This window comes from Sphingobium fontiphilum (assembly GCF_014196635.1).
Classification (GTDB): Bacteria; Pseudomonadota; Alphaproteobacteria; order Sphingomonadales; family Sphingomonadaceae; genus Sphingobium; species Sphingobium fontiphilum.
The window spans coordinates 114009-169528 of the sequence record NZ_JACIEB010000003.1; the positions used below are offsets into that span (position 1 = coordinate 114009).

General features: G+C 64.8%; 57 protein-coding genes and 1 tRNA gene (2 of these 58 cut by a window edge). 22 read left to right on the top strand and 36 right to left on the bottom strand.

The features are described 5' to 3' along the window. On the top strand, nucleotides 1–804 hold the 3' portion of the coding sequence (locus GGR44_RS07555) for an eCIS core domain-containing protein (protein ID WP_183954980.1). The gene continues 138 nt to the left of window position 1, outside the view; the window shows 804 of its 942 coding nt (coding positions 139–942); its start codon lies off the left edge, out of view; its stop codon occupies nucleotides 802–804. Nucleotides 805–842: 38 nt separating this feature from the next. Here the strand turns inward: GGR44_RS07555 and GGR44_RS07560 are convergent, their stop codons facing one another. The 4 genes from GGR44_RS07560 to GGR44_RS07575 form a co-directional block, all read right to left on the bottom strand. Further along, complete coding sequence (locus GGR44_RS07560; RefSeq protein ID WP_183954981.1) at nucleotides 843–1883, bottom strand: nucleotidyltransferase domain-containing protein; 1041 nt, start codon at nucleotides 1881–1883, stop codon at nucleotides 843–845. Beyond that, nucleotides 1880–2728 carry an HprK-related kinase A gene (locus GGR44_RS07565; protein ID WP_183954982.1) on the bottom strand — a complete coding sequence of 283 codons (849 nt, stop codon included), beginning with the start codon at nucleotides 2726–2728 and terminating at the stop codon, nucleotides 1880–1882. The genes GGR44_RS07560 and GGR44_RS07565 overlap by 4 nt, the downstream gene beginning before the upstream one ends. 29 nt (nucleotides 2729–2757) lie before the next feature. Beyond that, on the bottom strand, nucleotides 2758–3039 hold the full coding sequence (locus tag GGR44_RS07570; RefSeq protein WP_183954983.1) for an HPr-rel-A system PqqD family peptide chaperone: 282 nt from the start codon (nucleotides 3037–3039) through the stop codon (nucleotides 2758–2760). 91 nt (nucleotides 3040–3130) lie between these two features. After that, entirely contained in the window at nucleotides 3131–3544 is a 414-nt protein-coding gene (locus GGR44_RS07575; protein ID WP_183954984.1) for a hypothetical protein, read from the bottom strand. 99 nt (nucleotides 3545–3643) lie between these two features. On the opposite strand from GGR44_RS07575, the gene GGR44_RS07580 reads away from it, so the two are divergent. Next, nucleotides 3644–4897: a sensor histidine kinase gene (locus GGR44_RS07580; RefSeq protein WP_183954985.1), complete on the top strand. Its 1254-nt coding sequence runs from the start codon at nucleotides 3644–3646 to the stop codon at nucleotides 4895–4897. Between the two features lie 7 nt (nucleotides 4898–4904). Here the strand turns inward: GGR44_RS07580 and GGR44_RS07585 are convergent, their stop codons facing one another. The 8 genes from GGR44_RS07585 to aspS all read right to left on the bottom strand — a co-directional run bounded on the left by GGR44_RS07585 (nucleotide 4905) and on the right by aspS (nucleotide 11839). After that, nucleotides 4905–5633, bottom strand: a complete 729-nt coding sequence (locus tag GGR44_RS07585) for a hypothetical protein (protein ID WP_183954986.1) — start codon at nucleotides 5631–5633, stop codon at nucleotides 4905–4907. Between the two features lie 104 nt (nucleotides 5634–5737). Beyond that, on the bottom strand, nucleotides 5738–6433 hold the full coding sequence (locus tag GGR44_RS07590) for an ATP12 family protein (protein WP_183954987.1): 696 nt from the start codon (nucleotides 6431–6433) through the stop codon (nucleotides 5738–5740). After that, complete coding sequence (locus GGR44_RS07595) at nucleotides 6430–6690, bottom strand: hypothetical protein (RefSeq protein ID WP_183954988.1); 261 nt, start codon at nucleotides 6688–6690, stop codon at nucleotides 6430–6432. The genes GGR44_RS07590 and GGR44_RS07595 overlap by 4 nt, the downstream gene beginning before the upstream one ends. After that, nucleotides 6687–7346 carry an HAD-IA family hydrolase gene (locus tag GGR44_RS07600; RefSeq protein ID WP_183954989.1) on the bottom strand — a complete coding sequence of 220 codons (660 nt, stop codon included), beginning with the start codon at nucleotides 7344–7346 and terminating at the stop codon, nucleotides 6687–6689. The genes GGR44_RS07595 and GGR44_RS07600 overlap by 4 nt, the downstream gene beginning before the upstream one ends. Further along, on the bottom strand, nucleotides 7343–8752 hold the full coding sequence (locus GGR44_RS07605) for an RluA family pseudouridine synthase (RefSeq protein ID WP_183954990.1): 1410 nt from the start codon (nucleotides 8750–8752) through the stop codon (nucleotides 7343–7345). Before GGR44_RS07605 ends, GGR44_RS07600 begins: the two co-directional genes overlap by 4 nt. Next, nucleotides 8749–9123 carry a fluoride efflux transporter CrcB gene (gene crcB, locus GGR44_RS07610; RefSeq protein ID WP_183954991.1) on the bottom strand — a complete coding sequence of 125 codons (375 nt, stop codon included), beginning with the start codon at nucleotides 9121–9123 and terminating at the stop codon, nucleotides 8749–8751. Before crcB ends, GGR44_RS07605 begins: the two co-directional genes overlap by 4 nt. An 82-nt stretch (nucleotides 9124–9205) precedes the next feature. Then, nucleotides 9206–10000 carry a polyphosphate kinase 2 family protein gene (locus GGR44_RS07615; protein ID WP_183954992.1) on the bottom strand — a complete coding sequence of 265 codons (795 nt, stop codon included), beginning with the start codon at nucleotides 9998–10000 and terminating at the stop codon, nucleotides 9206–9208. Between the two features lie 54 nt (nucleotides 10001–10054). Beyond that, on the bottom strand, nucleotides 10055–11839 hold the full coding sequence (gene aspS / locus GGR44_RS07620; RefSeq protein WP_183954993.1) for an aspartate--tRNA ligase: 1785 nt from the start codon (nucleotides 11837–11839) through the stop codon (nucleotides 10055–10057). 127 nt (nucleotides 11840–11966) lie between these two features. On the opposite strand from aspS, the gene rnd reads away from it, so the two are divergent. From rnd to GGR44_RS07640, 4 genes are all read left to right on the top strand, one after another. Beyond that, complete coding sequence (rnd, locus tag GGR44_RS07625; protein WP_183954994.1) at nucleotides 11967–13133, top strand: ribonuclease D; 1167 nt, start codon at nucleotides 11967–11969, stop codon at nucleotides 13131–13133. 12 nt (nucleotides 13134–13145) lie between these two features. After that, a complete protein-coding gene (locus GGR44_RS07630; protein WP_183954995.1) occupies nucleotides 13146–13451 on the top strand; it encodes an I78 family peptidase inhibitor in 306 nt (101 codons plus the stop codon). A gap of 16 nt (nucleotides 13452–13467) precedes the next feature. Next, nucleotides 13468–13857, top strand: a complete 390-nt coding sequence (locus tag GGR44_RS07635) for a nuclear transport factor 2 family protein (RefSeq protein ID WP_183954996.1) — start codon at nucleotides 13468–13470, stop codon at nucleotides 13855–13857. Between the two features lie 85 nt (nucleotides 13858–13942). Then, nucleotides 13943–14341: a group II truncated hemoglobin gene (locus GGR44_RS07640; protein WP_183954997.1), complete on the top strand. Its 399-nt coding sequence runs from the start codon at nucleotides 13943–13945 to the stop codon at nucleotides 14339–14341. Nucleotides 14342–14358: 17 nt separating this feature from the next. Here the strand turns inward: GGR44_RS07640 and ccoS are convergent, their stop codons facing one another. The 13 genes from ccoS to GGR44_RS07705 form a co-directional block, all read right to left on the bottom strand. Beyond that, entirely contained in the window at nucleotides 14359–14514 is a 156-nt protein-coding gene (gene ccoS / locus GGR44_RS07645; protein ID WP_183954998.1) for a cbb3-type cytochrome oxidase assembly protein CcoS, read from the bottom strand. Next, nucleotides 14511–16652 (bottom strand): heavy metal translocating P-type ATPase, encoded by a 2142-nt coding sequence (locus tag GGR44_RS07650; RefSeq protein ID WP_183954999.1) that lies wholly within the window; start codon nucleotides 16650–16652, stop codon nucleotides 14511–14513. The genes ccoS and GGR44_RS07650 overlap by 4 nt, the downstream gene beginning before the upstream one ends. Further along, nucleotides 16652–17131, bottom strand: a complete 480-nt coding sequence (locus tag GGR44_RS07655; RefSeq protein WP_246344375.1) for a FixH family protein — start codon at nucleotides 17129–17131, stop codon at nucleotides 16652–16654. The genes GGR44_RS07650 and GGR44_RS07655 overlap by 1 nt, the downstream gene beginning before the upstream one ends. Further along, on the bottom strand, nucleotides 17128–18558 hold the full coding sequence (ccoG, locus tag GGR44_RS07660) for a cytochrome c oxidase accessory protein CcoG (protein WP_425511310.1): 1431 nt from the start codon (nucleotides 18556–18558) through the stop codon (nucleotides 17128–17130). The genes GGR44_RS07655 and ccoG overlap by 4 nt, the downstream gene beginning before the upstream one ends. 124 nt (nucleotides 18559–18682) lie before the next feature. Further along, nucleotides 18683–19630: a cytochrome-c oxidase, cbb3-type subunit III gene (gene ccoP / locus GGR44_RS07665; RefSeq protein ID WP_183955001.1), complete on the bottom strand. Its 948-nt coding sequence runs from the start codon at nucleotides 19628–19630 to the stop codon at nucleotides 18683–18685. After that, nucleotides 19623–19799, bottom strand: coding sequence for a cbb3-type cytochrome c oxidase subunit 3 (locus GGR44_RS07670; RefSeq protein ID WP_183955002.1), 177 nt, complete (start codon nucleotides 19797–19799; stop codon nucleotides 19623–19625). Before GGR44_RS07670 ends, ccoP begins: the two co-directional genes overlap by 8 nt. Then, on the bottom strand, nucleotides 19796–20530 hold the full coding sequence (gene ccoO, locus GGR44_RS07675; protein WP_183955003.1) for a cytochrome-c oxidase, cbb3-type subunit II: 735 nt from the start codon (nucleotides 20528–20530) through the stop codon (nucleotides 19796–19798). Before ccoO ends, GGR44_RS07670 begins: the two co-directional genes overlap by 4 nt. 12 nt (nucleotides 20531–20542) lie before the next feature. Beyond that, complete coding sequence (ccoN, locus tag GGR44_RS07680; protein ID WP_183955004.1) at nucleotides 20543–22204, bottom strand: cytochrome-c oxidase, cbb3-type subunit I; 1662 nt, start codon at nucleotides 22202–22204, stop codon at nucleotides 20543–20545. A gap of 126 nt (nucleotides 22205–22330) precedes the next feature. Then, nucleotides 22331–23092, bottom strand: a complete 762-nt coding sequence (locus GGR44_RS07685) for a Crp/Fnr family transcriptional regulator (protein ID WP_183955005.1) — start codon at nucleotides 23090–23092, stop codon at nucleotides 22331–22333. 68 nt (nucleotides 23093–23160) lie between these two features. Then, the gene (locus tag GGR44_RS07690; RefSeq protein ID WP_425511305.1) at nucleotides 23161–23574 is read right to left on the bottom strand and encodes a DUF2147 domain-containing protein; all 414 of its coding nucleotides are present in this window, start codon (nucleotides 23572–23574) and stop codon (nucleotides 23161–23163) included. Nucleotides 23575–23578: 4 nt separating this feature from the next. Beyond that, on the bottom strand, nucleotides 23579–24190 hold the full coding sequence (gene fixJ, locus GGR44_RS07695) for a response regulator FixJ (protein ID WP_183955006.1): 612 nt from the start codon (nucleotides 24188–24190) through the stop codon (nucleotides 23579–23581). A 35-nt stretch (nucleotides 24191–24225) separates the two neighbouring features. Further along, entirely contained in the window at nucleotides 24226–25374 is a 1149-nt protein-coding gene (locus GGR44_RS07700; RefSeq protein WP_183955258.1) for a sensor histidine kinase, read from the bottom strand. Between the two features lie 104 nt (nucleotides 25375–25478). After that, nucleotides 25479–26294 carry a universal stress protein gene (locus GGR44_RS07705; protein WP_183955007.1) on the bottom strand — a complete coding sequence of 272 codons (816 nt, stop codon included), beginning with the start codon at nucleotides 26292–26294 and terminating at the stop codon, nucleotides 25479–25481. 126 nt (nucleotides 26295–26420) lie between these two features. Between GGR44_RS07705 and GGR44_RS07710 the strand changes: the two genes are divergently transcribed. Next, nucleotides 26421–26783, top strand: coding sequence for a hypothetical protein (locus tag GGR44_RS07710; RefSeq protein WP_183955008.1), 363 nt, complete (start codon nucleotides 26421–26423; stop codon nucleotides 26781–26783). 18 nt (nucleotides 26784–26801) lie between these two features. Next, on the top strand, nucleotides 26802–27311 hold the full coding sequence (locus tag GGR44_RS07715; protein WP_246344378.1) for a GNAT family N-acetyltransferase: 510 nt from the start codon (nucleotides 26802–26804) through the stop codon (nucleotides 27309–27311). 118 nt (nucleotides 27312–27429) lie between these two features. On the opposite strand, the gene GGR44_RS07720 is transcribed toward GGR44_RS07715, so the two are convergent. From GGR44_RS07720 to GGR44_RS07730, 3 genes are all read right to left on the bottom strand, one after another. Further along, on the bottom strand, nucleotides 27430–28482 hold the full coding sequence (locus GGR44_RS07720; RefSeq protein WP_183955009.1) for a tyrosine-protein phosphatase: 1053 nt from the start codon (nucleotides 28480–28482) through the stop codon (nucleotides 27430–27432). Between the two features lie 13 nt (nucleotides 28483–28495). Then, entirely contained in the window at nucleotides 28496–31072 is a 2577-nt protein-coding gene (locus GGR44_RS07725) for a TonB-dependent receptor (protein ID WP_183955010.1), read from the bottom strand. A gap of 390 nt (nucleotides 31073–31462) precedes the next feature. Further along, nucleotides 31463–32125, bottom strand: coding sequence for an OmpW/AlkL family protein (locus GGR44_RS07730; protein WP_183955011.1), 663 nt, complete (start codon nucleotides 32123–32125; stop codon nucleotides 31463–31465). Between the two features lie 143 nt (nucleotides 32126–32268). On the opposite strand from GGR44_RS07730, the gene hemN reads away from it, so the two are divergent. From hemN to GGR44_RS07745, 3 genes are all read left to right on the top strand, one after another. After that, the gene (gene hemN / locus GGR44_RS07735) at nucleotides 32269–33576 is read left to right on the top strand and encodes an oxygen-independent coproporphyrinogen III oxidase (protein ID WP_183955260.1); all 1308 of its coding nucleotides are present in this window, start codon (nucleotides 32269–32271) and stop codon (nucleotides 33574–33576) included. Continuing rightward, nucleotides 33566–33817 (top strand): hypothetical protein, encoded by a 252-nt coding sequence (locus GGR44_RS07740; protein WP_221214332.1) that lies wholly within the window; start codon nucleotides 33566–33568, stop codon nucleotides 33815–33817. The genes hemN and GGR44_RS07740 overlap by 11 nt, the downstream gene beginning before the upstream one ends. A gap of 66 nt (nucleotides 33818–33883) precedes the next feature. Beyond that, nucleotides 33884–34852: a LysR family transcriptional regulator gene (locus GGR44_RS07745; protein ID WP_183955012.1), complete on the top strand. Its 969-nt coding sequence runs from the start codon at nucleotides 33884–33886 to the stop codon at nucleotides 34850–34852. Nucleotides 34853–34865: 13 nt separating this feature from the next. On the opposite strand, the gene GGR44_RS07750 is transcribed toward GGR44_RS07745, so the two are convergent. Beyond that, nucleotides 34866–35537, bottom strand: a complete 672-nt coding sequence (locus tag GGR44_RS07750; RefSeq protein WP_183955013.1) for a glutathione S-transferase family protein — start codon at nucleotides 35535–35537, stop codon at nucleotides 34866–34868. A 528-nt stretch (nucleotides 35538–36065) separates the two neighbouring features. Here GGR44_RS07750 and GGR44_RS07755 point away from each other — a divergent pair. The 3 genes from GGR44_RS07755 to GGR44_RS07765 are packed head-to-tail and all read left to right on the top strand — an operon-like array spanning nucleotide 36066 to nucleotide 39327. After that, entirely contained in the window at nucleotides 36066–37949 is a 1884-nt protein-coding gene (locus GGR44_RS07755; protein WP_183955014.1) for a ribonucleoside-diphosphate reductase subunit alpha, read from the top strand. A 35-nt stretch (nucleotides 37950–37984) separates the two neighbouring features. Then, on the top strand, nucleotides 37985–38266 hold the full coding sequence (locus GGR44_RS07760; protein WP_183955015.1) for a hypothetical protein: 282 nt from the start codon (nucleotides 37985–37987) through the stop codon (nucleotides 38264–38266). 8 nt (nucleotides 38267–38274) lie between these two features. Further along, a complete protein-coding gene (locus GGR44_RS07765) occupies nucleotides 38275–39327 on the top strand; it encodes a ribonucleotide-diphosphate reductase subunit beta (protein WP_183955016.1) in 1053 nt (350 codons plus the stop codon). A 262-nt stretch (nucleotides 39328–39589) separates the two neighbouring features. Here the strand turns inward: GGR44_RS07765 and GGR44_RS07770 are convergent, their stop codons facing one another. Beyond that, a complete protein-coding gene (locus GGR44_RS07770) occupies nucleotides 39590–40474 on the bottom strand; it encodes a LysR family transcriptional regulator (protein ID WP_183955017.1) in 885 nt (294 codons plus the stop codon). A gap of 101 nt (nucleotides 40475–40575) precedes the next feature. Between GGR44_RS07770 and GGR44_RS07775 the strand changes: the two genes are divergently transcribed. After that, the gene (locus GGR44_RS07775; protein ID WP_183955018.1) at nucleotides 40576–42075 is read left to right on the top strand and encodes a CoA-acylating methylmalonate-semialdehyde dehydrogenase; all 1500 of its coding nucleotides are present in this window, start codon (nucleotides 40576–40578) and stop codon (nucleotides 42073–42075) included. A gap of 900 nt (nucleotides 42076–42975) precedes the next feature. Beyond that, nucleotides 42976–43488: a hemerythrin domain-containing protein gene (locus tag GGR44_RS07780; protein ID WP_183955019.1), complete on the top strand. Its 513-nt coding sequence runs from the start codon at nucleotides 42976–42978 to the stop codon at nucleotides 43486–43488. Between the two features lie 294 nt (nucleotides 43489–43782). On the opposite strand, the gene GGR44_RS07785 is transcribed toward GGR44_RS07780, so the two are convergent. Continuing rightward, nucleotides 43783–43857, bottom strand: a tRNA-Val gene (locus GGR44_RS07785). A gap of 141 nt (nucleotides 43858–43998) precedes the next feature. Between GGR44_RS07785 and GGR44_RS07790 the strand changes: the two genes are divergently transcribed. Then, nucleotides 43999–45327, top strand: a complete 1329-nt coding sequence (locus tag GGR44_RS07790) for a dicarboxylate/amino acid:cation symporter (protein ID WP_183955262.1) — start codon at nucleotides 43999–44001, stop codon at nucleotides 45325–45327. A gap of 60 nt (nucleotides 45328–45387) precedes the next feature. Here GGR44_RS07790 and cpdR read toward each other — a convergent pair whose 3' ends face one another. Next, nucleotides 45388–45765 (bottom strand): cell cycle two-component system response regulator CpdR, encoded by a 378-nt coding sequence (gene cpdR, locus GGR44_RS07795; RefSeq protein ID WP_183955020.1) that lies wholly within the window; start codon nucleotides 45763–45765, stop codon nucleotides 45388–45390. A 145-nt stretch (nucleotides 45766–45910) separates the two neighbouring features. On the opposite strand from cpdR, the gene GGR44_RS07800 reads away from it, so the two are divergent. Next, the gene (locus tag GGR44_RS07800; RefSeq protein ID WP_183955021.1) at nucleotides 45911–46801 is read left to right on the top strand and encodes an N-formylglutamate amidohydrolase; all 891 of its coding nucleotides are present in this window, start codon (nucleotides 45911–45913) and stop codon (nucleotides 46799–46801) included. A 4-nt stretch (nucleotides 46802–46805) separates the two neighbouring features. Here GGR44_RS07800 and GGR44_RS07805 read toward each other — a convergent pair whose 3' ends face one another. The 3 genes from GGR44_RS07805 to GGR44_RS07815 form a co-directional block, all read right to left on the bottom strand. Next, complete coding sequence (locus tag GGR44_RS07805; RefSeq protein WP_183955022.1) at nucleotides 46806–48752, bottom strand: acyltransferase family protein; 1947 nt, start codon at nucleotides 48750–48752, stop codon at nucleotides 46806–46808. 53 nt (nucleotides 48753–48805) lie between these two features. Further along, complete coding sequence (locus tag GGR44_RS07810) at nucleotides 48806–49339, bottom strand: glycine zipper 2TM domain-containing protein (RefSeq protein WP_183955023.1); 534 nt, start codon at nucleotides 49337–49339, stop codon at nucleotides 48806–48808. A 145-nt stretch (nucleotides 49340–49484) separates the two neighbouring features. Next, nucleotides 49485–49658, bottom strand: coding sequence for a hypothetical protein (locus tag GGR44_RS07815; RefSeq protein WP_183955024.1), 174 nt, complete (start codon nucleotides 49656–49658; stop codon nucleotides 49485–49487). Nucleotides 49659–49903: 245 nt separating this feature from the next. Between GGR44_RS07815 and GGR44_RS07820 the strand changes: the two genes are divergently transcribed. Beyond that, on the top strand, nucleotides 49904–50887 hold the full coding sequence (locus GGR44_RS07820) for a fatty acid desaturase family protein (protein WP_183955025.1): 984 nt from the start codon (nucleotides 49904–49906) through the stop codon (nucleotides 50885–50887). A 210-nt stretch (nucleotides 50888–51097) separates the two neighbouring features. Here GGR44_RS07820 and GGR44_RS07825 read toward each other — a convergent pair whose 3' ends face one another. Next, nucleotides 51098–53290, bottom strand: coding sequence for an autotransporter domain-containing protein (locus tag GGR44_RS07825; protein ID WP_183955026.1), 2193 nt, complete (start codon nucleotides 53288–53290; stop codon nucleotides 51098–51100). A gap of 203 nt (nucleotides 53291–53493) precedes the next feature. Between GGR44_RS07825 and GGR44_RS07830 the strand changes: the two genes are divergently transcribed. The 3 genes from GGR44_RS07830 to GGR44_RS07840 all read left to right on the top strand — a co-directional run. Next, nucleotides 53494–54033, top strand: a complete 540-nt coding sequence (locus tag GGR44_RS07830; RefSeq protein WP_183955027.1) for a glycoside hydrolase family 108 protein — start codon at nucleotides 53494–53496, stop codon at nucleotides 54031–54033. Nucleotide 54034: 1 nt separating this feature from the next. Beyond that, nucleotides 54035–54319: a 3TM-type holin gene (locus GGR44_RS07835; RefSeq protein ID WP_183955028.1), complete on the top strand. Its 285-nt coding sequence runs from the start codon at nucleotides 54035–54037 to the stop codon at nucleotides 54317–54319. Between the two features lie 102 nt (nucleotides 54320–54421). After that, a protein-coding gene (locus tag GGR44_RS07840) for a calcium-binding protein (RefSeq protein ID WP_183955029.1) crosses the window boundary here: on the top strand, nucleotides 54422–55520 show its beginning. It continues 1325 nt past the right edge of the window; only the first 1099 of its 2424 coding nucleotides appear in the window; its start codon is at nucleotides 54422–54424; its stop codon lies beyond the right edge, outside the window.

Sequence of the window (55520 nt, forward strand, 5' to 3'; positions counted from 1 at the left end):
AAGCCCCCCAATATTGGGGCGATCCCCGACGCCATTCGCAATCTGCCCAAGGATGTCGGCCAAGCTTTGATTAATCCTGCGGCACCCGCCCTAGCGACTGCAATCCGATTCTCGCGTGGTCAGGCGCTGAATCGCGGCGCCCAACCCATTCCACCGCATATCCGCCAGTATCTGGGCAACTATTTTCCGGCATCCATATTGGAAAAGGTGCGATGGACGACGGCGAACGGCATATCCATCGACGGGATGTTGAAAAACTGGTTTAATCAGGAAGGCGCCGTCACCCTCGACGAAGTCATCGTCTTCAGCAGCGCCGATTTGGCGATGGCCAACACCAATTCAACGGTGGAATTGTGGGCGCATGAATTGACTCATGTCATGCAATATCAAAATTCGGGCGTTGAGACATTTGCTTTTAACTATTCTGTCAATTTTCAGGGCATGGAATCCCAGGCCAGAGATAATGCGCGCATGATCATGGCCGCGATGACGCAAGGCAATCCCTATCAGCTACAACAACAGGCCGGCTCATTCGCGAGCCAGATTCCTTGGGCCAGTATCAACGAGCAAGCCCGACAGGCGATCAATCCGGTCAGTTGCATCTGGATAAACGGCTGGACGACGGGCAACGCCTGCCCGGTCGCCATCCGGGTCAGTGGGGTCATCATGGTCAACATGTATGGCCAGTCGATGACGATGCCGTGTAACGAACCCACCTGCGTCTACGGCCCCAATCAGAGCGGACCGCTGCTGTCGCCGCCGGGATGGAAAATTGTTGGAGTGACCGCCGCCTTTCAATTTTGAACGGGGGCGATAGCTGTCCTGCGCCGATTATTCACCTGTCAAACCGGGCGGTGCCCCTTGCGCCATTTCGTCAGCAGGTGCCGGGCCAGCATCATCGGCGGCATGCGCAGCAGATGGGACCGCAGGTAGAAGGCGAAGACCAGCCCCTTGCGCGTTTCGCGGCCCCAGCCGTCGCGCGCCAGCAGGCGGGCGATGAAGAGCCGGTCGGACCAGCGCAACCGGTGATCGACGGTGATGGGCGCGCGATAATCGGGCACCGGCGTGCCATAGAGGTGGCGCGCCAGCCGCAGCGCGCGGGCGATGGGTGCCGTCAATTGATGCCGGGCCGCCTCTTCATATACGCTGGCATAAAAATCCTCCTGCGCCGCGCTGAACTGCGTGCAGAGCAGGTGAATGTCCCACAAATTGCGCAACCCGCCCTGCATGTCGCCATCGGCCAGCATGTGCGCGGCCGCGTGGCAGACCATGGCGGCGGGCGACAGCAGATGAAGGCCATCGGGCAGCGTCACCGCATCCGCGATCAACGCCGCCGCATCGGGCCGGGGCCGGGCGGTCAGCGGCAGGATCGTGTGGTGCACGTCAATCATCCGGTCGCGTGTCGCATGGATCATCGGCGGCAATTCGTGCATCCACTGCCGGTAATAGGCGTCGTCATAGGGGTCTTCCTTGACCCATTCCCACCCGGCGGCGATCAGCGCGGCCTCCACTTCGTGCAGGGCGTCGCGCGGAACCAAAATGTCGAGGTCGCCGATAAACCGCCCCTGCCCGGCGTCCAGCCCGGCGGCAACATAGGCCGTGCCCTTGAGCAGCACGACCGGAACGCCCAGCGCCGCCAGCGCAACCCGCGCCCGGTCTGCTTCCCACAGGGCCTGTCGCCGCTCCCGCGCGGTATCGAGGAGCGCGTCGTCCAGCACCGCGCGCGCGGCGGCGGGCACGGGGCGGTCGCCGACGCGATCGGCGAGCGATCCGATCAGCCGCTCCGCCCGCGCCGCCGCGATCAGCGCATTCCACTGGCCGGGCGACAGCGCGTCGACGCTGGCCGGATCGCGCAGCGCGCGCACGAGCAGCATCGCGCTCATCCGCGCTGCGCCCAGAGTTGCTCGACCATCGCCATGCCTGCTTCACCACTGGGAAAGTCGATGGCGCAGGCGGGGACGGTGGCGACAAAGCGGGTCAGCGCATCGAAGCCCGCCTCGCCCAGCGCGACATAATTGGTCGACGCCTGCGTCAGCCGCATGAAGATTTCACCCTGCCCCACAGCCCGAACATCGGTTTCATGGCCGAAGCGCGGGAACAGCAGCATCGCGGGCGGCGCGCCCTCGCCCATGCGCGCGACGGCGTCGGCGCGGGGAACGAGGTGGCGGATATTCCCCTTCGCCGTGCCCATGAGCATCGGCCCCATACGCTCGGCAGGCACGTCTGCGGCCACGACGTCCACCGCCCGGTTCTTGAGCGAGACGAGGCGCGGAAAGGGCATGACATGACCGGTGACCAGATCGAGCAGCGCGAATTCATCGCCCAGCAGCCGCCAGCCCCGCTCGCCCAGTTGCGCCGCCAGCGTCGATTTGCCCGAACCGGATTCGCCGGTCATCACCAGCACCTGCCCGTCCTTCTCCACGCTGGAGGCATGGAGCAGCAGGTGACGGCGCCAGCCCAGCGCCATTTGCAGGTTCATGCCCATTTCTGCGGCCAGCAAGCCATGGGCCAGGCTCATCGGCGCGGCGTCGGCCAGACCATGGTCGCCAGTGATGAAGATCGACGGGCGCAGCCAGCGGCGCAGCCGCCCGGCCGGTTCCAGCCGCACGGTGAAATCGGCAACCGCGTCGGCGGGCCGGGGATAGGCGGCATAGAGCCGCTCCAGCGCATCAATGGGCGCGCGCCATGCGGACGCGATACGGAAGGTCGCGGGGCCGATGGTCAGCATGATTTGATGGGTCTGAAACAGCGGCAATGTCACAGCGCACGCACCAGCCCGATGGCCGCCATGTCGGCCAGATGCGCCGCGATGGCCGATATCGCCTGTTCGCGCGGACCAAGATCATGCGTTTGCGCCAGCCAGTCATGCACCGCCGCCGCGTCGCCATCTCCTCCGGCGCACAGCGCCTCCAATATTTCGGGCACGGGGCTGACGACCATGTGCGTCTGGCCGGAGGGGCGATGATAGAGCAGCACGATGTCGTCGAGTGGGCGCACGACCAGCGCCGTTTCCGGCTCCGCCCGATAATGCCCGTTCATCGCCCGATCACCGCCATGCCTGTGCGCCCTTCAAAACCCGCGTCACGACGCTGTAGCGCGGACAGGTTAAGCGGCCATCACTGTACGCGATTTATCGCGGCATTTGCAGCGAGGCGTAGCAGGTGAAGCCGCTGGCGCCCGACTGGAGTCGACGGATATAGTTGAGATAGGATTGATTCTGCTGATAGCTGGTCCCCGGCAGGGGACGGCCGCGCAGCGCCTGCTTCACCTGTTCGCCGGTGAAGGTGCGGCCCGCGCCCTGCACCGATCCGGGCGTGCCGACCGGCACCAGTTGCCCGTCCTGCGCGATGGCGACATTGCCGCGCGCGGGGTCGGGCACGGGAATGGTGCAGTTGAGCACCGACGCCGCCGTGCTGGCCAGCGCCGGACGGATGGACAGGATCGCCGACGCGGCGACCGCGCCGCCCATCAGCAATTGGCGACGCGAAGGCGCTGCTGGAGCGCTGCTTTCATCAGCCATCTGTTCGGGCGTTTCGTCGTTCATGTCCGCAATGATCCGATTACAGGCTTGCCAAAGCGTCAACAGCCGGGCCAATCCTGTCAGTCTTCGCAGCAATTCCCCGAATAATCCAGCGCGGTAACCATGAATCGATTGAGTCTGGCGCAAATCACCTGGTCGCTTGCGGTCCTGCTGGTCGCCACGGGCGGGGCGCTGGCGATGGGCGCGGCCATCCATCATATTGTGCTGCCGATATTGGCGGGCGTCGTCATCCTGGCGATCGCGGCGAACGCTGACATGCCCGCCACCGAACCCACCATCATGCTGGAGGAGTCGGTCGACATTGCCGACGACCCGGCCCTTACCGCGATGATGGAGGGCATCGACGATCCGCTGATGCTGATCGAAAAGGGCCGCATCGTGCGCGCCAACCGGGCGGCGCTGCGCTTGCTGGGCGCCCATGTGCTGAACGAGGACGCGCGCATCGCCATCCGCCATCCCGCCGCCGCCGAACGCCTGTCGAGCACCGCGCCGATGGCCGAGCCGGTGTCCATCGAACTGGTGGGGCTGGGCACGCGCGAGCAGCGATGGCAGATGCGGATCGCCCCGGTGGGCGAAGTCGGCGCCATGCGGCGCATGGTCCATCTGTCGGACCGGTCCGGCGCCTATGCCGCCGAGAAGATGCGCGTCGATTTCGTCGCCAACGCCAGCCATGAATTGCGCACGCCGCTGGCCGGCATATTGGGTTTCATCGAAACGCTGACCGACCCTGAACTGGGCCGGGACGAGGAGACCCGGCTGCGCTTCCTCAAGATCATGGACGGCGAAGCGCGGCGGATGCAGCGGCTGGTCGACGATCTCATGTCCCTTTCACGGATCGAGGCGGAGAAATATCGCGCGCCCGACAGCGTCATCGACCTGTCTGAACTGGTCGCCGAAGTGGTGAGCGTGTTCCGGTCAAGCCATGGCGATCGCGGCCGCGACGTTGTGATGGAGATCGCGCCGAGCCTGCCGCCAGTGCAGGGGGATCGCGCCCAATTGTCGCAACTGCTGCACAATCTGATCGGCAATTCGGCCAAATACGGGCGGCCGGGATCGCCGATACAAGTGCGCGTCGAGGATGGGCCGGGGGGCATGACCCGGCTGATGGTGGCCGATGAAGGCGAGGGCATCGGCCCGGATCACCTGCCGCGCCTGACCGAGCGTTTCTATCGCGTCGATTCCGGGCGCAGCCGCGCGATGGGCGGCACGGGCCTGGGCCTCGCCATCGTCAAGCATATCGTCGAGCGCCATCGCGGGCGGCTCGACATCACCTCGATGCTCGGCAAGGGCACGACGATCACCGTGCTTCTGCCCCGCGCCAGCGCGGCGGCGTCGACCGAAAAGGCCGACGCCTGATCCATAGTCAGCCCGACTTAGCGCCGGTCATGATCTCGATCGACGGCTTGTTGACCGCGTCGATCGTGCCATTGGCCAGCATCGCCTTGCCCATCGTCAGCGCCTCTTCCAGCACCTTGGGGTCATTGGCCGTCTGGCTCTGTCCGATCAGCGCGGACAGCAGCAGGTTTCTGGCCGCCGGGTCGTTCGGCTTGGCCGCGACAGTCTTGCGCGCCAGCGTGACGGCTTCGTCGTATAGGGGATCAGCCCCCGCCTTGTCCTGTGCGGCAAGTCTCGCATTGCCCAACTGGGTCAGAACGCCGGCAAACAGATTGCGGCTCGTCTCGTCATCGGGCTTGGCCTGCGTCAGCTTGCGCCAATGGGGCACGGATTCGGCGAACAGGGCGATCAGCTTGTCGACCTTGCCCAGCGAGCCCTGGGCCGCAGCGTCGGCGTAAAGGGCGTTGGCGAGGAAATGAACATTGTCGATATTGTCGGGCTGCGCGGCCACGGCGGCGCGGATAGCGGGGAGCGCTTCTTCATATTTCGCGGCGGCAGTGGCGTTGTCGCCGGCCTGCTGCGCGCTCTGACCGGCGGTGAAGGTGGTGATCGCGGCGTTGAAGGCGGCGATCTGCTCGGGCGTCATCTGGGGCGCGGCGGTCGCGCTCTCGGCCGTTGCGGGTGGAGCATCGGCCTGCGCCAGCGCGGCGGCGGGCAGGGTCAGGGACAGAAGGGCGAATAATGTGGCCTTGGGCAATGCCAGGGTCTCCTCAAATCGTTACGACTCTTGCGGTCGCCGGTCCCGACAAGGTCGGGAGCCGACAGACTATCGTAACAAAGGAACGCCCCGGATCGTTCCGATCAGGCTCGATTCATCGCGCAAAAGGCCCGCGCCATGGAAAATTCGCGGGCGCGGCGGGCCGATCGGGCGCTCGCCTCGGCGTCCTCGCCCCATTGTTCGACGGCCCATGATTCGTCGATTTCCGACGCGGCCCAGACCATTGCAGGATCATGCCCGCCCTCGACCACCGCCAGGCCGCAGACCAGCGACCCGCTCAATGTGACCAATGTCGACAGGCCGGTCAGGATGAACGGGTCGAACGCGGCGACCGCCTGACCCAGCCGTTCGAGCGTCTCGTCCGGCTGGGCGACCGGGATGATCCCGCTCGTCACCGCAAAGGCGACATCATAGCGGCTGCGCGCCCAGTCGAGCAATGGATCCCACGCCGCCGCCTGCCGCGCGACCAGCGCGGCGGGGCCATCGGCGCGATAACAGAGCAGGTCGCTCGCCCCATAGCGCGCGACGCCGGCGGCAAAGGCCGCATGATTGGGCGCAACCTGATCGATGGCGGCGTTGGCAAGGCCGGTGAACGCCATGTCCTGCGGCCGCACCTCATCCCCCTGCGCCATCCATTCGGCGGCGACCGCATCGGCCAGCGCGCGGGTGGGCAGCGCCAGCGGCGCGCGGGCGGGCGTGCGCACCGGCCGCCCGTCGAGCAGCACCCGCCATCCGCCCTCGACGGGCTCGACCGACGCCTGCTTGTAAAAACGCTTCACTGCGGCGGCCTCTGGCGGAACAGCGCCAGCAGCAGCCGGGGCACGACGATGAACTGGAACAGGCCGACGACAACGAAGATGCCGCCCATCGCCTTGGCCTTCGTGCCCTGCACCCATCCGAAACGCTGCATCAGGATGAGGAAGCCGAACATCACGATGAACGCGCCCGACAGGCGGAACAGGCCGATGGCGAAGAATCGCTGGCGCGCGACCTTTTCGGGGTCGACGGGCGGCGGGGTGGAAAGATCGTCGGTCATGGCGCGCCGATATGGTCGCGAAGCGCGGCGCTGTCCATCGCTATGCAATGGGCTCCCGCCTCCACCAGTTCATCCGGGCTGTGATAGCCCCAGGCGACGCCGATGGCGCGAGCGCCAACCGCCAGCGCCATGTCGATGTCGAAGTGGGTGTCGCCCACCATCACCGTCGTTTCCGCGCTCGCGCCCGCTTCGGCGATGGCCTGCCACAACATGGAAGGATGCGGCTTGGACGGATGACGGTCGGCCGTCTGGAGCGTGACGAAATGCCGTTCGATGCCATGATGGGCAAGGCAGAGCGCAAGGCCCCGGTCGGACTTGCCAGTGGCGACACCCAGCAGCCAGCCGTCCGCGTCGAGCGTGCGGACCAGATCGGCCATGCCGGGATAAAGCGGTTCCGAAACGCCTTTTTCGCTGCGCAACTGCTGGAACGCCGCCTTGTAACGCTCCGCGAGATGATCGTGAAAATCCGCCTCCGCGCCGGGCAACAGACGCGCCATGGCGTTGGGCAGCGACAGGCCGACCACCGCCAGCGTCGCGACCCGGTCGGGCGGAATCAGCTTCGCTTCCTCGAAAGTCCGGGTCATCGCCGCGCAGATGCTGTGCTGGCTGTCGACCAGCGTCCCGTCGCAATCGAACACGACCAGCCGGTTGCTCATCCCTTGCGCGGCCTCCGGCCCCCATCCGGCCCAGCGCCCGATCTGCCGCCGGGTTTCCCGCCCGGCTTCGTTCCAGCCTTGTCCCCGGCCCCGCGCGAACGGCGTTCCCCGCGCTTTTCCTTGCGGAATTGCTTGGCATGGGCGCGCGCGAACTTCTTTTCCTGATCGCGGGTCGGCGTCCGGTCCACCTCGTCGTCCAGCAACAGGTCGCCCCGGTCGATGTCGAAGCCCAGATCGGCCAGGCTGGAGGCGAAATGCGGCGGCAGGTCCGCCGTCACGTCGATCCGCCCGTCATCGGGATGGTCGACGCGGATGCGACGGGCGTGCAGGTGCATCTTGCGGCTGATCGTGCCCGACAGGAAAGCGTCCTTGCCGCCATATTTGCCGTCGCCCACGATCGGATGGCCAATCGCCGCCATATGAACGCGCAACTGGTGGGTGCGGCCGGTATAGGGTTGCAATTCCACCCAGCAGGCGCGGTTGCCCGCCCGTTCGATGACGCGGTAACGGGTGCGCGCGGGCAGCCCTTCGGCCTCGTCCACATGCATCTTCTCGCCGCCCGTGCCCGGCTGCTTGGCGATGGGCAGTTCGATCATGCCGTCATCGATGCTGGGCACGCCCATGACCAGCGCCCAGTAGACCTTGCGCGCGGTGCGGCTGGAAAAGGCCTTGGCGAAATGGGCGGCGGCGCGGCTGGTGCGGCCGAGCAGCAGCGCGCCCGACGTGTCCTTGTCCAGCCGATGGACCAGCTTGGGCCGCTGGTCGAGTTCGAACATCAGCGCGTCGAGCAGGCCGTCGACATGCTCGGTCGTGCGGGTGCCCCCCTGGGTGGCGAGGCCGGGCGGCTTGTTGATGACGATGGCCTGCGGATCGCGATAGAGGACCAGGCTTTCGGCAAAGGCGATCTGGTCGTCGGTCAGAACCGGCCGGGCGGGCTTGCGCGCGGCGGGCGCCGCCTTCACCTCGGCCGGGGGCACGCGGATCATCTGCCCCTCGGCAATGCGGTCGCCCGGCGCGGCGCGCGCGCCGTCGACTCGAAGCTGTCCAGTGCGCGCCCAGCGCGACACGGTGTTGAAGCCGACATCGGGCAGATGCCGCTGGAACCAGCGATCCAGGCGAATGCCGTCATCGTCCATGTTCACGCGGAACTGGCGGACATCGCCAGTCGCGCCGCCCGCAGCAGGACGCGCAACGGCGGCGCGGGCGGGCGTTGAAACGGCCTGCGCAGCGGGGTTTTCCTCGCGCTTGCGGGCGACGGCGGCCTTCACCGCGCCGCGCGCAGGGCTGCGGTCGCCGCGCGGCTTGCCGCCCGGCCTCGGTCGGCCCTTGCCAGCAGGCGCCCTGCCCCCGCCCGCTTTTCCGCCGCCGCGCTTGCCGCCGCCCGGCGGTCCGTTGCGCCCCTTCATGCGACCGCCCTCACAACAGCCAGGCCCAGGCCGAGCGCGGCGATGGCGCCCGCGACCGAAGCCAGCACATAAGCCATGACCATCCATATTTCACCGCGTTCGATCATCAGCCAGCTCTCCAGGCTGAACGCGGAAAAGGTGGTGAAGCCGCCCAGCACGCCCACGGCCAGCAGCAATCGCCATGGCTCGCCCATGGTGGTGCGGGCGAGGATGCCCGCCATCAGGCCCATGGCGAAGCCGCCAAGCAGGTTGACCGCCAGCGTGCCCCAGGGGAAACCGGGGCCAAACCAGTGCATGGCCAGCCGCCCCAAATGATAGCGCGCCGCCGCGCCCAGCGCGCCGCCCGCCATGACAAGAAATGTTTGGATCATTGCGCGCCCCTACCGGGAATCGCGCATAAAGGAAACATCCGGCATCGCCATGGCCCGTGCGCCAGCCTCCGGCCGTGCGATCTCAGCCCCGGTCAGCCCGGCCCTGATAGCCAAAAGCCTCCCGCGCCAGTTCGACCACGGAGGGGTCGGCCTCCGGGAAATGCATCGGCGCCAGCTTTTCAAGCTGCTCCGCGACATGGGTCAGCGCGGCGATGCGCCCGGATTTGCGGTGATTATTGTCGATCACATGCCAGCGCGCATGTTTCATGTCGGTGCACGCGAACATGTCGTGCATGGCGTCCAGATAGTCCGCCCGGCGCGCGCGGTTGCGATAATCGTCGACACCGGTCTTCCACCGCTTCCATGGCGTCTCGATACGCTCGGCCAGTTGTTCGTCCTGCGTTTCCTGGGTGATGTGGACGAACAGCTTGATGATGTTGGTGCCCGCATCGATCTGCTGCTTTTCAAAGGCGTTGATCTCGTCATAGGCGCGCATCCAGTCGGCCTTCGAACACAGGCCCTCGACCCGCTCCACCAGCACCCGGCCATACCAGCTCCGGTCAAAGATCGCGATATTGCGGCTGGCGGGCAGGCGGGTCCAGAAACGCCAGAGATAATGGTGGGCGCGCTCCACTTCGGTCGGCGCGGCGATGGGGTGGACCTGATAATAGCGCGGATCCCAGTCGGCGCTCATCCGCTTGATGATGCCGCCCTTGCCTGCCGCATCCCACCCTTCCAGCAGGATGACGCTGCGCCGGTTGTGGATGATATGGGCGACCTGAACCTTGGCCAGCCGCTCCTGCAAAGCGGCCAGCGTTGCGTCATAATCGCCCTCGAACTTGGGCGCGGATTCATGGTCGGCAAGGTTGATGGTCAACGGCGTCCTCCATCCGGGTCGGGCGGAACAGGCTCGACCCGAACGGCGTCCGCGTCAACCCTTGGCCTGCGGCTCCACCACGCGGATATGGAGTTCGCGCAACTGCTTGAACTCGGCCGGGCCGGGCGCGCCCATCAGCAGGTCCTCGGCGCGCTGGTTCATCGGGAACAGCGTGATCTCGCGCAGGTTCTGCGCGCCGCACAGCAGCATGACGATACGGTCAACGCCCGCAGCCATGCCGCCATGGGGCGGCGCGCCGTACTGGAACGCGCGATAGAGGCCGCCGAAACGCTCCTCCACGTCCTGTTGGCTCAGGCCCACCAGTTCGAACGCCTTCACCATCGCTTCGGGCGACTGGTTGCGGATGGAGCCCGACGCGATCTCATAACCGTTGCAGACCATGTCATATTGATAGGCCTTGAGGGTCAGCGGATCCTGCGTGTTCAGCGCCTCCAGCCCGCCCTGCGGCATGGAGAAGGGGTTGTGGGCGAAATCGATCTTCTTCTCGTCCTCATCATATTCATAGAAGGGGAAGTCGACGATCCAACACAGTTCGAACCGGTCCTTGTCAATCAGGTCGAGCTGCTCACCCACGCGGATGCGGGCCAGGCCGGCGAGCTTGGCGGCTTGCGATTCCTTGCCGGCGGCGAAGAACACGCCGTCATTGGGGCCAAGGCCCAGCGCCGCGATCAGCTTCGCCGTCCGCTCCTCGCCATGATTCTTGGCGATGGGGCCGCCCGGCACGCCATCCTTGATGTTGATATAGCCAAGGCCCGAATAGCCCTCGCCCCGCGCCCAGTTGTTCATGTCGTCGAAGAACTTCCGGCTGCCCGCGCCCGCGCCCGGCGCGGGAATGGCGCGGATCACGCTGCCGCTCTCGACCAGCGAGGCGAAGATGCCAAAGCCCGACCCATGGAAATGCTCCGTCACATCCTCGATGATGATCGGGTTGCGCAGGTCGGGCTTGTCGCTGCCATATTTCAGCATCGCTTGCGCGTGCGGGATGCGCGGGAAGCTGCCCGCCGGGGTCACCGGCTTGCCGTCGGCGAAGGCTTCGAACACCTGCGCAATCACCGGCTCCATCGTGTTCCAGACGTCTTCCTGCGTGACGAAGCTCATTTCCAGGTCAAGCTGGTAGAATTCGCCGGGCAGGCGATCGGCGCGCGGGTCTTCGTCGCGGAAACAGGGGGCGATCTGGAAATAACGGTCGAAGCCCGCGACCATCAGCAACTGCTTATATTGCTGCGGCGCCTGCGGCAGGGCGTAGAATTTGCCCGCATGAATGCGGCTGGGCACCAGAAAGTCGCGCGCGCCCTCCGGGCTGCTCGCGGTCAGGATCGGCGTCGAATATTCGGTGAAGCCGATGCCTTCCATTCGGCGGCGCATGTCGGAAATGATCTTGGTGCGCTTGACGATATTGGCGTGCAGCGTCTCGCGCCGCAGGTCGAGGAAGCGGTAGCGCAGGCGGATGTCTTCAGGATAATCCTGTTCCCCCGCGACCGGCAGCGGCAGGTCGGCGGCGGCCGACAGCACGACGGCGTCGAGCGCGCGAATCTCGATTGCGCCAGTCGGCAGGTTGGGGTTCACCGCTTCGGCCGCGCGAGCGACGACCTTGCCCGTCACCGTCACGACGCTTTCGGCGCGCAGGCTCTCGATCACCCTGAACACCGGGCCGTCGACTTCGGTGACGATCTGGACCATGCCATAATGATCGCGCAGGTCGATGAAGACCAGATCGCCATGATCGCGCTTGCGATGCACCCAGCCTGACACGCGGACCTCATTACCGACCTCCGCCTTGGTCAGGGCGCCGCAGGTGTGGGTGCGATAGGCGTGCATGGCGTTTGGTTCTTTCAGCTTCGTTTTACGGAAATGACAAAGGCGTGCGGCCCGGCTATGGGCTGACTGTCGAACATCGACGAGCCCGCCAGGAAGCGGGCCAGCCCATAATAAGATCGAAGACCATATGCAAATCCATCCGCTGATTACCGACAGCAAGACCCTCGCCGACTTCTGCGCCCGGATCGCCAAATCCCCCTATATCGCCGTCGATACGGAGTTCATGCGGGAAAACAGCTACTGGCCCGACCTGTGCCTGGTGCAGGTGGCCGACGCGCATGAAGCCGCCGCCATCGACCCCAAGGCGCCGGGCATCGACCTTAAGCCCCTTCTCGACCTGATGGTCGACAATGAGGATGTGCTGAAGGTGTTTCACGCGGGCGGGCAGGATCTGGAGATCATCTACAACCTGACCGGCAAGACCCCGCATCCGATGTTCGATACCCAGATCGCGGCGATGGCGCTGGGGCTGGGCGAACAGATCGGTTACGGCAATCTGGTCGAGGCATGGCTGGGCGTGCAGCTCGACAAGGGCGCGCGCTTTACCGACTGGGCGCGGCGGCCGCTGGACAAGCGCCAGATCGACTATGCCATTGGCGACGTCACCTACCTTATCCAGATTTTCCCCATGATGCTGGAGGAGCTGCGCAAGACCGGCCGGGGCGGCTGGCTGGATCAGGAAATGGAACGCGTCTGCGATCCCGCCAATTATGAAAACGACCCGCAGGAAGCTTGGAAGCGCGTGCGCATCGCCAGCAAGAAGGCGGATGTTCTGGGTCGGCTGAAGGCGCTGGCGGCATGGCGCGAAATGGAGGCGCGGGACAAGAATCTGCCGCGCGGCCGCATCGTCAAGGACGAAACGCTGGCCGACATCGCCAGCCATCCGCCCCGTAGCCAGGACGATCTGGGCAAGGTGCGCGGCCTGTCCGCCACATGGAAGGGCAATGACATTGGCGCGCGGCTGATGGCGTCGCTCGCCGCCAGCGCCCCGCTCGACCGCGACGAAATGCCCGAACGCGACCCGAAAAGGCCGGGCCTGGGCAAGGATGGCGCGCTGGTCGCCGATCTCCTCAAACTGCTGCTCAAAATCCGTTCACGCGACATCAATGTCGCATCGCGCCTAATCGCGCGCAGCGACGACATCGACGCGCTGGCCGCGGGCGTGCGCGACGGGTTGTCGATTCTGGAAGGCTGGCGTTACGACCAGTTCGGCCGCGACGCCGTCGATCTGGTCGAAGGACGCATGGCCTTCGCGGTCAAGAACGGCCGGTTGAAGATGACGCGCACCGAATAGGGAGAAGGCAGGATGCGGACCCTCATTGCGTTGGCGATAGTGCCGCTGGCGGCGTGCGCGAGCGCACCGCCCGCCAAGCAGGACAGCGATCCCACGCCTCCGGCCATGGCGGACGGCCCGTGCCGCACCGAAGGGCTGGACCGCTTCATCGGGCAGCAGGCCGACGAGGCGACAGGCGCCGCAATGTTGAAGGCGTCCGGCGCAAGGACGCTGCGCTGGGGCGGACCCGGCATGGCGATGACCATGGATTTCCGCCCGGACCGCCTGACCGTCAGCTATGACGAGGCGAAGCGCATCACCGAAGCACGCTGCGGATAAGCCAGCCCCTTCAACGATGACCAGCGCCGCCGAACTCGCGATCCGCATCGCCCGCGCGGCGTTCAACCGCGCGCTGGCCGACGCCGACCTCGAAGCCATCGAGCCGATACTGGCGCGCGACGCGATATTGGTGACCGGCACGGACAGCGCCGTCATCGCCGGGCGCAAGGCGCAGATGATGGCGTGGAAACGCGAATTCGCCGCGCCCGAACGGATCATCTACACCCGCACGCCCGACAGTGTCACCGTCTCGCCCGTCGAACCCATCGCCATGGAGCTGGGCCATTGGCAGGGGGCCAGTGCATCGACGGGCGCGGTTGTCGCATCGGGCCGTTTCAGCGCCAAATGGCGGCAACAGGCCGAACGCTGGGTCATCGAGGCGGAGATTTTCGTCACGCTGGCGTGATTTGATTGCGGTCAATGCGTATGGCGCGCGCCGCCGAACATGGTGAAACGGGCTGGTCCTGACTTTAGCCATGGAGAGCATCCGCATGAACGCCACCGCCGCCGCCACACCCTATGCCATGATCGGCGGCGAACCCATGGTGTCCGCCATCGTCAACCGCTTCTATGACCTCATAGAGGGCGACCCCGCCTATGCGAAGCTGCGCGCCATCCACGCCGCTGACCTCGCACCGGTGCGCCATGGGCTGACGCGATTTCTGTCGGGATGGATGGGCGGGCCGCGCGACTGGTTCGAGCGGGGCGGCTGCGTGATGAGCCTGCATCGCGCCTTCCCTATCGACCGCGAACTGGCTGACGAATGGTCCGACGCCATGGGACGGGCGATCAACGATCAGCCGGGCCTGGAAGCGCATCTGGCCGAAAAAATGCGCGAGGCGCTGACCCATATGGCCAAGGGAATGATCAACCTCAGCCTCGCGGACTGACCGCGCATCCTGCCGCATCAATTGGCCCGATCATCCTCATCCTCGATCAGGATTCGCATGGCCGCGCCGTCGGCATCCTCGAACTGCCCGGCCCGCAGCGCCCAGAAAAAGGCGCCAAGGCCGATGAGGCCCAGCAGCAGCGCGATGGGGATCAGAAAAGTCAGCCCGGTCACCGCGCCGCACTCCGCAGGCGGAGCGCATTGCCGACGACGATCAGCGACGATCCCGACATGGCGATGGCCGCGATCAGCGGCGTGACATGGCCCATGATCGCCAGCGGCACCGCCAGCAGATTATAGCCGATCGCCAGCGCGAAATTCTGGCGCACGACGCGGATGGTGCGGCGGGCGGCGCGGATGGCGACGGGCACCGGAGCCAGCCGGTCGCCCAGGAACACCGCGTCGGCGGCAAGCTGGCTCGCATCGCTGGCCGAAGCCGGCGCCATGCTGGCATGACCGGCGGCCAGAGCAGGCCCGTCGTTCAGGCCGTCGCCCACCATCAAAATCTTCTCGCCCGCCGCGCTCAACCGCCCGATCAGGGCCAGCTTGTCCTGCGGGCGCAACTGACCGATGGCGGTCACGTCGACCTGCCGGGCGATGTCGACCAGCGCATCGGAACGGTCGCCGCTGGCGATCAGCCGCTTGATACCCATGGCGCGCAATTGTCCGGTGACTTCGGCGGCGTCCGGCCGCAAAGCATCGGCGAAGCCCAGCAATGTGGCGCTGCCTCCGCGCCGATATTCGCTGGCAAGGCCAAAGAGCGAGACGACGCCGCGCGGACGGCCCAGCGCGACCGCTTCGCCCGCGAACCGGGCGGTCATGCCCTCGCCCGGCGCTTCGCGAACCTCGCTCAGGTTGGCGGCGCGAACGCCCTGCCCCTCCAGCGCCTGACGCAACGCATTGCTGAGCGGGTGACGACTGGCCTGGGCGAGCGCCAGCACCACGCCCTTGTCAGCATCGTCCAGCTTGTCGAGATTTTCGGGCACCGGACGACCCAATGTCAGCGTGCCGGTCTTGTCGAACACCACCTCGCTCACCTCCGCCAGCCGTTCCAGCGCCGACCCGTCCTTCACCAGCACGCCGCGCCGCATCAGCGCGCCACAGGCGACGATCTGCGCGGCCGGCACCGCCAGCCCCAGCGCGCAGGGGCAGGTGATGAGCAGCACGGCGACGGCGATCAACAGCGCCTGATGCACGCCCGCCCCCGCGATCAGCCATCCGGCAAAGGCCAGCGCGGCGGTCAGGTGGACGGCGGGCGCGTAAAGCCGCGCCGCGCGTTCGGCGATGCGGACATATCGAGACTTGGCCTGCGCCGCATCCTCCATCAACCGGGCGATCTCCGCGATCACCGTGTCGGCCCCGACAGCCGTCACCTCGACCGTCACGGCCGATTGGACGTTGAGCGCCCCGGCCTGCACAGGCGATCCAGGCTGCACAGGAACCGGCGCGCTTTCGCCAGTCAGGAACGCGATGTCGACGCTGCTGTCGCCCGACCGGACGACGCCGTCGGCGGCCAGCCGCTCGCCAGCCGCGACCATCATCATCATGCCGGGGCGCAGGTCCGCCGCCGGGGTCCAGTGGCTCTGCCCGTCCGCCTCCATCACCAGCGCGCCCGGCGCTGTCTGGCGCAGCAGCGCGGCGACGCCCTCGCGCGCCTTGCCGCGCATCACGCCGTCGAGCGTGCGCCCGGCGAGCAAAAAGAACAGCAGCATGACCGCGCCGTCGAACCAGGCATGGGCGCCGCCCGTCACCGTTTCATACAGGCTCATCGCAGTGGTCAGCAGCACGCCGATGGAGATCGGCACATCCATATTGGTGCGGCCATGGCGCAGCGCCGCCCAGGCGGAGGTGAAGAAGGGCCGCCCGGAATAGGCGATGGTCGGCAGCGCGATCAGCGCCGAGAGCCAGTGGAACAGCTCGCGCGTCGCCCCGGCCGCGCCCGACCAGATCGACACCGACAGCAGCATGATGTTCATCGCCGCGAACCCGGCGACCGCCAGCGCGCGCAGCAGGGCGCGGTTTTCGGCCGCCCCCGCCTCCAGCCCGGCCTCGACCAGCGGCTCGGCGTCAAAGCCGACAGCGGCGATGGCCGCTTTCAGGTCCGGGGGCAACAGGGCGGGATCGTGCAGGATGGCGATCTGCTTGGCGGTCATGTTGACGCGGGCCGAATATATGCCCGGCACCTTGACCAGCCCCGTCTCGATCTTGCCCATGCACGACGCGCAGCGCATTCCGGGCGCGACGAACAGGCTGCGGATCGCCTTTTCCGGCGGGCTTGCAGGCGCTTCGATCAGTAAGGGCTGGGTGGCCATCAGTCGACTTCCTTCTGGATATGCTGGGTATCGCCATGGCCCGCCAGGGTGACGCGCACCTGCCAGCGACCGGCGGGCAAAGGCTGTCGCGCGCGATAGACGCCATGACCCATGCCCTGGAAGCTCAGCTTCACCTCCGGCGCGCGGCCCAGCGGATGGATGGCCCGGCCGGTGATGATGCCGGCCGATACCGGCTGATCCGCCTGATCGGTCAGGGTCACGCGAACATGGCGGGCGTCGTCCAGCGCGATGGCGCGCCGCCAGCCCATCTTCTGCTGGCGCCGGGCGGCATCCAGCCATCCGTTGAATTTCTGGCTGGCGACATAGCTGTTGTCGACCACCGTGCCGCCGAATGTACTGACGGCGCTGACAGCCATGAAGATGTTGACGGACATGACGACGACGAAGAAGGCGACCAGGATGATCGTCATATGCCAGCCGGTGAAGGGGCGGCGTGCGCGGGGGGCTGCTCGCATCATTCGGGCCTTTCAAAGCTCATCGTTTCACGGTCGCCGCCGCCTTCCTTGTCGGTGGCGCGCAGGACGAAGTCGAAATCGGCGCGCTGCGGTCCGGCCGCAGGCGCAGCGACATAGACGCGCAGGCGCGCCACGCTGTCGGCGGGGACAGTCGTGGCGACAGTCGCCCCCGCCTCTTCCCGCGCCATGGCGTCGGTCCAAAGGGTCGCGCCGTCGATCCCGGCGACGCTGACCGCCATCGGGCGCGGGCGCGCCTCCATGTTGCGGATCTTGACGGTATAGGCGTTGCGGATCGCCCCGTCGGACAGGCGGACGAAAATCGGATTACGATCCTGCTGGACGGCGACGTCGATGCGGGTGCGTGATCCCAGCGCGAACAGCATGGCGAGGCCAATGCCCGCCCAGACGGTGAAATAGGCGATGGTGCGCGGGCGCAGCAGCGATTTCATCATCGGCCGGGGAGCGGCGCCCTGGCGCTCCGCCTGCGCGTCATCCTCGGTGCAATAATCGATCAGGCCGCGTGAACGGCCGACCTGCGCCATCACCTTGTCGCAGGCGTCGATGCACAGGGCGCAGGTGATGCAGCCGATCTGCGGCCCGTTGCGGATGTCGATGCCGGTCGGGCAAACCGCCACGCACTGGTCGCAATCGACGCAATCGCCATATTCGCCCGGATGCGCCGCCGCCTTCTTCACGCTGCCGCGCTTTTCGCCGCGCCAGTCCTTGTAGGTGACCACCAGCGATTTTTCGTCGAGCATCGCGGTCTGGATGCGCGGCCAGGGGCACATGTAGATGCACACCTGCTCGCGCATGAAGCCGCCCAGCACAAAAGTCGTCGCGGTCAGCACGCCAACCGTGGCATAGGCGACGGGCGCGGCCTGCCCGGTCCAGAACGCCTGCTGAAGCGTCGGCGCGTCGGCAAAATAGAATATCCATGCGCCGCCGGTGGCAAAGGCGATGGCCAGCCACACGCCCCATTTGAACAGGCGACGAGCCAGCTTGCCCACACTCCAGGGCGCCTTCGCCAGCCGGATCTGGGCATTGCGGTCGCCGTCGATGAAGCGTTCGACATGCTGGTACAGGTCGGTCCACACCGTCTGCGGGCAGGCATAGCCGCACCAGGCGCGACCCACGGCGGAGGTGACGAGGAACAGGCCAATGCCCGCCATCACCAGCAACCCGGCCACATAATAGAATTCCTGCGGCCAGATTTCGATGGAGAACATGTAGAAGCGACGATGGGCGAGGTCGATCAATACCGCCTGATCGGGGGCATAAGGCCCGCGATCCCAGCGTATCCAGGGCGTAACCCAGTAAATGGTCAGCGTGATCGCCATGATCGCCCATTTCAGGCGGCGGTAGAAACCGTCGACCGCCCTGGGATAGACGCCCTTACGCTTTTCGTAGAGGTCGGTGGTCCCGGCCAGCATCAACATCGGTCTGCTCCATTGAGGCGCTTCGTCGACCTGCTGCGTCCGGGCGCGCTTCGAACCCCGGTCGCTGTCGATGGTGGGGGCCGGGACGCATATCGCCGCCCCGGTCGCCCTTTAACCTTTATTGGCCGGTCTGCGACTGCACGCCATTGGCCGCATCGGCCACCGCCGGGACTTCGGGCGCAGGCGCCGCCTCGCCGCCGCCCAGGCTGTGGACATAGGCCGCCAGCATCCGGATGGTCGCCTTGTCCAGCTTGTCGCCCCAGCGCGGCATCACGCCCTGACGGCTGTTCTGCACCGTCGCATGGATGGCGTCGGCGTCGCCGCCATAGAGCCAGATGCCGTCGGTCAGGTTCGGCGCGCCCAGCGACCGGATGCCCTGGCCAGCGGGGCCGTGGCAGACGGCGCAATTGTCGGCAAAGACCGGCGCGCCGCGCTGCGAAGCCGCGCCCGGCTTGTCCTGACGGCTGATCGTGCGAACATGGGCGACGACATCGTTGACCTGCGCAGGGGTCAGCAACTGATCGCGGCCGAATGCGGGCATCATCGACTGGCGCGTTTCGGCATGGTCGGGATTGCGAACGCCATCGATGATCGTCTTTTCGATGGTGGTCAGATCACCGCCCCACAGCCAATCGTCGTCATTGAGGTTGGGATAGCCCTTCGACCCGGCTGCGCCCGAACCATGACATTGCACGCAATGCACCTTGAACGCCGCCCGGCCGCCCTCGACCGCCGCCTGCATCAGTTGCGCATTGCCGGGCAGCTGTTCGATGGGCGTGTCGGCGATCGCCTTGTGAATCGGCGCCAGCGCGGCGTCGCGCGCGGCCAGTTCCTTGACCAGCGCTCCACGACTGGACCAGCCCATCGCGCCACGGGTGTAATCGCTAATCATCGGCCAGGCCGGATAGGCGATGGTATAGCCGATGGCGAAGAGGATCGTGGCATAGAAGGTCCACAGCCACCAGCGCGGCAGGGGCGTATCCAGCTCCTGAATGCCGTCCCATTCATGACCCTTGAACTGGGTGCCGGTGGCGGCGTCGATTTGCGCTTTGCTCTCGTCAGCCATGGTCGGCCTCCGTCTGTTCGCTGTCCGGTTCGAAAATCATGTTGGCGGCGTCGCGGCTGCTCTCTCGCCCGTGGGGCAGATAGTGCCAGCCGATCAGCACGAGATAGGCGAGAGCCATGAAGACCAGCCCCCAACTGTCGGCGAAATGCCGCATGTCATTGTAGCTCATTGCGGCTCCTCCTGCGCGCCGGCGGCGTCGACGTCGACCAGCGTGCCCAGCATCTGGAGATAGGCGACGAGCGCATCCATTTCGGTGAGCTGGCCCGGATCGCCGTCAAAGTCGCGCACCTGCGCCTTGGGATAACGCTTCTTGAGCGCTTCGGCATCGGCATTGGGGTCGGCCTGGGCCTTCAGGTCGTCATTGGCCGCGGCGATGGCGGCGGCGTCATAGGGGACGCCAACGCGCGAAAGCGCGGTCAGGTGCTTGCTCATGTCGCCCGCCTTCAATGGCCGTTCGGACAGGAAGGCGTAGCCCGGCATGATGGATTCGGGCACCACGGCGCGCGGATCCTTCAGATGCTGGACATGCCATTCATCCGAATAGCGGCCACCCACGCGGGCGAGGTCCGGCCCGGTGCGCTTCGACCCCCATTGGAACGGGTGGTCATACATGCTCTCGGCCGCCAGGCTGTAATGACCGTAACGCTCCGTTTCGTCGCGGAACGGACGGATCATCTGGCTGTGGCAGTTATAGCAGCCCTCGCGCATGTAGATGTTGCGCCCGGCGAGTTCGAGCGGCGTGTAGGGCCGCACCCCTTCCACCTTCTCGATCGTGTTGTCGATCCAGAAGAGGGGCGCGATTTCCACAAGCCCGCCGATGGCGACGGTGAGCAGCGCGGCAATGCCCAGCAGCGAGACGTTCCGCTCCAGCTTGCCATGGTCGAAATATTTGCTTGCCATGAAACTGTCTCCTTAAGCGGGCTGGGCGGCGGGCAGAGGCCGGTCGGCCTGCGCATCATACGGGGCGTCGTGCATCGGCTTTTCTGCGCGCAGCGGGCTGCCGGCGATCGTCTTGCCGATGTTCCAGGCCATGATGAGGGCGCCCGACAGGTAGAGCAGGCCGCCGGCGGCGCGGATCAGATACATCGGGAACATGGCGCTCACGACTTCCGAGAAAGCATAGACGAGATAGCCGTCCGACCCATATTCGCGCCACATCAGCCCCTGCATGATGCCTGCGACCCACATCGACGCGGCGTAGAGGACGATGCCCACCGTCGCGAGCCAGAAGTGCCAGTTGACCAGGCGCAGCGAATAGAGGCGTTCACGCTTCCACAGGCGCGGGGCGAGATAATAGAGGCAGGCGAAGGTGATCATGCCGTTCCAGCCCAGCGCGCCCGAATGGACGTGACCGATGGTCCAGTCGGTATAGTGCGACAGGCTGTTCACCGCCTTGATCGACATCAGCGGCCCTTCGAAGGTCGACATGCCATAAAAGGCCAGCGCCATCACCATCATCCGGATGATCGGGTCGGTGCGGATCTTGTCCCATGCGCCGTTCAGCGTCATCAGGCCGTTGATCATGCCGCCCCAGCTGGGCATCCACAGCATGATCGAAAAGACCATGCCCAGCGTCTGCGCCCAGTCGGGCAGCGCGGTGTAGTGCAGATGGTGCGGACCCGCCCAGATATAGAGGAAGATCAGCGACCAGAAGTGGATGATCGACAGGCGATAGCTGTAGACCGGCCGTTCGGCCTGCTTGGGCACGAAATAATACATCATTGCGAGGAAGCCGGCGGTCAGGAAGAAACCCACCGCATTATGGCCGTACCACCATTGGGTCAGCGCATCCTGAACCCCGGCGAAGGCGCTGTAGCTTTTCGCGCCCAGCAGGCTGACCGGCATCGACAGATTGTTGACGATGTGCAGCATCGCGATGGTCAGGATGAAGGACAGATAGAACCAGTTCGCCACATAGATGTGGGGTTCCTTGCGCTTCAGGATGGTGCCGCCGAAAACGACCAGATAGGCGACCCAGACAATGGTCAGCCACAGGTCGACATACCATTCAGGCTCGGCATATTCCTTGGCTTCGGTGATGCCCAGCAGATAGCCCGTCGCGGCGAGCACGATGAACATCTGATAGCCCCAGAAGACGAAGCGGGCGAGCGCGGGGAAGGCGAGGCGCGCGCGGCAGGTGCGCTGCACCACGTAAAAGCTGGTCGCGATCAGCGCGTTGCCGCCAAAGGCGAAAATGACCGCCGATGTGTGCAGCGGGCGCAGGCGGCCAAAACTGGTATATTCCAGCCCCAGGTTGAGCGCCGGGAAGGCAAGCTGAAGCGCGATATAGAGACCCGCGAGAAAACCCGCGAGCCCCCAGAAGACGGTGGCGATGACGCCCCAGCGGACCGGGTCGTCATCATATTTGCCCTGATCGGCGGGCATTTTGAGGAGGCCGCGCGTCAGCGCCTGATAATCGGCGCTGCGCATGGTGAACACGGCGACCAGCAGGGCGGCGGCGCACACGATGCCCATGTGCACGGCAAAGCCGGAATCCGCCGCCGCCAGCATCGCCGCGAATGCGGCGAGCGCGACAGCGAACCAGCCGCCCGTCTTCATTACTAGCTTTTCCATGGATTTTCCCCGTTAAAGGCGTTGCGGCTCCCTTTCTGTCGGGGGCCGCCCCATCGCATTGACCTTTGTCAAAGGCGCGGCTGACGGTCTTTACGGGATAGTCCCTAGGACTTTGGGAGGAGGGCTTCAGGCCGCTTCCGCCATGGCTTCCAGGCGATCCTCGTCCAGGATGCAAACACCCCTGCGACCCGCCAGCTCGATGATTCCCAAGCGCTTCATTTCGGTCATCTGGCGGGAGACCGTCTCGATGGTCAGGCCCAATATGTCGGCCATCTGCTGGCGCGACAGGGGCAGGTCGATCTGAACCCCCTCGCCATCGGGATCGAGCCTGCGGGTCATGTCGATCAGGAAGGATGCGACCTTTTCCCGCGCGGTCTTGCGTCCCAGCAACAGCATCCAGGCGCGCGTGCGATCAAGATCGTCAAGCGTGCGTTGCAGCAGGCGATGTTCCAGTTGGGGATGTTCGCGGGCAAACCCGTCGAAAGCGCCGCGCGGGAACAGGCAAAGACGCGCGTCGGTCAGCGCGGTGACGCTGTGCGGCGTGCGCGCGCCAAAGGGACGGCCGATGAAATCGGAAGGATAAACGACACCGACAATCTGTTCGCGCCCGTCGCCGGTCGACGTCGACAATTTGAGCGTGCCTTCAATGACATTGGCGACGATGGTGGAATCATCGCCTTCCCACATCACCGTCTGGCCGGCGCGCAGCGAGACCCGCCGCCCCGTGCGGTTGAGCGCATCCAGTTCCGCCCCGTCAAGATCGGCGCAGATCGCATGGGAACGGACCTGACACTGCGCGCAGGCGCTGACACGGGCACTGGCCGGGCAGCTATTGGCGGCGGGGCTTTCGCGGCGGGCGCTTTGCGCCAGATCAAATTGCATGTCCATGGCCGCTCAATGCAGCGCATGCCGGTTGCGACCTATCCGTAATAGTCCCTAAAATGGGCAAACCGGGGTCAGGGCAGGCGCGTCCAGACCTGCGAACGACAGCCGATCCCGCCGATCAGGCACCCTTTGCCTTCCAGATGGTCGGCGTCGATCAGCCGCACCGTGCCCGAAAATGTCTTGCCGATGTCGGGCACGAACACCCGGCCCCGCCAGACATTGGGCTGTTGGGGCCGAAAATCTCGGAACAATTGCGTCCCGATCAACGGGTCGGTGCCGCCCCGGCGCGCATCCGCCTTGGCCTTGTCGCTGGCCCAGACGACCGTGCCGCACATCGCCTGCCCGCACCGTTCGGCCCGGATATGGACGCTGCCGCCGGGATTGCGCCAGATGCCGAAGGAATCGGCGGGAGCGGCGGACGCGCGCCCGACCGGGGCGACCAGCATCAGCGCCAGCGCAAAGGCCCGGAACGGTCGGTGGCCCATCCCCCTATTCCATCCCCGCCTGGAACGCGATGCGCAGCGCATCGGCCAGACTTTTGACGTCCAGCTTCTGCATCAGGTTGGCGCGATGGATTTCCACCGTGCGCGGGCTGATGCCCAGGTCATAGGCGATGGTCTTGTTGGGCAGGCCCGCGACCAGCCCCTCCAGCACCTCGCGCTCGCGATCGGTCAGCACGTTGAGGCGCGATTGCGCTTCTGTACGGCGGGCGGACAGGCCCCGTTCGGCCAGCGCCACTTCGCCCGCGGAAGACAGGCAGTCGATCAGCGCCGCCTTCTCGAACGGTTTTTCGAGGAAATCGGTCGCCCCGGCCTTCATCGCCGCAACGGCCAGGTCAACGTCGCCATGGCCGGTCATGATCACCACCGGCAGCATGATGCCGCGCGCGCGCAATCGCCGCTGCACCTCCATGCCGTCGATTCCGGGCATCCGCACGTCGAGCAGGACGCAGCCTTCCTCGATATGGTCGGCCGCCTTCAGAAAGGATTCCCCGTCGGCATAAAGCTGAACCGAATAACCCGCAGTCTTGAGCATGAACGACAACGACCGGCGGATCGCTTCATCATCGTCGACGATATGGATGGTGGGCTTGGCGGTCATGGGGGCTTCCGGCTCAAGGGTGGTCGTCGGTTCCGTCAATCGGCGCGGTCGAGCGTGAAGTGGAAGGCGGTGCCGCCCCATGGCGATGGGTCGGCCCAGATGCGGCCGCCATGCCCCTCCACGATCGTCTGGCTGATCGACAGGCCCACACCCATGCCCGATGGCTTGGTCGTATGGAAGGGGGTGAAAAGCGTGCGCGACATGTCCGGGCCAAGACCGGGGCCGCTGTCGGCCACCACCACCTCCACCTTGCCGCCATCGACGGGCATGGCCGACAGGCGCAGCATCTTCATCGACCTGCCCGCCATCGCCTCCACCGCATTCTTGACCAGATTGATGATGACCTGTTGCAACTGGACACGGTTGGCCAGCACCTTGCCGACCCCCGGTTCGACGCTGATGTCCATGTCGATCCCCCGGCTGTCGATGCCGATAAAGGCGAGCGCGGCGGCCTCCGCCATCAATGCGCGCAAGGGTTCGGGCTGACGGTCGGTCTCGCCCCGGCGTATGAATTCGCGCAGCGACCGGATGATCTCGCCCGCGCGCAAGGCCTGCGCCGCGCTCTCGCTCATCGCCTCGGCCAGCATCTCGCGGTCGACCGGGCCGTCGACCGCCAGCAGGTCCCGCCCCGCCTCCATATAATTGGCGATGGCGGTCAGCGGCTGGTTGAGCTCATGCGCCAGCGCCGACGCCAGTGTGCCCATGGCGGTGACGCGGCCGGTATGGGCCAGTTCCGCCTGCAGGTCGGCGACGCGCTTTTCGGTCCGCTGGGTTTCGGTAAGGTCGCGGATGAAGCCGGTGAACAGCCTGCGCCCCTGATCGCGCAATTCCCCGACGGCCAGTTCGATGGGAAAGGTCGATCCATCGCGCCGCCGCGCCGTGGTGAGGCGGCCGATGCCGATGATCCGCCGTTCGCCCGTATCCATATAATGGCGGATATAGCCATCATGCCGCTCACGGTCAGGCGATGGCATCAGCATGGAGATATTCTCGCCGAGCACTTCGGGTTCGGCATATTGGAACATGCGCTGGGCCGCGGCGCTGAACGAGATGATCTGCCCCCGTTCGTCGATGACGATCAGCGCATCGGGCACGGTCGCCAGGATGGAGCCAAGCAACGCCTGCTCCAGACTATGGCTGTCCTCCGCCAAACGCGCGCTGCCTTCGTCGCCGGTGCCGTTCATGGCGCGGACCATGGCGGGCTTTCGGAGCGTTTTCAAGCCGGGCGGGATCGCCCGGCGGCTCGGAAAACGCGGCAAGGAACGGGCGCTGAACCGGTCCCGCCGGTTCAGTGCGCCAGCAAGAGCGGGATGCGCGCGCCGCGCAGCAATTCCGCGGTCACCCCGCCGAAGATGAATTCACGCAGCCGGTTATGGCCAAAGGCGCCCATCACCAGATAATCGGCAGCCAGTTCCCCCGTGGCGGCCAGCAGCGCTTCGCCGATGGTGCGGTTCTTCTGCGGCCATTCATGCAGTTCGGAACGGATGCCATGGCGCGCCAGAAAGGCCGATGCCTCGGTCGAGGGAAAGCCATGTTTGCCGCTTTCCTCTACCGTGACGAGATGCACCTGCTCGGCGCGGGCCAGCAGCGACAGGGCTGCGCGCAAGGCCATGGCCGCTTCCTGCGACCCGTCCCATGCAACGACGGCGCGGCCGCAGAAATCCACCGCACCGACCGACGGCGGCACCGCCAGCACCGGCGCCCGGCCGCCGACCGCCAGGTCAGCGACAATCGGCAGCGGATCATTGTCGTGCCGGCGGCCGCTTTCGGGCAGCGTCACGACGATCGCATCGCTCAGCCGACCGGCCGCCAGCAGGCTGCTCACCACGTCGCCATCAACATGTTCCCAATCCCACGACACGCCTTCGCGCGCCATACGGGTTTCGACCAGCCGCCTCTCCTTCTCCTCCTCCTCCCGGATGAAGGCGATGTCATTGGGCAGCAAATAGCCGCCGCCGAAAACATCGGCCGAAACGAAGGCGGCGACCGGCGTCACCTGGACGCAGTGAATATGCGCGCCGGTCGCGCGCGCCAGATCAAAGGCCGCCTGCATCCGGCTTTCGCGGCCCAGATCGTCGTGGATGTGCAGCAGGATGGATTTCATCGTCATTCTCCCTGGTGGGCGCAAGGACAGTCTATCATGAATCAAGGATAAATTGGCGGGGAATGCGCGAGCCATCCGGGAATGTCCGTATTTCGCGACGTGGGGAAAAAAAGCATTTGAAACGCCATGACTTGGATGACGGTTCGACTGGAATTGGCCCGCACGCCAGCCTTTCCACATGGTTCCCCGGCGCGCAGCTTTGTGCTGCGGCTGCCGATCGGCGCCGACGGGTCGGTTGACCAGCGGGAATATGGCGCGCGGCCCGAAATGGCCACCGTGCGTCGGTTCTGGCCGAACGAACCGGACCGGAGGGGCTATATGGTGCCCACGCCGGCCGGATGGGCGCTGTCGTCAGCGCCGGGGGGAATGGACGGCTCCACGCTGTTCCAACTTGATGGGCATGTCATTCGTCAGGGTATTTGCGTGACCCTGACGGAACCCAGCGGAGAGCACCTGCCTTTCGAGGTCAAGGCGCTCGCCCGTGCCTGAACCCAGGAGTTTTGAACGATGATTGATACGATGCCCGCCCTCCAGACCCGCGATGGCATGGCGTTGCGCGTGCGTCCGGCCGACCATGCCGACGAAGCCGCGATCGCGGCCTTCTTCACCAGCGTCTCGGCCGATGACCGGCGCTTCCGCTTCCTGAACGCCGCGCCGGGACTGACCGCCTCGCAAATCCATGCGCTGGCCGAATCCGACCACCATCATCACGAAAATATCCTGGCCTTTGTCGAGGGCAGCGACGACATCGTCGCCATCGCCACGCTGGCCGCCGATGCGCCGCGCGAAACAGCTGAGGTCGCAATCTCCATCCGGTCGGACTATCGGGGCCGCGGCATCGGCTGGAGCCTGCTCGACCATGTCGCCGAACTGGCGAAGAGCTGGGGCGTGACGCGGTTGCAGGCGATCGAAAATCGCGAAAATCACGCCGCCATCCAGTTGGAGCGCGAAAAGGGCTTCGTCGCGTCGGGCATCGACGGCGATCCGGGTCTGGTGCTGCTCGAACGCCGGTTCTAAAAAGGCGCACGCCGCTTCGTCACAAAAGCGATGCAAAAAGCCGCCCGGACCGATCAATGTCCGGGCGACTTTTCCATCAATGCTGACCGGCGCGGTGTGCTGCGCCGGTCATGCGGCATCAGCGCAGCATGACGGCGCGCAAACGGGCGATGTCTACATCGCTCAAGCCCAGCGCCTGCTTGAGATAGCCCTCCGATCCGCCATATTGCTGATCGAGATAGGTGAAGAACTGCGCCAGTTGCGATGCGCCGGTCGGCGTGTAGAGCGGCTTGGTAAGCTCGCGTTCCTCTGGCTTGCCGGCCATGTACATCTGCACGACGGGATTATCGGGATAATCCTTGGGATCGACCTGGGGCATTTCCCATCGCGGGCGGCGCAAGTCGGTCGAAAGATGATAGTCCTTCAGGATCGTTTCCCGGTCGACGCCGAGCGTGTCATAGAGCAGCGCCGTGGCGATGCCGGTGCGGTCCTGCCCGGCCGAACAATGATAGACGACGGCCCCTTCGTCAGCCAGCAGACGGCGGAACAGCGACCGGAACTGGGGCGCGAGAATCTTTTCCATGCCGGAATAGACATTCTCGCCGTTGCCAGCGCCAAACTGCGCCATCATCGGCTTGAGTGAATAATCGTTGGCGACGAACATCGCGCCGGTGCGGTCGTCCAGTAGATCGGGTGCGACCTGGCGTTCCTCCAGCGAGCGCAGATCGACGATGGTGGCGATCCCCAACTGGCCGAGCAGCGCATAATCGGCGTCGGTCAGCAGCGGCATCGCGCCCGAGCGGAAGGCCTTGTCCCAGCGGACCGTTTTCCCGTCCTTGGTCACATAGCCGCCCACGTCGCGGAAGTTGCTGCCCTGCTGCAGCGGCAGGACGCGTTCGGCCGCCACGACCTGTTCACCGTCCTTGCCGGCCAGGATGACGTAGCGGCGCTGACTGGTTGCGATGGACAGCTTGACCTTGCGATCCTTGCTGGCCGTGGCGACGCGTTGGTCGCCATCGTCGAGGATCGTGTCCTTGCTGATCCAAAGGGCGACGGGCGCGTCGGTTTCGCGCGACAATTCGACCGTCTGATCGTCCAGCCGCGTCACCACTGCCGCCTCACGGGCGAAGGCGGTCGAGGAAAGCAACGCCGCCAACACCGCCGTTATTGCTGTAAACCCATGGTTTTTCATATTTTTTCTCCGGTCAGAAACTGAAGCGCGCGCCAAACAGATAGCGGGCTCCGATCTGCTCCACCTCGGTCGGCGTGGCGGCGCTGCCCTGATAGGCGATATATTTTTCGTCCGTCAGATTGGCGAGGTCGGCAAACAGGGTGAAATTGTCGGTCAGCGCATAACGCAGCGAAACGTCCAGATTTTCATAGCCCTTGCGATATTCGCCGCTGCCAAGGCCACCCAGCGTATCCAGCCAGTCGGAGCGCCACTGATAGCTGACCCGCGCCGAAATGCCATATTTCTCATAGAAGAAGGAGGCGTTGGCGATGGTGTCCGACATGCCCTGGAAGGCAATGCCCTTTTGCGTGGGCGTATCGAAATCCCCGTCGAGCAGGGTCAGGTTGCCCTGAAACCCGAAGCCGTCCAGCGCGCCGGGCAGAAAGTCGAACTGCTTGAGGATGTTGAACTCGACACCGTAGAGCTTGCCGCTATCGCCGTTGAACGTGCCGCTGAGCAGATAGGCCGAACGGTCCACACCACCGAAATTATAGATGTCCGAGCCTACCACCTGCCGGCTTTGATACAGCACATTGTCGACGGCACGATAGAAGCCCGCGACAGAGATCAGGCCGTTGCCCGGCAGATAATATTCGATGCTGGCGTCCGCGCCCCAGGTATATTCGGGTTTGAGCAGCGGGTTGCCGCCGCCGATGGTGCCGGGCGAGGCGGTGTCGTCGATGGAGGCGCCGACACGGATCGCGCCATAGGCGGGGCGCGACACGCTGCGCTGGCCCGCGACGCGCACCACCAGATTGTCGGTCACGTCATATTTGACGTTCAGGCTGGGGAAGAAATCGGTCTTGCCGCTGTTCACGAGAAGCGGCGTGTAGACGCCGCCGGACAAAACCGAACCCTTGTTATCGAGCACATAATGTTCGACGCGCACACCGCCAATGGCCGTCAGGGCGCCACTCTCCACCTTGGCCATGACATAACCGGCCAGCGTCTTTTCATTCTGATCATAGCGGTCTGTGACGGGAATATCGGCGTCGGGATTGTAGAGCCCCTTGGCCTGGAGCGCGACCAGCAGACGGTCGACATCCTTGCGCATGGCGACATTGTCGACATAGTTCAAGGTCAGGCCCAGCGGAAAGCCGGTGTCCCACGGCTTGTCCGTGACATAGCTGTTGACGTCGAAAGGCTGGCCCACCGCCGCACCCAGGGCGCCCAGAAAAACGATGTTGGCGGTCGCAAAATTACTGCCCCTGATGTCTCGGTCGGCATAGAGGCCGCCGGCCGACAAAGTCACATTGCCCATTTCCTTGGTCAGGTCGAGCTTGGCGGTATAGCTGTCGGATATCGTCGCCTGGCGCGCGGCGATCATATAGGCGCCCGGCGCCGACAGGCTGGCCTGGTTGAAGCCGCCGCTGGTCAGCGAGACGATCGGGAAGTTCGGATCGCTGCGATCATAGCTGAACGAAAGCGCGTTGCTGCTGCCCGTGGACGACTGGACAAGAGGCAGGTAGCTGGTGTTTTCGGTGCGGGTGTAGTTGAGCTTGACCGAAGCGGTCAGGCCATCGTCAAACGCATAGTCGCCGCCGATCAGGCCGATATAGTTGCGGTTGCGATATTCACCGAAATTGAAGCTGCCGCGCAACGGCACGCCGGTGAGTTCGCCAGACTCCAGTCCGCGAACGCCGCCTGTCGCCCGGTCGAGGCGCAATTCATACTGGTTGCGCTGCTCATTGTCGTTGAATTCGGAGAAGATCGCCTTGGCGTAAAAGCGCTGGCCCGCCTCGGGTTCATATTCGACGCCGCCGAACAGGCCGTTGTTCCAGCGTTCGATCCGATATTGGCGAATATCGAACTCGGTCGGGCCGGACGCGTCATAGACGCCCACTTCGCGATTGTCGGTCAACTGCTTGCGCCGATAGTGCGAGCCGCCGAGCACGAAGCCGACCGTGTCGTTCGACCAGGACAGGCGCAACGAACCCTGGCGCTGCTCCCCGCCGCCCAACTCCATCAGGCCATAGCCCAGGTCGCCCGACATATGGAATCCGGGCTTCTGCATCGGCGAATAGGTCTTGAGGTCGATGGTGGCGACGACCGCATCGGCCTGAAGATTGGAGGTCAGCGACTTGTTGATCACCAGTTCCGACAGCAGCACCGCCGGAATGGCGTCGAACCGGAAGGCGCGGGTGTCGCCGCCTTCATCAACGCCGATCATCGGAATGCCGTCGATGCTGACCGAAGTCCAGCGATTGGGCGCGCCACGCACCTGGATATAGCGTTCCTGGCCCTGATCGCGCTGCACCGCAACAGCGGGCAGGCGCGACAATGCTGCGGCCGCGTTCTGGTCGGGGAAACGGGCGGCGGCGTCGGCCGAGGCGATGTCGGCGAAATTGTCGGCCAGGCGCTTGGCGCTGACGGATGCATTCTGCGAAGCGAGGATCGAGCCGGTCACGACGATGTCGCCGCTATCATCGGCATCAGCAGGCGCAGCATCGCCTGCCGCGGCCGAGACCTGTGCAAAGGCCGGGGCCAAGGTGAAGCCGCTGGCTGCGGCGCCCAACAGCAAATTTCCCAGAATGCGAGTCGGTATAAGCATGATGCCCCCCTTGAACAGTGTCTGGGGGGTCCGCTAGGTCGTTTGCATGTCACTTGCATTACGGCGGCGCAGCATAATTTGCGACGCCCATGGCGCGCCGCCCCGTCGAAATCCGATTACGCCTTACGCAATTGCCGGACGACACGAATCTGTCGTAAAAATGGCGCAATTTCGGCGTTAGCGCCAGTATAACGGAGGCATTTCAGCGCCTTTCTGGCGCAATCGCAAACGCATTCCCGCTCTGAAATATCGGTCCAATTGATCAGCGACGCAGCCGGGGAGTCCGTTTCCCGTCCGGAACAACGCACCTGCGAAGAAGGCTGAAAACGACATTGAGGGGGCCGGTTCGTCACCGGCTCCCTCCCCATGCCCCCCGGCATGACCCGTTGGTCAGAAGCGCATGCCCAGGCCGATGCCGAAGACGAGCGGATCGAGGTCCACCTTCACCTTCTGCACGCCGGCCGCCGTGGTGGCGAGGCGGGCGGTCGTGTCGATGTCGATATATTTGACGTCGATGTTCAGGAAAATCTTCTCATTGAGGTCGATGTCGACGCCCGCCTGCGCGGCCCAGCCAAAGCTGCTCTTCATGTTCACCTTGGTCTTGCCGACGGCGGTTTCCAGGCCCTTCGACGCGTCTTCGGAATAGAAAAGCGTGTAGTTGACGCCCGCGCCGACATAGGGGCGGACCTTGGCGTCGGGCATGAAGTGATATTGCGCTGTCAGCGTCGGCGGCAGCACCCAGGTGGAGGCGAGCTTGCCCACCGTCTTGGTCGTGCCGGTCACGCCGCTGGCGCTGTGCTTGGTCGTCGCGGCGATCAGTTCGAACGCGATATTGTTGGTCGCGAAATAGGTGAAGTCGATTTCGGGCGCGACGGCATTGTCGATCGCCACCTTTTCACCGGGGAAAGCAGGCAGAACGCTGCCGCTCTTTTCATTGGGGGCGACCATGATGCCGCGCAGACGGATGAGGACGTCGCCCTGTGCGGCCTGGGCCGGGGCGGCGACCATCGCGCCAAAGGCGGCGGCGCCGAGCAAGAGAGTCTTGAACGTCATCGCATATTTCCTTCCTGAATCGCTTTGTTCGTTTTGACCCCGCCCTTCTGCGCGCAAACGCCCATGCCAACATTGATCCCGCTCAACCCCGCATTTGACATGCCTCAATGCCCATCGCCCCGCGACCGGGCATCACTGCGATCATGTGGACCTATCATCCCGATCTGCTGACCGCGCCGGTGCCGCGCTACACCAGCTACCCGACCGCAGCGCAGTTCAGCGACGATGTGGGGGCGGCCGACATGGCCGCCGCGCTCGATGGGGTGAAGCAGGGGGCCGGCCTGTCGCTCTATGTCCACATTCCCTATTGTCACGACATATGCTGGTATTGCGGTTGCAACACCGGGGCGGCCACGCGCGCCCACCGGCTGTCGGCCTATGTCGAGGCGCTGGAACAGGAAATCGCGATGGTCGCCGAACGGCTGGGCGGACGCGGTCGGGTGGGGCGGATCGCCTTTGGCGGCGGCAGCCCCAACTCCCTGCCGCTGATCGACTTCATTCGTATTCTCAATCAGTTGCTGCGCTGTTTCGACGCAGGGGAGGCCGCGATCTCGGTCGAGCTGGACCCGCGGCGCCTTGACCGTCAGTGGATCGGCGCGATGGCATCGGTGGGGGTCACGCGCGTCAACCTGGGCGTGCAGACCTTCGCCCCGCATGTGCAGGCCCATATCGGCCGCATCCAGCCGGTCGAGATGGTCGAGACCGCGATGGAGGCGCTGGACCGTGCGGGCATCCGCACCGGGTTCGACCTGATGTACGGCCTGCCCGGCCAGTCGATCGAGGATCTGGAAGAAACCATCCGCACGACGATCCGCCTGGCCCCGGCGCGCATCGCCCTGTTCGGCTATGCCCATATGCCGCGCCTGTTGCCGCGCCAGCGGCGCATCGATGCGTCCGCGCTGCCCGATGTGGACACGCGGTTCGCCATGGCCGCGACCGGATACCGGATGCTGGTGGAGGCGGGTTATCAGGCGATCGGCTTCGACCATTTCGCGCTGCCGCGCGACGCCATGGCGCTGGCCGCGCGCACCGGGCGGCTGCACCGCAATTTTCAGGGCTTTACCGAAGATGACGCGCCGGTTCTGATCGGCCTGGGCGCCAGCGCGATCAGCGCTTTCCCCGACCTCCTCATCCAGAACGAAAAACAGGCCGGGCCCTATCGCGACCGGCTGGCGCGGGGCGAGCTGCCCGCGGCGCGCGGCGTGCGCCGGACAGCCGACGACCGGACGCGCGGGCGGATCATCGAGGATCTGCTGTGCCATGGCCGGGCCGACATGGCGGGGATCGATCCCGCGCCACAGCTTGCCGGTTACGAAGCCATGGGGCTGGCGGTGCGCGACGGGTCGCTATTGCGCCTGACGCCGGACGCCCTGCCCTATGCCCGCTCCATCGCCGCCTGTTTCGACGCCTATCTGCTGCCCAGCGAAAGCCGGTTCAGCCATGCGGTTTGAAGCGGAAAGGGCGCAGGCCCGGCCATCCGTCGCGGCGTTAATCGGCGCTCTCGCCTGCCTCCATGTGCTGTTGGCGCCCGCCCCGGCGCAGGCCAGCGGGTCGCGCTACGCCTGCGGGTCGCTGCCGCCGGGATGGACGCCGCCATGGGAACGCGACAAGCCCGCCGCTCCGTCGCCGACGGATATGGGATGCCACCTGATGATGGGGTGCCGCCGCCAGATCGGCGAAGAAAATGGCTGATCGCTTCGACCAGGCCGTCTAAACAGACTCTTACCCCTGAGCGGCTTTTCCTTTAAGCTTGCCGCCATGACCTCTCCCTCGCTGCGCCAGTTGGATATTTTTGCGCAGCTTGTGGCGTCGGGCAGCATGGCCGAGTGCGCCGACGCGCTGGGGGTTTCGATCGACGCGATCAGGCGCGACATGGCGACGCTGGAGCGGCGGCTGGGCTTTCCCCTTTTCGAAACGGCGGGTGGCGCGGCGCGGCTGACCGACGCGGGGCGCAAGACGGTGCGCGCCATGGCGCTGCTGAGCGACCAGAGCGAGGCGCAATGGCAGGCCGACGATCCGCCGCCCGCGCCCTCAGTCGTTGCGCAATCGCCGCCCGTCGTCGCCCCCGCAGCGCAGCCAGGGCCCGATTCGGCGCCGGCACAGGCATCGGAATCGGACCGCATAACGATCACCATCACCGCGCCCGCACCGCTGTTCAGCCATTTTCAGGATGCGCTGACCGCGTTTGAGGAAGCCAATCCCGACATCGCGATCACGCTGGACCTGCATGCCCGTTCGGCGGGCGAGGCGCAGCACATGCTGGCGCGCGGCGAGACCGACATCATCTATTTCCATGCGCTGGGCGAACCGACGGCGTTCCCGTCGCGCTATGTCTGGTCCGAACAGATCGCCCTGTATCTGGGCGACGCGCATCCGCTCGCCCGCGCGGACATGGTGAGCGCCGGCGATCTGGCGGGCGTGCCCCGGCTGGCCATGGAGCCGGGCAACGGCCTGCGTGCGGTGACTGATCAGGCGCTGGACAAGGCGCGGCTCGACCTGGGTCCGCCAACGCTGGAAACCGACAATCTTTACGACATCATGGTCGCGGCGCGCGAAGGCCGGGGCTGGTTCGCCGCCTTTGGTCCGCTGGCGCGCGATTTCGGGCGGATGCAGGGCATAGCGCGGCTGAAGCTGGCGATGCCCCTGCCCGCCATCGAAATCCGTCAGGCGGTGCGCGAAGACGCCGATGGCGCGGCGCAGGCGCTGGCCGAATATCTGTTCATGTAACGAAAAGGCCCGATCAGAAATCGGGCTTTTCATAATGGGCGGGCGGGACGATCACTTCCATCCGGTCGGAAAGCAGCGGGCGAAAGGACGGCCGCGATTTGAACCCGGCATACCAGCGTTTGACCGGATCATGCCCGGTCCAGTCGATACCGCCCAGATAATCAGCGACCGACAGATGGGCGGCGGCGGCGATGTCAGCCAGGCTGAGCGTGCCCCCCGCCATCCAGCTGCGATGGTCGAGCAGATAGTCCATATAGTCCATATGGACATTGGCGCGCTTCATCGCCTCGCGCAGGATGCGCGCGTCGGGCGAGGTGCGTTCGATCAGGCGTTTCTTCATGCGTTCGTGGAGCAGCGGTCCGACCACATCGCCATAGAAATTCTGGTCGAAAAATGCGGTCAGCCGCCGCACCTCCGCCCGGCCCGCCGCCGTGCCGGAAATCAGCGGAAATTTCTCGACCGTTTCCTCGAAATATTCACAGATCGCCTGGCTGTCGATCAGCACGGCGCCCTTGTCGCGATCGACCATCACCGGGGTCGTGCCCGCCGGGTTCAGATCCAGAAACTCGTCGCGCATCATCCAGGGGGATTCGCGCACCAGGTCGTAACCAACCCCCTTTTCGCCTAGCAAAAGCCGGACTTTGCGGGAAAAGGGACAAAGGGGAAATTGGTAAAGCTGCCACATCGTCCCTCCCTGTTAGGCGCGGGCGCGGCACGGGGGAAGCGGCAATTTCATCCGCGCGAACGGCTGGCGGCCAATGGCGGCGGCGGATCGGCGAGGGAGACGAAACGCCATCCAGGGGCAAAAAATATTTTTGCGATTCCGGTTTGTTCACTTGCCTTTTCCGGGTGCGGCCAATGTCCACGCGTCGCTGCGCCGCACGCATGCGCCTGCACCCGTCGGCAAGGGTCGGCGAGTCCCTAATCTGTCATTTACCCTCTTGCGCCTCGCCAACGCTGTGGCACTATCCATGGTATTCGCGTATCGGGGGATACCCAAGGGATTGTAATCACAAGTGCCGGCCTTTTTCGGCGCTGGGGGCTTTTTGTCCCCGCGATTCACCCCTTTGGCCGCAAACCGATAGGCGCGACGGAGCGGTTTTGATAGGGTGGAGGCTTGGCTTTCCATCGCTTGACTGAATCGAACGAATGAAGAACAAACAGGGGCGTAGGCATGGACTTTAGGGACGGCCGGGAATCAGGTGACAACGACATGGCCACGATGATCGAAGAACGGACGGACATGGAGCAGAAGAGCGCCCCCGCAAAGGCGACGCCGCTTTCATCGTCCACCATATTGGAACGCCGCTTTCCGGTGACGACCGATGCGTCGCGCGACGCGCTGCTGACCGAATTCGGCAAGGATACGCTCAAGGACCGCTATCTGCTGCCCGGCGAATCCTATCAGGATCTGTTCGCCCGCGTCGCCGCCGCCTATGCCGACGATGCCGACCATGCCCAGCGCGTCTATGACTATATCAGCCGCCTGTGGTTCATGCCCGCCACCCCGGTGCTGTCGAACGGCGGCACGGGCCGGGGCCTGCCCATTTCCTGCTATCTCAACAGCGTCGACGACAGCCTGGAAGGCATCGTCAACACTTGGAACGAGAATGTCTGGCTCGCCTCGCGCGGGGGCGGCATCGGCACCTATTGGGGCAATGTGCGCGGCATCGGCGAACCGGTCGGCCTCAACGGCAAGACCAGCGGCATCATTCCCTTCGTGCGGGTGATGGATTCGCTGACCCTCGCGATCAGCCAGGGTTCGCTGCGCCGCGGTTCGGCCGCCTGCTATCTCGACGTGTCGCACCCGGAGATCGAGGAGTTCCTTGAAATCCGCAAGACCAGCGGCGATTTCAACCGCAAGGCGCTGAACCTGCATCATGGCGTGTTGCTGACCGACGAGTTCATGGAGGCGGTGCGCGACGGCGCCGAATTCGCGCTGCGCAGCCCCAAGGACGGGTCGGTGCGCGGATCGGTCAACGCCCGCGCGCTGTTCCAGAAGCTGGTCGAGGTGCGCCTCGCCACCGGCGAACCCTATATCGTCTTCAACGACACCGTGAACCGGACGATGCCCAGGCATCATCGCGAACTGGGTCTGAAGGTGTCGACCTCCAACCTCTGTTCGGAAATCACCCTGCCGACCGGCACCGACCATCTGGGTCAGGACCGCACGGCGGTGTGCTGCCTCTCCAGCCTCAATCTCGAAACCTGGGACGAATGGAGCAAGGACGGCCGCTTCGTCGAGGATGTCATGCGCTTCCTCGACAATGTCCTGCAGGATTATATCGACCGCGCGCCCGACGAAATGGCCCGGGCCAAATATTCGGCCAGCCGCGAACGCTCCGTGGGCCTTGGCGTCATGGGTTTCCACAGCTTCCTGCAAGCGCGCGGGCTGCCGTTCGAAGGCGCGATGGCGAAATCTTGGAACCTGCGCATCTTCAAGCATATCAACGCCAAGGTGAACGAGGCGTCGATGCTGCTGGCGCAGGAGCGCGGCCCCTGCCCCGACGCCGCCGACATGGGCGTGATGGAGCGTTTTTCCTGCAAGATGGCGATCGCGCCGACCGCGTCGATCAGCATCATCTGCGGCGGCACCTCGGCCTGCATCGAGCCGATCCCGGCCAATATCTACACCCACAAGACGCTGTCGGGCAGCTTCGTGGTCAAGAACCCCTATCTCGAAAAGCTGCTGCGCGAAAAGTCGAAGGATTCGACCAATGTGTGGAACAGCATTCTGGAGCGGGGCGGCAGCGTCCAGCATCTCGATTTCCTGACGGCGGAAGAAAAGGACACGTTCAAGACCAGCTTCGAAATCGACCAGCGCTGGCTGCTCGAACTGGCCGCCGACCGCACGCCCTATATCGACCAGGCCCAGTCATTGAACCTCTTCATCCCGGCCGACGTGGAAAAATGGGATCTCCTCATGCTCCATTTCCGCGCCTGGGAACTGGGCATCAAGTCGCTCTATTATCTGCGGTCAAAGAGCGTGCAGCGCGCGGGCTTCGCGGGCGGCGTGGAAGCCGACAACACGATCGACGCGCCCAAATTCCAGATCGGCGAGACCACCGACTATGACGAGTGCCTGGCCTGCCAATAGTTTCGGTCAAAGTGGTACTTTGACCGAGTAGGAGAATGGCGTTGACGGACGGTTGGGTCTTTCTGTCGATTACGGCTCTGATTGCGATTGGCGTATTTTTGAATGGCGTGCGCTTTTCACGAATGAGGAAAAACCCCTTTGTGGGACGCTCGCTGTTCGGACAGCCAATTCAGGGCGGAGAATTATCGATCCGACACATTCAATGGATCGGTAAAATTCAGATGATCTTCGCGCCGATTTTCCTGCTGTTTGCTGTTTCAATGACTTTCGGATTTTTTGGCCCTGTTGAGGGCATTACGATAATCAAATTCAACTGAGGTCCACCATGCCCCTTCTTCAAGCCTCCAAGGTCTACAAGCCGTTCGAATATCCCTGGGCCTATGAATATTGGAAGCGCCAGCAGCAGCTCCACTGGCTGCCCGAAGAAGTGCCGCTGGGCGAGGATTGCCGCGACTGGGCGCAGAAGCTGTCCGACCATGAGCGCAACCTGCTCACGCAAATCTTCCGCTTCTTCACCCAGGCCGACGTGGAGGTGCAGGATTGCTACCACGAAAAATATGGCCGCGTGTTCAAGCCGACCGAGGTCAAGATGATGCTGACCGCGTTCAGCAACATGGAAACGGTGCATATCGCCGCCTATTCCCATCTGCTCGACACGATCGGGATGCCGGAAACCGAATATAGCGCCTTCATGCAGTATAAGGAGATGAAGGACAAACACGACTATCTGGCGCAGTTCGGCGTCGATACGGACGAGGATATCGCCAAGACGCTGGCCATGTTCGGCGGCTTTACCGAAGGCTTGCAGCTTTTCGCCAGCTTCGCGATGCTGATGAACTTCCCGCGCTTCAACAAGATGAAGGGCATGGGCCAGATCGTCACCTGGTCGATCCGCGATGAAACCCTCCATTGCGAAGGCATCATCAAGCTGTTCCACGCCTTCTGCGCCGAACGTCAGTGCCTGACCCCGGCGGTCAAGGACGACATCATGGATATGTGCCAGAAAACGGTGCGGATCGAGGATGCGTTTGTCGATCTGGTCTTCGAAATGGGCCCGGTGCCCGGCATGACGCCCAAGGACATCAAGAAATATGTCCGCTACATCGCCGACTGGCGGCTGGGGCAACTGGGTTTGAAGCCCATCTACATGATTGACGAACACCCCCTGCCCTGGCTGACCCCGCTGCTCAACGGCGTGGAGCACGCCAACTTCTTCGAAACCCGCGCGACAGAATATTCAAAGGGCGCGACGCGGGGCCAGTGGAATGATGTGTGGGAAGCGTTTGACCGGCGGAAGTCGCTGAAAAACGGCGCCGCCGCCAACGCCGACGAGGAAGGGCCGGACATGTTCAAGGCGGCGGGCATCGCGGCGGAGTAAATGCTAGAGGGCAGATGGTCGGCCTTCACCCGCTCGGCAATCGACGCTTGCCAGCCGGGGCCGTAGATTGAGAGGCCCGGCAACAGCGCGGCGTCACCAGGCCGAGTCAGGAGCGGGCGATGCGCGCCGCCATGCCGGGCGCAGGGCGGAAGGGCCGGGCGGAAGGGGTGGCGTCCGTCATCCGCGCTGCCCCGTCGGGTTCGTCCGGTGCGCATGATGTCGCGACCGCGGCTTTGCCATCCTGCCTGCGCTTCTCTCCGCTTTACAGCCGCTCGCGTATCGCCCGCACCACTTCGTCCATGAACTCCACCGTTGCGCGGACGCGTGGCAGGCGCTGGAGATCGGCGTGCATGACCAGCCAGTAGCTGCGCCATACCTCTATCTCGTCCGGCAGGATCCGGGTGAGTCGGTCGTCGTCCTGCGCCGCGAAAACGTGCAGCACGCCAATGCCCATGCCCGACGCCACGGCGGCATGTTGCGCCGCGCTGGAACTCGATCGGAAGCCGATCCGGGCGCCCGGCAATATCTGGTCGAGGGCGATCATCTCGGGAAATCCGGCCAGTTCCTCGATATAGGACACGAAGTCGTGCCGGTTCAGGTCCGTGCGCGCCGCCGGCGCGCCGTGGCGGTCCAGATAATCCCTGGAGGCGTAGAGGCCCAGGCGATAATCGGCAAGCTTGCGCGTCACCAGTCGCCCCTTGGGCGGCGGTTTCAGCATCACTGCGATATCCGCCTCCCTTTTGGAAAGGCTGGCTGCCCGGCTTTCCGACGCCAGCTCCAGCGTCAGGCGCGGATGGCGCGCCCGCAACATCGCGACATGGGGTGCGACCAAATGGCTGGCGCAGGCTTCGGGCGTGGCCAGACGCACCGTGCCCTCAATCTCCCGGTCGCGGCCCGCCACGCTGCCCGCCGCCGCCAGCAATTCGCTCTCGATCCGCTCGGCATGGCCGACAAGGGCAAAGGCGGCCCGGGTGGGCGTGACGCCGCGCGGGGAACGGTCGAACAGGCGCGCGCCCAGCGTCGCCTCCAGGCTGGTGATGCGCCGCGCAATGGTGCTATGGTCCACGCCGACGCGCCGCGCCGCCGCCAGCATATTGCCTTCGCGCATGACAGCCAGGAACAGGCGCAGCTCGTCAGAACTCAGCATAGGCAAAACCGCACAACCAATGTGTCACCCTACGCCTATCGCTGCCAAGCTGCCTTGTCTATAGGCGGCGCGTCCCGATCGTTTGGAGAGGATCAAAGATCATGACCGTCATTACCCATTTCATTCATGGCAAGTCCGCCCCGCTCGCTGGCGCGCGCCTTTCCGATGTGCTCGATCCCTCGACCGGCCAGGTCCAGGCGCAGGTGGAGCTGGCGACGCCCGCGCATCTCCAGACCGCGATCGACAGCGCGCTCGAAGCACAGCCCGCCTGGGCCGCCACCAACCCGCAGCGCCGCGCCCGCGTGATGTTCAAGTTCAAGGAACTGATCGAAGCGAATATGGACGAGCTGGCGCTCATGCTCTCCAGAGAGCATGGCAAGGTGATCGCCGATTCCAAGGGCGACATCCAGCGCGGACTTGAAGTCGTGGAATTCGCCTGCGGCATCCCGCATCTGCTCAAGGGCGAATATACCGAAGGGGCCGGCCCCGGCATCGACGTCTATTCGATGCGCCAGCCGCTCGGCATCGTCGCCGGCATCACGCCCTTCAATTTCCCCGCAATGATCCCGCTGTGGATGAGCGCGGTCGCCATCGCCTGCGGCAACGCCTTCATCCTCAAGCCATCCGAGCGCGATCCCTCGGTTCCCGTCCGCCTCGCCGAACTGGCGCTGGAAGCGGGCCTGCCGGCGGGCATCCTGAACGTCGTGCATGGCGACAAGGAAATCGTCGACGCGATCCTGGATCATCCCGTCATCAAAGCGGTCAGCTTCGTCGGCTCCTCCGACATCGCCAACTATGTCTATCAGCGCGCCGCCGCCAACGGCAAGCGCGCCCAGTGCATGGGCGGCGCGAAGAATCACGGCATCATCCTGCCCGACGCGGACCTGGACCAGACGGTCGCCGACATCGTCGGCGCGGCCTATGGCTCGGCGGGCGAGCGCTGCATGGCGCTGCCGGTGATCGTGCCGGTGGGCCAGGCGACGGCGGAAGCGATGCGCACCAAACTGGTCGCCGCGATCGAGACGCTGCGTCCCGGCATCCCGACCGATCCCGACGCCCAATATGGCCCGGTCGTCACCGGCCAGCACAAGGCGCGGGTCGAAGGCTATATCCAGATGGCGGTGGACGAGGGCGCCGAGCTGGTCGTGGACGGTCGCGGCTTCTCGCTCCAGGGCTATGAGGAGGGCTTCTACCTCGCCCCGACCCTGATCGACCATGTCACCCCGACCATGAAGAGCTACCAGGACGAGATTTTCGGCCCGGTGCTCCAGATCCTGCGCGCCGAAACGCTGGAGGAGGCGTTGAGCTATCCGACCAACCATCAATATGGCAACGGCGTGGCGCTGTTCACCCGCAACGGCGACGCCGCCCGCAAGTTCGCCGCACAGGTGGAGGTCGGCATGGTCGGCATCAACGTGCCGATCCCGGTGCCGGTCGCCTATCACAGCTTCGGCGGCTGGAAGCGCTCGGGCTTCGGCGACCTCGACCAGTACGGGATGGATGGCGTGCGCTTCTATACCCGCACCAAGAAGATCACCCAGCGCTGGCCGACCGGCGGCGCGGTCATCGACCAGAGCTTTGTCATCCCGACGATGAAGTAAGCGTTTTTGATGCGATAAAGGGACCGGGATCGGCGGACGATCCCGGTCCCTTCTCTATTGGTTGGAGCCTCTTGCGGGCCGATGCTTCAGCGGGGCGACGCCCAAAGAACGCGCCCGAACAGACCATCCTTCCGCCACCCGCCAGGCCGGGCGGGAAGGCTCCCGCAGCGGCGGTTTGAAGCCGCGTAAACAATGACTTAAAAACCAGCCCCGCCATATGGTGGCGATATGGGAGCGCGTGCGGCCTGCCCGTGGCGCCGTCTTTGTTCCTGCGTCCACGCCCCCGGCGAGCGCGCCATTTTATCGGGATGATGGACTCCCCGTCCCTTGCGAGGCATGCGCCCCGCGCGCAACCCTGACGTTTTGTGCGGAGTAGACGGGCAAGGGCGTATCAAAGGGGCCGGGGTTGAGGACAGGGGAATTTTTGGGCGGGGGTCTGTTTTTGTGGGTGGCGATCCTGGCGTAACGAGAAGTGTAAGAGCCTGATCCGAAACTCCGGCGGCGGAGGGTTGGCGAGGGATTTTTGGTGCTGATAAGGAGCGATCGTCGCCGCGATGCCGGGACATCGTGGCAAGATCGCGACGAAATCAGTGCGAAAAAGACCCGCCAGACCGACCCGCAGGGGTTTCGAATCAGGCTCTAAGGGGCGTCGACTTGTCCATGGGCGGATGGGTTAGTGGCCCGATGACATGGCGATTGATTGCGGCGGCGGATGTTGGCGGGGGGGGCACTGGCTCAGGATGGAGTGGTCAAGTAAACTGTCAGCGTAGTTCCGGAATTCGCCCCCGTAATTCTAATTCATTTCGTAATGCTGCACGCTTCGTCGTGCTGCGAGTCGCTTGCAGGGAACAGATGGCATGATACGCTCGTTTTTCGGGCAGCACTCCACAGGAGAATATCATGCCCAGCGAAACCTTCACCGACGCCATTGCCCTGCTCAAGGCGGATCACCGCAAGGTCGAGGACCTGTTCGAGAAATTTGAGAAGGCCACCTCATCGAGCAGGAAGCAGGCGCTCGCTCATGAGATTTGTACCGAACTCAAGATCCACACGTTGATCGAGGAGGAAATCTTCTATCCCGCCTTTCGCGGAAAGATTGAGAGCGACACGCTCGATGAAGCCTATGTCGAGCATGACGGCGCCAAAGTGCTGGTCAACGATATCGAGGCAGGGAGCCCCGATGACGATTTCTATGATGCCAAGGTCAAGGTGCTCTCCGAGGAGATCAAGCACCATGTCCATGAGGAAGAAATGCCGTCCGAAGGCATGTTCGCCCAATGCCGGAAAACCGATGTCGATCTGGTCGCGCTGCGCGACCAGATGTTGACCCGCAAAGAGGAACTGATGGCGCAGGCGAAATCGGCCGGCCTGCCGGCGGCCCAGCCAACCGCCCTGCATCTGGAACTGGGGTGAGGATCAGGAAATTGGGGAGAGATTTTGGTCAATCCCCAACCGGCCTGATTTCCAGGGTTGGCAAACTTGCGAGGATGTGAGCAGCCGGTCCGCTTCCGACCCCTCGTCGCCCCGGGCTTGACCCCGGGGTCCAGCTTTTCTGATGTTTCGCGCATGGATGATGGAGGGCAGGGCGCGAATTCCGCGCTGGGCGCTCGCCCACCTATAAGGCGCTCGGCAGCACCACGCCTGCCCCGGCCATTGCGCCCCAAAAACAAAACCCCCGCCAACCCATGGGGATGGCGGGGGTTTCGATGGTGGGCGTGGCAAGGATTGAACTTGCGACCCCTGCGATGTCAACACAGTGCTCTACCACTGAGCTACACGCCCACTTGGGAAGGCAGCGCATAGCGGCGGTTGATGATGCTTGCAAGCGGGAATCGGTGTCCTTCGTCATCATCGGCCGGTTGGGGGGTGGACAGGGGGGGATCAGGCCATATGCTGCCGCGCAGCAAGGGGACGCGCCAGACCATGTTGCCATCAGATTCGCCGGTTCAGACCACGCCTGTCCTCCCCTGGTATCGCCAGCTTTATGTTCAGGTGCTCATCGCCATCGCGCTGGGCGTGCTGATGGGGCATTTCTGGCCCGAAACCGGCAGGGCGATGAAGCCCTTTGGCGACGCCTTCATCAAGCTGGTCAAGATGATCATCGCGCCGGTCATCTTTCTGACCATCGTCACCGGCATTGCCGGGATGAAGGAACTGGGCGCGATCGGCCGGGTCGCGGCCAAGGCGTTCGGCTATTTCCTGACCTTTTCCACGCTGGCGCTGGTTGTCGGCCTGATCGTCGGCAATATTGTCCAGCCGGGCGCGGGGCTGAACATCGATCCCGCCACGCTCGACGCCAGCAAGGTGGTGGCGTTCGAGCATCAGGCGCATGAGCGCACGCTGACCGGGTTCCTGATGGACATCATCCCGTCGACGATGGTGTCGGCGGTGGCCGACGGCAATATATTGCAGGTACTGTTCGTCGCCATATTGTTCGGCATCGCGCTGACGATGATCGGGGACAAGGCTACTCCACTGCTGACCGTGATGGAATCGGCCAGCCATGCGGTGTTCAAGCTGGTCGCCTTCCTGATGAAGGCTGCGCCGGTCGGCGCGTTCGGCGCGATGGCCTTCACCATCGGCCAATATGGGCTGGGGGCGCTGGTCAACCTGGCGGGGCTGGTCGCCACTTTCTACCTCACCGCGCTGATCTTCGTGCTGGGGGTGCTGGGTCTGGTCGCGCGGCTGGCGGGGTTCAACATCCTGCACCTCATCCGCTACCTCAAGGCCGAATTGCTGCTGGTGCTCGGCACCTCTTCCTCCGAAGCCGCCCTGCCCAGCCTGATCGAGAAGATGGAGCGGGCCGGGTGCCGCAAGTCGGTGGTCGGGCTGGTCGTGCCCACCGGCTACAGCTTCAACCTCGACGGCACCAATATCTACATGACGCTGGCCGCCCTGTTCATCGCGCAGGCGTGCAACGTCCATGTCAGCCTGGAGGAACAGGTGCTGTTGCTGCTGGTGGCGATGATCTCTTCCAAGGGGGCGGCGGGCGTGACCGGCGCGGGCTTCATCACCCTGGCGGCGACGCTGTCGATCGTGCCGTCGGTGCCGGTGGCGGGGATGACGCTGATCCTGGGGGTCGACCGCTTCATGAGCGAGTGCCGCAGCCTGACCAACTTCATCGGCAATGCGGTGGCGACGGTGGTCGTGTCGGCATGGGAAAAGGGGCTGGACCGCGGACGCTTCGCGCTGGCGATGAAGGGCGTGCCGCTCGATCCGACGCCGGATATGGAAGAAGTGATCCCCGATTGAGAGCCTGTCTGGAAAATGCGCCAAAGACGCGTTTCAGGCAAAAGCCCACAGGCGCGGCGTTCAATTGAGGCCGGTCAGGCTTTCGCTGCCGAACATGCGTTCCACCTCCAGCACCAGATCGCGCAGGTGGAAGGGCTTGGACAGCACCTTGGCCTGCGGCACAGCCTTCCCGGCTTTCAGCGTGACGGCGGCAAAGCCGGTGATGAACATGATCCGCATGTCGGGCGCGGCCTGCGCGGCGTGCTGCGCCAGTTCGATGCCGTCCATTTCGGGCATGACGATGTCGGTCAAAAGCAGGTCGAACCGATCCGATTCGATCAGGGGCAGGGCATCCGCGCCGTTGCCCACGGCAATGACCTCATAGCCGGACTTTTCCAGCGCGCGGGCGAGATAGGCGCGCATGCTTTCATCGTCTTCGGCCAGCAAGATGCGAACCATATGTCCCGTTTATCCCCCATCCTCGCCATCCCCGGATCGGTGGTATGGCGTGACGGCGATCATTATGCGATAAGCTCTTAATAATATCCAGTCGGCTAACCATATTTGGCCCAGGGCCGAAAAGGCGCGCCATGAAAGGACATGTTTGAAAGCCAGCGCCCCTCCCGCCTCGCCTGATGGCTGCGCTGCCTTCGACCTTCATGGTCCGGATATTCCGGCCAGCCCCGTCATCCTGTCCATTCCCCATGCCGGGCGCGAATATCCCGCAGACCTTCTGGCGCGTGCGCGCGTGTCCGCTTCGGTGCTGCAACGGCTGGAGGATCGCCATGTCGACCTGCTCGCCCAGCCGCTGATCGCGCGCGGGCATAATATTCTGGTAGCGCGCACGCCCCGGGCGATGATCGACCTCAACCGGCATGAGCGCGAAATCGATCCCGCCATGGTCGCGGGCATGCCGCGCGAGTGGCCGCTTCATTCCAGCGTCAAACTGCGCGGTGGGCTGGGGCTGATGCCGCGTCGTTTGTCTGGCGTGGGCGATCTGTGGAGACGGCCCGTCGGCTGGGACGATGTTCAGGGTTGGATCGCTACGGTGCATCGGCCCTATCATGCCGCCCTCACGGCCCTTATGCTGGCCGCGCGGGAAGCGCATGGCCACGCGATCCTGGTCGACCTGCATTCGATGCCGCCCCTGCCTCCGGCGCTTGACGGGCGGACGCCCGCCATCGTCGTTGGCGATCGCTTCGGGCGCAGCGCATCGGACCGGCTGGCGCAAATGGTGGTCGACGCGGCCGGAGGGATCGGCATCGTCGCCGCGCGCAACAGCCCCTATGCCGGCGACCATCTGCTTGATAGGCATGGGCGACCCGACCGGGGCCTGCACGCGATCCAGATCGAAATCGACCGGCGGCTGTATCTGGACGATGCGATGGAGGAGCCGGGGCCGGGACTGGACCGCATCCGCGCGCTGATCGTCACCATTGTCGATGCTCTGTCTCGCGCCCTGCCGCGCGCCGAATATCCGATGGCGGCGGAATGACGGGTCAGTAAGGCTGGCCGCGCAGCACCAGCCGGGCGCCCGCGACGCTCAGATGATGGGAATCGAAATAGAGCGGCTGGCCATCGGCGATGATCGCGCATGGCCCATTCGGGCAGAGCCGTGCGCGCGGGTCGATCAGGCGAACGCCGCGCGCCTGCCAGCGCGCCATCAGCGCGTCCCACCCGGCGATCATCGGTCGCATGGTTGCACGGTCGCGCCCCGTGATTGCGCTTTCCCGGCCCGCCGCATGGGCCAGCCGCCGGGGCACGTCGAAGGGCTGGGGCGGGACCGGGCCGATCACCACCACCTGTTTGCCCGCTTTTGCGAGCGCGGCGATGGTGCGGTCCAGCCGGGCGAGCGCAGCGCGATCCGCAAAGGCGCCGCTGGCCCAGAAGGCGGCAAGGTAGACGCGTTTTATCTCCGGCCGGGCGCGCAGCATGGCGAACAGGTCGGCATTGGCGCGGGCGCAGCGAGCGTCGCGCGCGCCGCGCCAGTCGAGCACCGGCGGGCAACTGGATGTCGTCTGCTGAAGCAGGGCGCGGCCCTGCGCCCGCGCCCCGAGCGACAATATATGCGCCAGTTCCACGCCATGGCTGTCGCCCCATAACAACGTGTCGGGCGCCGCGCCTTCCGTCCCCAGCAGGCAGGGCGCTTGTCCGCGCATCGCGGTATCATGGCACCGGCCGCGTTCGGGGCTGATGTCGCTGCGCCCGGCGGCCAGTTCCAGCGCGCGTGGCGAAAAGCGCCCGCTCCACGGTCCCGCCGCGATCATCGCCAGCGACGCGAGCGACAGGCCGCCCATGGCGAGCGCCGACAGGGTGAAGATGCGCCGGGCGGGAACGCGCGCGGGATTGCGGAACGGCCGTTCGACATAGCGCCAGGACAGGACGGCCAGGGCCAAGGAGGCCGCAATCGCAGCAACCGTCCGTCCGCCGGCCAATGGCGCGTCCGTCGCATATTCGGCAAAGACGATGACCGGCCAGTGCCACAGATACAGCGAATAGGAGATGAGGCCGATGGCGCGCGGCGGCCCGCCGCCCAGCGCGCGGCCCACCAGTGTGCCGGGCGCCGCATATATCAGCATCGCCGCCCCGGCGACCGGCAACAGCGCGGCGATGCCGGGAAAAGGCGTATCGGGCGTGAACATCAGGATCGCGGTGGCGATGGCCACGATTCCGGCGGCGGCCACGGCTTCGCGCCGCCAGCCCGCCGCGATGGCCGGGAACAGCCCCAACGCCAGCATCGCGCCCGCCAGCAATTCCCATGCGCGCGTGGCGGGAAGGTAGAAGGCGAAACCGCTGGCATCGTCGCGCATGGCGATGCACAGCGCCAGCGATCCGGCGGCTGCCCCGGCGATCAACGGCTTGCGCGCGCCCGGCGCGAACCGCGCGATCAGCATCAGCAACAGCGGGAAGGCGATGTAGAATTGCTCCTCCACCGCCAGCGACCATGTGTGCAGCAACGGCTTGCTGTCCGCCCCACCCGCGAAATAACCAGTGTCGGTGAAGAACCACAGGTTGGACAGGAACAGGATCGCCGCCAGCGCGGATCGCGGCACGCCCTCGAAATCGCCAGGCAGATAGAGGAAGGCCGCCGCCGCCAGCACGACGGCCAGCATGGCGGAAAGCGCGGGCAAAATCCGCCGCGCGCGCCGTTCATAGAAACGGATGATGGAAAAGCGCCCCTCATCCAATTCCCGCGCGATGAGGCCGGTGATGAGGAAGCCGGAAATGACGAAGAAGATGTCGACGCCGACATAACCGCCCGACAGGCCAGGCACATGGGCATGGAACAGCAGCACCGGCAGGATGGCGATGGCGCGCAGCCCGTCTATGTCGGGGCGATAGGCGGCATGGGCGCCTGCGCCCGCGCCCGGCACGGCAACGCCGCGTCCCGACGGGCGGGGCGCGGCGCGCGATCTTTGCGTGGCGGGCGGATACAGGGACTGCATCCTGAGGGCTTTAATGCCCAGGCATTAAGCCCGGGTTAGGGCCGCCCGGCCATTTAACGACAGTTCAGGTTGCCCCGGTCGATCTCCCGGCCCAGCAGCGCGCCCGCGCCCGCGCCGATCAGGACGCCAGCGGTGTTCGACCGGCCCTGGTCGATCTGGCTGCCCAGCAGGCCGCCGAGCGCCGCGCCGACGATCAGGCCGGTGGTGCCATCCGACCGGCGGCAATAATAGCGGTTGTCATAGCCGCGGTAGATGCGGGTCGCACGGGTCACGCGGATCGGTTCATAACCGCTGCGATAATAACGGTCGGCCCGGTAATAGCGGCCATAGCGCGGATCGGGCCGGTTATAGTCATAGCGGTAGATGACCCGGCCGGGGCGGACATAGCGATCGCGCGAAGCCTCGCGATAACCCTGCCTGTACCCCTTGCGGTAATCACGGTCATGCTTGCCGCCATGTTTCCAGTCATGGCGATCATGGCCGCGATGGTGGGGCGGATCGGCCATCGCCGGGGTCGCGGCAACGCCGGTCAGCGTCACGGCGGCCAGCGAAAGGGCGACCATCGCCTGCCTCAAGCCAAAGTTCATGGGATTTGCTCCTTCCCTCAATTCCAAAATCTCTGGAGCCAGAACGACGCGCCGGAGGAGTCGTTGCATGAACGTAAAATAACAGGGCGTTCATGGGATGGCGCGGGTGCATGGCGAAGGTCGAAAGGGTCGCCCACGCGCCCGTTCAAAATGCGTTGGCGATGGCGTCCCGCTGTTCGGCTGTCAGATTATCCGCACCATTGCCGGCGCCATCGTCGCCCACGCCTACAAACTCAAGCGCTGTCAAGATCACCAGCACCGCCCATAGCAGGGCAAACCAGCGACTGGTGAAGAGGGACGAGAGGCGGACGCCGAACACGGGCGGAAGGATGGAGGAGACGGGTTAAGAAAGGATCATGCATCCAAAACGATGATCGAGGACGGCAGGTCAATCGGGGTTGGCGCGCCGGTGACCGCAATGGCATTGCCCGCATTTCAGCTTGATCCGTCACGACGGATTCATTGCCTTTCCCGGCCAAAGGCGCAATATCGGGCAAGGCGCAAAGCTTGACGCCCCCGGCCCGCGATCCTAGCATTCGTCGCGCCTTTCGGAGACGATCCGCCATGAATGACGCCGCCGGGGATCGCCCGCCCGGATACCGATATGCCAGGGCAGGCGCGGTGGCGGTCGCCCGGCGATTGTCCGTCGTCGACAATCGCCGCAACGCGCTGTTGCTGGCGCTGCAATGGATTATCGTCGTCGCGGCCATGGCGGTGGCGATCCGCGTCGATCATGTCGCGACCTATTTGATCGCTGCTATTGTCATCGGCACGCGCATTCAATGCCTCGCCGTGATGATGCACGATGCCTGCCACGGCCTGTTGTTCAGCGATCGCCGCATCAACGACCTGATCGGCGACATTTTCGTTGCCTATCCCATGTTCATCAGCATCGACCTGTATCGCGTGGCTCATATGGTCCACCATCGCCATACCAACACGATGCGCGATTATGATTATCGGGCGCAGCGCAAGGATCCTGACCAATATTTCCCCAAAAGCGGCCCTGCCATGACCTGGCTGTTCATCCGCAGCCTGCTGGGGCTCAACTATTACCGGGTGGCGCGCGCCGGGAGGGTCTGGTCGCCAGTCTCCAATTTCCACAACCCCCGGCGTTTCGGCTATGATTATCCGCTCGCCTTGCGGCTGCGCTATGTCGTCTGGGCGGTGATCGTCTATGGCCTGATCCTGTGGTCGCCCTGGCGCTGGCAGATATTGGGGCTGTTCATGGCGCCTCAGTTCATCTGGGCCAATGTCTTCAACCGGCTGCGCGCCATGGCCGAACATGCCGGGGTCGCCGACGCGGTGGAACTCAATGGCACCCGCACGGTCATCCCCACATTGCTCGACCGCATCCTGATCGGGCCGCTCAACGTCAGCTATCATCTGGAACATCATCTGTTCCCGTCGGTGCCCTGGCATAATCTGCGCCGGTTGCACGATCATCTGATGAGCGACCCGGACTATGCGACGCAGGCGCATGTCACGCGAAGCTATTGGGGGGTCATCCGCGAGTTGATGGCCCCGCCCGCCCGCATCGCCCGATAACAGAGAAGGCGCCCCGGACCATCGCGATCCGGAGCGCCCTCTCTGAACGTCACTCGCCGCGCGGGATCAGGGCGGATCGACATTCAGGAGATGGCGAGCCGAAAATCGTGCTTTTTCGTGACCCGGAGCGCAGCGGACTTCAGGTCCGTGAGCACCGGAAGCGCGAAAATGGGCGATTTGCAGGCCGCCAGAACTGAATGTCGATCCGTCCTAGAAGCCGAAGCGCAGGCTGATGCTGCCGCCCAGCCGCGCGTCCTCGCCATCGCCGACCATGGCGTGGCCCGACAGCGAGACCATGGCCGATCCGCCCAGGCTCACATCGACATCCATGCCGGCCCTGCCCCAGTCCTGCGCGCTGCGCGGGGCGTTCAGCGCAAAAGCGCCAATGCCGATGATGGAGCCGCCGATCGCGGGCTGGCCCGACTGGAAGCGATGCGCCCATTCGCCCGACAGGATCAGCTTGACGCTCTTGGCCAGCGGAACGGTCGCCCGGCCGCCCAGACGGCTTTCGTCATAGTCGGATACGGCCCGGTTCATCATCACCGGGAAGCCGCCGCCCGTTTCGGTGAAGCCGTCCATCGTCACCCGCGCATGGCTGAACGCCGCATAGGGCGAAAAGCCGCCATCCCGCCAACCGATGAGGTTGCTCCAGTCGATCCGGCCACGAATGGCCCAGGCGCGCGCATCGGTCTTGCCATGCGAAATGTCGATGCTGGCCGCATTCTGATAGGCGCGGGCGATGTCGACATCCCAGTCGGCATAATAGCCGGTCAGGCTGACGAGCAGCGGCGTTCCGGCGGGCTGCACATCAATTTCGCCGACGAAGTGATAGCCGTCCGTCTCCAGCCTGCCGCCCAGCCCCAGATCGAGCCGGGAGGAGTCCACCCCGCCGCCAAAACCGATGCGGACCGATTCGCCCAGATCGCGGCAAATGCCGACTTCGCCGCTATAATTGCGGCGGTCGGCGCGGTTGCTGCCCGCCATGTCGCCAGTAATCCAGCCGCAATTGCGGCCATCCTGCCGGAAATCCATCAGCGGCCGGTGATGCGCACCGAACAGGGTGATGCTGGCGGCGTTGAGCAAAGTCTGAAGGCTGACGCCGCTGCCCGACAGGCTGGCCAGATAATCGACCATGCCGATCACCCCGGTTCCACCGCCCGTGCCGCCATCGGAACCGCCATCAGTCCCGCCGCCTGTTCCACCATCGGAACCGCCGCCACCCGTGCCGCCGCCAGTGCCGCCATCGGAACCGCCACCGCCCGTTCCACCGCCGCCACCGGTCGATCCGGCGACGCGGGCGATAAACTGCTGGGTATGGCCGTTGATCTGCCCCTTGCCGACGACGACCCGGCCGTCATCGCTGACGCCGGTCGCCTCGGTAAAGCTGTTGTCTCCCACCGCGACGCTGTTGGCGGTCAGCCAGTCGACCAGCGTCTGAAGTCCGCCGCTCTGGGTCCAGCGAACGGCCAGCGTATCCTGAATGGACGGGACCACGGTCGAAGGCCGCGTGGCCGCGCCGACGATCACGCCGCCATCGGCGTTGACCGCATAGGCCCTGCTGCTGTTGCCGCCGGACAGCAGGCCGATGGAGACCATGCCGCCGCCACCGGTCCAGCGGAACCCCTCGGACCGGTCGTTGCCGCCCTGCGAAAATCCGACAACCACTGCGCCGTCGGCCGAAACGTCGGTTGCGCGGCTGATCGCCAAAGCATCGCTGGCTTGCGACGCCAGAACGCCAAGGCCGGTCATGCCCCCGGCGGCGTTCCACACAAAGGCTTCGTTGGATCGCGTAGCATTCGTGCCATAACCGACCACAACCGCGCCGTTGCGACTGGCGCGCTGGGCGAAGCTGGAAGCGAAGCCGCCGCCATGAATGTCCTGCGGCGCGCCTTTATCGGTCCAGCGAACCGCATGATAGGCGCTTGCGCCAGCCAGGCTGCCGCCCACGACGACATGGCCGTCGCCGGAAATGCCGTTGGCGACGCTGCTCTGTGATGAACCGGCGGGACTGAGGTGCGCCAGTACGGTAAGCGTCGTCCCTTCCCACAGCACCGCGTTGCTCGGCGAGCTATAGGTTGCCTGCGAAATGCCCGCGATTTTTGACCCGTCCTCGGACACGCCGTTGGCCAGCACATAAACATGGCCGTCCATACCCATCAGCCGTTCATATCCCGCAGCGGTGACGCGATAGGCTTCATAGGTGGTGGGGTCGCGCCGGACCACGCCCGCAATGGTCAGGCCATCGCCGGACAGGTCAAAAAAGCCCGCGCCGATATTGGGCGTCGGCAGCCCCGGAATATCCTCATGCCCCTTGATCCCGGCGTCGGTCTGCGCGAGCGCGGGCAAAGCCGCCGCCGCACAGAACAGACCGCCCAAAAGCTTCGCAACCCCCATCGCACGCATCGGTGAACCTCCATTTCCAACTGATGTTGATGGCGGCCATTAGGGCCAGCCGCGATCGTTACGCATGTGACAAAGATTGTCAGAACCGGGGGTAACGGTCTTTGTCATCAATCAAGGATGACGGGCTCAGGCACACAGGCTCTGTCCTACATATAACCATATGGGATAATTGTCGGCCTCACTGCAAAAGAAGGGAGGCTGTTTTGGACATATCGACACTGATCGACGAGGTGATCGCGCGCGAGGGCGGTTATAGCGACCATCCGGCGGATCGCGGCGGGCCGACCAACATGGGGATTACCCAGGCGGTGGCGCGCGCCAATGGCTATGCTGGGCCGATGCGCACCCTGCCCCGCGCCACGGCGGAAGCGATTTACCGGCGGCTTTACTGGGACCAGCCGGGCTATGGCTTCGTCGCCGAACTCGCGCCGAAAATTGCAGCTGAACTGTTCGACACCGGCATCAACATGGGCACGGCGACGGCCAGCGGCTTCCTGCAACGCGCGCTTAACGCGCTTAACCGCAACCAGCGCGACTATGCCGACCTGAAAGTCGACCGGGCGGTCGGCGGGCGGACATTGGCGGCTTTGGGCGCGTTCATGGCGCTGCGCGGCAAGGGCGGCGAAGCGGTGCTGCTCAAGGCCATCGAGGCCCTGCAGGGCGAACGCTATATCGCGCTCGCCGAAAGCCGTCCCGCCAATGAGGCGTTTCTCTATGGCTGGCTGGCGAACCGGATCGGATAATATGGCTGATCCAACCGATAACCGCTCCGCGTGCCCGCCGGTCGACGATCCGTGGATCAGGCGCGCGCGTCCAACCTTTCTCTATGTCATCTATGCGCTGCTGCTCTGGGCGATCCCGATGGGGATCATCGGCGCGATCCGGCCGGAGATGGCGCAGGCGATGGCGGCGGGCGCAGGCGCCTGGCTCAACGCCCTTCCCGAGCCGCTCTATGCGCTCTTTGGCACCGGCTATCTGGGCTATACGGCGGCGCGGGCCTGGGGGAAGGCGAAGGGCGTGGACCGTTGAGCCGACCGGGAAGGGGGATCATCGGCACGGCGGCGGAGTCAGGCTTGCCGCTACCGCCGGAAAGGCGTAAGTAAAAGCAAAGATAAAGGCAGGAGAGACCCTATGTCCGGCAGCGTCAACTATGGACTATATGTCGACCGGGAATCGGGCACTTTCGATATATCGATCGATTATTATGTGCCGGGCTATGACGATCCGGAAACGGGCGAATCATTCTACGAAACCAACTGGTCCTTCTATTTTTACGACCATAATTCCGGCAGCGGCGGCGGTGGCGGCGGCTATGGCTGGGACAGCGGCTGGGCGCCCCTGTCCATCGGCTTTCCCGGCGGCGACCAGATCATGGATGCGACGCTCGACTTCTATGCCCAGAACTGGTTCAGCGGCGAAAATGTGTCGATGCAATGGCACATCCTGAACGCCGGACTGGCGACACAGGGCGTGACCCTGACCGGGCTGGCGACGGCCGACATCATCCTTTCGGGCTATGGCGACGATAGTCTGTCGGGGCTGGGCGGCGACGATTATCTGGACGGCGGCGACGGCGACGACGTGATCGACGGCGGCGAGGGCAATGACGAAATATGGGGCGGCGGTGGCGCCGATGCGATGACCGGCGGCGGCGGCCATGACCGCTATTATGTCGATTCGGTCGACGACATCGTGGTGGAGGCCGAAGGCGGCGGCTACGATATCGTCTTTTCCTCCGTCAGCCATACCCTCGCCGACCATGTCGAATCGCTCAGCCTGGCCTGGCCCGGCCTGCTCAACGGCACCGGCAATGCGGGCGCCAACAATCTCTACGGCAATGAATCGACGAATATTTTGCGGGGGTTGGGCGGCGACGACGCGCTGTTCGGTTATGGCGGGGACGACCGGTTGCTGGGCGGCGACGGCGACGATTATCTCGACGGCGGCCTTGGCGACGACAGGATGGCGGGCGGTATCGGGAACGACAGCTATGTGATCGACAGCATCGCCGACCGGGTGTTCGAACGTGCAGGCGAGGGCGTCGACGAGGCGCGGGTGCTGGCCGCCGCCTATCGGCTGGGCGATCATGTCGAAAACCTGACCAATGTGGGCAGCGCCGCGACGTTCCTGGGCGTGGGCAACGGCCTCGCCAATGTGATCACCGGATCGTGGCAACGCGACATTCTGCTGGGCATGGCGGGTGCTGACGTTCTGGCCGGCGGCGATGGCA

What these genes read in the sequence shown, in the direction of transcription:
- GGR44_RS07725 (WP_183955010.1), bottom strand. Translation starts at nt 31,072, where the DNA reads ATGCTTATACCGACTCGCATTCTGGGAAATTTGCTGTTGGGCGCCGCA.
- GGR44_RS07560 (WP_183954981.1), bottom strand. Translation starts at nt 1,883, where the DNA reads ATGAGCGCGATGCTGCTCGTGCGCGCGCTGCGCGATCCGGCCAGCGTC.
- GGR44_RS07805 (WP_183955022.1), bottom strand. Translation starts at nt 48,752, where the DNA reads ATGCAGTCCCTGTATCCGCCCGCCACGCAAAGATCGCGCGCCGCGCCC.
- GGR44_RS07640 (WP_183954997.1), top strand. Translation starts at nt 13,943, where the DNA reads ATGAACGCCACCGCCGCCGCCACACCCTATGCCATGATCGGCGGCGAA.
- GGR44_RS07780 (WP_183955019.1), top strand. Translation starts at nt 42,976, where the DNA reads ATGCCCAGCGAAACCTTCACCGACGCCATTGCCCTGCTCAAGGCGGAT.
- ccoN (WP_183955004.1), bottom strand. Translation starts at nt 22,204, where the DNA reads ATGGAAAAGCTAGTAATGAAGACGGGCGGCTGGTTCGCTGTCGCGCTC.
- GGR44_RS07635 (WP_183954996.1), top strand. Translation starts at nt 13,468, where the DNA reads ATGACCAGCGCCGCCGAACTCGCGATCCGCATCGCCCGCGCGGCGTTC.
- GGR44_RS07810 (WP_183955023.1), bottom strand. Translation starts at nt 49,339, where the DNA reads ATGAACTTTGGCTTGAGGCAGGCGATGGTCGCCCTTTCGCTGGCCGCC.
- GGR44_RS07765 (WP_183955016.1), top strand. Translation starts at nt 38,275, where the DNA reads ATGCCCCTTCTTCAAGCCTCCAAGGTCTACAAGCCGTTCGAATATCCC.
- GGR44_RS07605 (WP_183954990.1), bottom strand. Translation starts at nt 8,752, where the DNA reads ATGAAGGGGCGCAACGGACCGCCGGGCGGCGGCAAGCGCGGCGGCGGA.
- GGR44_RS07670 (WP_183955002.1), bottom strand. Translation starts at nt 19,799, where the DNA reads ATGAGCTACAATGACATGCGGCATTTCGCCGACAGTTGGGGGCTGGTC.
- GGR44_RS07575 (WP_183954984.1), bottom strand. Translation starts at nt 3,544, where the DNA reads ATGAACGACGAAACGCCCGAACAGATGGCTGATGAAAGCAGCGCTCCA.
- GGR44_RS07710 (WP_183955008.1), top strand. Translation starts at nt 26,421, where the DNA reads ATGACTTGGATGACGGTTCGACTGGAATTGGCCCGCACGCCAGCCTTT.
- GGR44_RS07570 (WP_183954983.1), bottom strand. Translation starts at nt 3,039, where the DNA reads ATGAACGGGCATTATCGGGCGGAGCCGGAAACGGCGCTGGTCGTGCGC.
- GGR44_RS07565 (WP_183954982.1), bottom strand. Translation starts at nt 2,728, where the DNA reads ATGCTGACCATCGGCCCCGCGACCTTCCGTATCGCGTCCGCATGGCGC.
- GGR44_RS07705 (WP_183955007.1), bottom strand. Translation starts at nt 26,294, where the DNA reads ATGAAATCCATCCTGCTGCACATCCACGACGATCTGGGCCGCGAAAGC.
- GGR44_RS07715 (WP_246344378.1), top strand. Translation starts at nt 26,802, where the DNA reads ATGATTGATACGATGCCCGCCCTCCAGACCCGCGATGGCATGGCGTTG.
- GGR44_RS07580 (WP_183954985.1), top strand. Translation starts at nt 3,644, where the DNA reads ATGAATCGATTGAGTCTGGCGCAAATCACCTGGTCGCTTGCGGTCCTG.
- GGR44_RS07820 (WP_183955025.1), top strand. Translation starts at nt 49,904, where the DNA reads ATGAATGACGCCGCCGGGGATCGCCCGCCCGGATACCGATATGCCAGG.
- GGR44_RS07700 (WP_183955258.1), bottom strand. Translation starts at nt 25,374, where the DNA reads ATGAACGGCACCGGCGACGAAGGCAGCGCGCGTTTGGCGGAGGACAGC.
- GGR44_RS07690 (WP_425511305.1), bottom strand. Translation starts at nt 23,574, where the DNA reads ATGGGCCACCGACCGTTCCGGGCCTTTGCGCTGGCGCTGATGCTGGTC.
- ccoG (WP_425511310.1), bottom strand. Translation starts at nt 18,558, where the DNA reads ATGCTGGCCGGGACCACCGACCTCTACGAAAAGCGTAAGGGCGTCTAT.
- fixJ (WP_183955006.1), bottom strand. Translation starts at nt 24,190, where the DNA reads ATGACCGCCAAGCCCACCATCCATATCGTCGACGATGATGAAGCGATC.
- GGR44_RS07760 (WP_183955015.1), top strand. Translation starts at nt 37,985, where the DNA reads ATGGCGTTGACGGACGGTTGGGTCTTTCTGTCGATTACGGCTCTGATT.
- aspS (WP_183954993.1), bottom strand. Translation starts at nt 11,839, where the DNA reads ATGCACGCCTATCGCACCCACACCTGCGGCGCCCTGACCAAGGCGGAG.
- crcB (WP_183954991.1), bottom strand. Translation starts at nt 9,123, where the DNA reads ATGATCCAAACATTTCTTGTCATGGCGGGCGGCGCGCTGGGCGCGGCG.
- GGR44_RS07600 (WP_183954989.1), bottom strand. Translation starts at nt 7,346, where the DNA reads ATGAGCAACCGGCTGGTCGTGTTCGATTGCGACGGGACGCTGGTCGAC.
- GGR44_RS07630 (WP_183954995.1), top strand. Translation starts at nt 13,146, where the DNA reads ATGCGGACCCTCATTGCGTTGGCGATAGTGCCGCTGGCGGCGTGCGCG.
- GGR44_RS07650 (WP_183954999.1), bottom strand. Translation starts at nt 16,652, where the DNA reads ATGGCCACCCAGCCCTTACTGATCGAAGCGCCTGCAAGCCCGCCGGAA.
- GGR44_RS07790 (WP_183955262.1), top strand. Translation starts at nt 43,999, where the DNA reads ATGTTGCCATCAGATTCGCCGGTTCAGACCACGCCTGTCCTCCCCTGG.
- GGR44_RS07720 (WP_183955009.1), bottom strand. Translation starts at nt 28,482, where the DNA reads ATGAAAAACCATGGGTTTACAGCAATAACGGCGGTGTTGGCGGCGTTG.
- GGR44_RS07595 (WP_183954988.1), bottom strand. Translation starts at nt 6,690, where the DNA reads ATGACCGACGATCTTTCCACCCCGCCGCCCGTCGACCCCGAAAAGGTC.
- GGR44_RS07745 (WP_183955012.1), top strand. Translation starts at nt 33,884, where the DNA reads ATGACCTCTCCCTCGCTGCGCCAGTTGGATATTTTTGCGCAGCTTGTG.
- GGR44_RS07835 (WP_183955028.1), top strand. Translation starts at nt 54,035, where the DNA reads ATGGCTGATCCAACCGATAACCGCTCCGCGTGCCCGCCGGTCGACGAT.
- GGR44_RS07770 (WP_183955017.1), bottom strand. Translation starts at nt 40,474, where the DNA reads ATGCTGAGTTCTGACGAGCTGCGCCTGTTCCTGGCTGTCATGCGCGAA.
- ccoO (WP_183955003.1), bottom strand. Translation starts at nt 20,530, where the DNA reads ATGGCAAGCAAATATTTCGACCATGGCAAGCTGGAGCGGAACGTCTCG.
- GGR44_RS07740 (WP_221214332.1), top strand. Translation starts at nt 33,566, where the DNA reads ATGCGGTTTGAAGCGGAAAGGGCGCAGGCCCGGCCATCCGTCGCGGCG.
- GGR44_RS07750 (WP_183955013.1), bottom strand. Translation starts at nt 35,537, where the DNA reads ATGTGGCAGCTTTACCAATTTCCCCTTTGTCCCTTTTCCCGCAAAGTC.
- GGR44_RS07685 (WP_183955005.1), bottom strand. Translation starts at nt 23,092, where the DNA reads ATGGACATGCAATTTGATCTGGCGCAAAGCGCCCGCCGCGAAAGCCCC.
- GGR44_RS07825 (WP_183955026.1), bottom strand. Translation starts at nt 53,290, where the DNA reads ATGCGTGCGATGGGGGTTGCGAAGCTTTTGGGCGGTCTGTTCTGTGCG.
- GGR44_RS07655 (WP_246344375.1), bottom strand. Translation starts at nt 17,131, where the DNA reads ATGATGCGAGCAGCCCCCCGCGCACGCCGCCCCTTCACCGGCTGGCAT.
- GGR44_RS07755 (WP_183955014.1), top strand. Translation starts at nt 36,066, where the DNA reads ATGGCCACGATGATCGAAGAACGGACGGACATGGAGCAGAAGAGCGCC.
- cpdR (WP_183955020.1), bottom strand. Translation starts at nt 45,765, where the DNA reads ATGGTTCGCATCTTGCTGGCCGAAGACGATGAAAGCATGCGCGCCTAT.
- hemN (WP_183955260.1), top strand. Translation starts at nt 32,269, where the DNA reads ATGTGGACCTATCATCCCGATCTGCTGACCGCGCCGGTGCCGCGCTAC.
- rnd (WP_183954994.1), top strand. Translation starts at nt 11,967, where the DNA reads ATGCAAATCCATCCGCTGATTACCGACAGCAAGACCCTCGCCGACTTC.
- ccoP (WP_183955001.1), bottom strand. Translation starts at nt 19,630, where the DNA reads ATGGCTGACGAGAGCAAAGCGCAAATCGACGCCGCCACCGGCACCCAG.
- GGR44_RS07730 (WP_183955011.1), bottom strand. Translation starts at nt 32,125, where the DNA reads ATGACGTTCAAGACTCTCTTGCTCGGCGCCGCCGCCTTTGGCGCGATG.
- GGR44_RS07775 (WP_183955018.1), top strand. Translation starts at nt 40,576, where the DNA reads ATGACCGTCATTACCCATTTCATTCATGGCAAGTCCGCCCCGCTCGCT.